This is a genomic window from Streptomyces sp. NBC_01298, from assembly GCF_035978755.1.
Taxonomy (GTDB): Bacteria; Actinomycetota; Actinomycetes; order Streptomycetales; family Streptomycetaceae; genus Streptomyces.
Genome location: NZ_CP108414.1, coordinates 8023002 through 8079766 on the forward strand (window position 1 = coordinate 8023002; position 56765 = coordinate 8079766).

The following is a 56765-nucleotide window of genomic DNA, read 5'->3' on the forward strand; positions in this document are numbered from 1 at the left end:
AGCAGGAGACCGGGCACGCCCTGCTGACCCGCAGCGGCCGGGGCGTCCGGCTCACCGCGGCCGGGCAGATCCTGCTCGGGCACACCCACGAGGTGCTCGCACAACTGGAGCGGGCGGAAGCGGAACTCGCCGCCTACGCGGGCGGCTCGGCGGGCGAGGTCACCGTGGCCGCCTTCGCCACCGGAATCGCCGAAGTACTGGCCCCGGCCATCACCCGGCTCGCCGCGGACCACCCCGGGATCCGGCTGCGCGTGCGCGACGCGGAGGGCGACCAGAGCCTGCTGCTCCTGCTCGACGGGGAGGCGGACCTGGCGCTGGCCGTGGAGTACCGGGGAGCCCCGGGCGCCGACGACGGCCGGCTGTCCGTGCTCCCGCTCTACGCCGAGCCCTTCGACGCGGTCCTCCCGGCCGGGCATGCGCTCGGGGACCTGCCCGAGGTGTCCCTGGCCGACCTCTCCGATGCGGACTGGGTGGGACAGTACCCCGGCAACCCCTGCCACGACGTGATGCTCCTCGCCTGCGAACTGGCGGGGTTCCAGCCCCGGTTGGTGCACTCCTCCGACGACTTCCGGGCCGTGGTGGCCCTGGTCGGCGCCGCCGCCGGAGTGGCCCTCGTGCCGCGCTCGGCCCTGCGCGGCATGGACCTCAAGGAGGTGCAGGTCCGCCCGGTGTCCGGGCCCGCGCCCACCCGCCGCGTCTTCGCGGCCACCCGGCGCGGCGCCGAGGCGCACCCGCTGATCGCCCCGGTTCTGGCGGCCCTGACCCGTGAGGCGGACCGTCTCCCGGAACACTGACCGAGGGGGGTCCCGGGCCTACCGGACGGCCTGCCCGGAGCCCTGCGCGCAGTCCTGGCCGACCGTGAAGACGGCGCCGGGCGCGGCGTGGTCCACGGGCCCGGAGTAGCGGGCGCCGGCGCGGGCGACCGCCTCGGCCGGATCCATCTCGCGGCCGACGTGCGTGACGACCAGCCGCCCGGCGCGGGCCGCGCGCGCGGTGTCGCCGGCCTCCTCGGGGGTGTGGTGCACCGGTTCGCCGTCGGCCGGGTGCGCCGAGCTGTCGGCCTCGCAGAGCAGGAGCGCGCAATCCTCCGCGAACCGGGTCAGGGCCGCGCAGGGCGCCGTATCCCCGGAGTACACGAGGGACCGGCCTTCCGACTCGGCGCGCAGCGCGAAGGCGGGCATGCCGTGGGACACCGCCCGGCTGGTGAGGCCGAGCGCTCCGACCCGCGCGCGGTGGCCGTCGTACAGCTCGTGGACCTCGAAGGCGGCCTCGACCGGGCTGCGGTCCGGGCCGTTGGTGAGGAACCCCGCCAGCCGGTCGGCGATCCCGGGCGGCCCGTAGAGGGGGAGCGGCACGGGCCGCCGTACGTCGGCGTACAGCAGGCCGTAGTACGCGGTCAGCAGGTCGGCCGTGTGGTCGGCGTGCAGGTGCGAGATCCATATCGCGTCCAACTCGCCCAGCCCGAGGTGCCGTTGCAGCGGCCCGAGCGTCCCGCTGCCCGCGTCGACCCAGACCCGGGCGCCGCCGCCTTCGAGGAGGTAGCCGGAGCAGGGGTTGTCGGCGGCGGGGTAGGGCGTCGCGCTGCCCAGAACGGTGAGCCGGAGAAGATCGTCTGCCATCCGGGGAGTCTATGGATCAGGCGTACTCCACGGCGGCCCGGAACCGCTCAGGCGCGGATGACCTCCACGCCCGCCGCCTCGAAGGCCTCGGCCACCGACGGGGAGAGGCCGGTGTCCGTGACCAGGACGTCCACCGCGTCGGTCGAGACGATCCGGGCGAAGGCGCGGACGCCCAGCTTGCTGGAGTCGGCCGCGATCACCACGCGGCGGGCGCGCTCGCAGAGCAGCCGGTTCATGGCCGCCTCGTCCTCGTGGCGGGTGGCGGCCCCGTCGGCCGGATCGAAGGCGTCCACGCCGACGACGGCGGTGTCCACGGAGAGCTGCCCGAGCACTTCCATGGCCAGGGGGCCGGTGAGTTCGTAGGACTGGGGCCGGGCCACGCCCCCGGTGAGCACGATCTTGAACTGCGGTCTGATGACCAGCTCGCCCGCGATGTTCAGCGCGTTGGTGACCACGGTGAGGGCGGGTGAGCCGGTCGAGCCGGCGGCGAGGTCGGGGCGGGCGGCCAGCGCGCGCGCCACCTCGGTGGTCGTGGTGCCGCCGGTCAGGCCGATCACCTCGCCCGGGACGATCAGCGCCGCGACGGTCTCGCTGATGCGGCGCTTCTCGGCGGCCCGGCGCGAGGTGCGGTAGCGCAGGGGGAGTTCGTACGAGACCCCGTGCAGGACCGCTCCGCCGCGCGTGCGGACCAGCAGCTGCTGCTCGGCGAGCTGGTCGAGGTCGCGCCGGATGGTGGCGGCGGACACGCCGAGGGCCTCGGCGGCGGGTTCCACTTCCAGCTCGCCCCGCTCCACCAGCAGGTCCAGCAGTGTCTGCCAGCGTTCCTTGCGGGTCATCGGCCGCCCTTCCGGTCGTGTCTTCGAATCTCGCCTCGCCGTTCGCTTCGGCGCTCCCTCTTGGCCTACACGTCGAGATTAACGCAGGAGATCATCCCTGAGATGCTTGAAGTTGCGCGAAAGGGCCCAGTATCTTGCAGGAACACGCACTCAGAGGTGCACGCACTGCGCTAGGGAGCCGCCATGAGCCATGTCGCGTACGAGTTGGGCACGCAGCCCGCATGCTGGGAGCGGGCCGCCGAACTGGCCCCGGAACACCGGGCGGTGCTGCCGCGGCCGGGGGAGCGTACCGCGATCGTCGGATGCGGGACCTCGTACTACATGGCCCAGGCCGCCGCCGTGTTGCGCGAGGAGGCCGGGCAGGGCGAGACCGACGCCTTCCCCGCCTCGGAGTTCCCCCGCCACCGGCGCTACGACCGGGTCGTCGCGCTGACCCGGTCCGGGACCACCACCGAGGTCCTCGACCTGCTCGCCGGGCTGCGGGACGCGGGCGTGCCCACCACCGCCGTCATCGGGGACCCCGCCACCCCCGTCATCACCCTCGCCGACGCCCTCGTCGTCCTCGACTTCGCCGACGAGCGGTCCGTCGTGCAGACCCGCTTCGCCACCACCGCCCTCACCCTGCTGCGCGCCCACGTCGGCCTGCACAGCCCCTCCGTCGTCGCCGACGGGCGCGCCGCACTCGCCGACCCGCTCCCCGCCGAGCTGGAGACCCGGGGGCAGTTCACCTTCCTCGGACGGGGCTGGAGCGTGGGACTCGCCAACGAGGCGGCGCTGAAGATGCGCGAGGCCGCCCTGGCCTGGGCCGAGTCCTACCCGGCCATGGAGTACCGGCACGGTCCCATCAGCGTCTCGGCGCCCGGCACCGCCACCTGGTCGCTCGGCGAAGCGCCCGACGGGCTCGCCGAACAGGTCCGGGGGACCGGAGCCCAGTGGGTGGCCGGGCACCTCGACCCGCTGGCCGAGCTGGTCCGCGTACACCGCCTGGCCGTCGCCGTCGCCGCCCACCAGGGGCTGGACCCGGACGCGCCGCGCAATCTGACCCGGTCCGTCATCCTCACCACGGGCGAGGAGGCCGTCCGATGAGCCTCGTCCCCGCCGGCCGGCTCGTCCTGGAGGCCGCCGCCCAGGGCCGCGCCGTCGCCGCCTTCAACATCATCACGCTGGAGCACGCCGAAGCCGTCGTCGCGGGCGCCGAGGCCGCCGGACTGCCGGTGGTCCTCCAGCTCAGCGAGAACGCCGTCAAGTTCCGGGGCGGGGCGCTGCTGCCGATCAGCCGCGCGGCCGTCGCCGTGGCCGAGGCCGCGGGGGTCCCGGTCGGGCTGCACCTGGACCACGTCAAGAGCTCCGAACTGCTCCGGCAGGCCGTGGACGCCGGATTCAGCTCGGTCATGTACGACGCCGCGCACCTCTCCTACGCCGAGAACCTGGAGGCGACCCGCTCCGCCGCCGACTGGGCGCACGTCAACGGGCTCTGGATCGAGGCCGAGCTGGGCGAGGTCGGCGGCAAGAACGGGGCCGCGCCGCTGGACCCGCACGCACCCGGGGCCCGTACCGACCCGGACGAGGCGCGGCGGTTCGTCGCCGACTCCGGAGTGGACGCGCTGGCCGTCGCCATCGGCAGCAGCCATGCCATGACCAGCCGGACCGCCGCCCTGGACCACGTGCTGCTCGGCCGCCTGGCCAAGACGGTCGAGGTACCGCTGGTGCTGCACGGTTCCTCCGGTCTGCCGGACGCGGAGCTCGCCGCGGCCGTCGCCGGCGGCATCCGCAAGGTCAACATCGGCACCGCGCTCAACGTGGCGATGACCGAGGCCATCCGCACCCACCTGACCCCGGCCGATCCCCGTCCGTATTTGACCGCCGCAAGGGAGGCGATGACGGCGACGGCCGCCGCTATGATCAGCGCCCTGAACTGACCGGAACGGGTACTGGGGGGACTGGATGGACACACAGCGGGGTCTCGGCAGACGGCGGCTTCTTCTGGGACTGGGGGCCCCGCTGCTGCTCGGCGCGGCGGGGCTCGGCTACACGTTGTGGCCCGAAGAAGAAGCGAGCGAGAAGGTCCGCACCGATGTGGCACCGCTCAACCGGCGGTTCTGGACCGCGCTCGGTGACGTGTCCGAAGCGCACTGGCTGGGCTACGGCATCGACGAATCCGGGGGCGGCCGCTCGGTACCGCGCCCGGATTCCCGGATGCGGCTGGTCGGGGTCGCCCGTCTCAAGCAGGGGACGGCGAGCCGCATCATGCGCGACCCCGCCCACCACTTCGAGGAAGGGCCCCTGGAGGGTCTGCCCGCCCCGCTGAAGCCGTACGCGCCCTCCAGCGCGGCCTGGAAGCAGAGCCTGACCTACGACAAGGTCGCGCTGGAGGAAGGGCTGGGCGTGGTCCCGTCGGGCACCTTCCGCTTCGACGGGATCCGCGACCTCGTGTACTTCGACTACGTCTTCCTCTACACCTGAGCGGTGGCCCGCAGGTTTCCTCCCGCTCAGTGGGCGGACGGTTGCGGCGGCATTGAAGCCGCGGCCCGGGCGGTGTTTCGTCGGATGCCGGAGCAGAGCGGGCGCCGCCGGGGGAAGGCCACCGCACATGCCGGAGCGCCAGCCGTCGCACCCCATGTCACCCCACCTGCCACAGCCTTACCCGCCACAGCCTTACCCGCCACAGCCGTATCTGCCGCACCGCTTCGGGGTGTTCCTCGCCCCCTATCACCGGCCCGACGGGGACCCCGCGCTCCAGCTGCGCCGGGACCTCGACCTCGCCGCCGACCTCGACCGGCTCGGCTACGAGGAGCTGTGGGCCGGTGAACACCACTCCGCCGGCTACGAGGTCATCGCCTCGCCCGAGGTGTTCCTCGCCGCGGCGGCCGAGCGCACCGGCCGCATCATGCTCGGAACCGGCGTCAACTCCCTGCCCTACCACCAGCCGTTGATCCTCGCCGACCGGATCTGCCAGCTCGACCAGCAGTCCCGCGGCCGCGCCATGCTCGGAGTCGGCCCGGGGCAACTGCCCTCCGATGCCTTCATGATGGGAGTCGACCCATCCCCCAGACTTCGTCCGGGGGGACCCCCAGACTCCCGCGCGATGATGGCCGACTCGCTCGACGCGATCGTGCGGCTGCTGCGCGGGGAGACGGTCACGGCCGCCACCGACTGGTTCGCCCTGGAGGAGGCCCGGCTCCAGCTCGGGCCCTACCGGGGCCGGGAACTGGAGGTCGCGGTCGCCTCCGCCGTATCGCCCACCGGGGCGGTGCTCGCCGGACGCCACGGGGTCGGCATGCTCTCGCTCGCCGCCGCGGACCCCGCCGGGTACGCGGCGCTCGACGCCAACTGGGCCGCCCACGAACGCGCCTGCGGCGAGGCCGGCCGCCGTCGAACGCTGGACCACCGAAGGGCTGCCCACCTTCGGCCGGGCCGTCATCGGTACCCCGGAGGACGCCGTGGCGCGGATCGGGCAACTCGCCCAGAAGACGGGCGGGTTCGGGACCTCCCTCATCCTGCGGCTGGACCTCGCCGAGCCCGCGGCCGCCCTGCGCAGCCTGGAGCTCTTCGCCGAGCGGGTCGTCCCCCGGCTGACCGGCCACACCGAGGCCCGGCGGGCCAGCCTGGAGTGGGCCGGACTGGGCAGCGAGCGCTTCACCGGGGCCCTGCGCCGCTCCACGATGGAGGCCATCGCCCGCAAGGGGGAGGTCCGTTGAGGGCCGCGGTGCTCGAAGCCGGCCGGTTCCGCGTACGGGAGCACCCGGATCCGGTGCCCGGCCCCGGGCAGGCGCTCGTGGCGACCGAAGCCTGCGGGATCTGCGGCTCCGACCTGAGCGCGGTCGCCCACACCGAGGAGTTCCTCCGGGCCTCCCGGGACAGCGCAGCCACAAGCTTCCTCTTCGACCCGGACCGGCCGCTGGTGATGGGCCACGAGTTCTCCGGCCGGGTCCTCGCCCACGGGCCCGGCGCGACCGGTCCCGAACCGGGCACCGGGGTCGTCGGCCTGCCCTGGGCGGTCGACCCGGGCGGAGTCGTGCGGACCGTGGGCTACAGCAATGCCTTCCCCGGCGGATTCGGCGAACGGATCGTCGTACAGGCGCAGGCGCTGCTGCCCGTACCGCCGTCCCTGGACCTGGCACTCGCCGCCCTGACCGAGCCGCTGGCCGTGGGTTTCGGGAACATCGCCCGCAGCGCGGCGGGAAAGGACACCCCGGCCGTGGTCGTCAACTGCGTGGGCGTGCCCGGCCTGCTGAACCAGCTCCTGCACACCGTCCCGCGCGGCACCGAGATCCTGCAGATCGGCGGGGTGATGACCGAGGACGTGATCCGCCCGGTGGCCGGCATCTACAAGGACGTCACGATCCGCATGTGCCTGACCTACCCGCCCGAGGAGTTCGGTGCCACCCTCGCCCGCCTCGCCGACGGCCGCGTCGACCCCGGGTCCCTGGTCACGGGAGAGGCGGGCTCCGGCGGGCTGGACGCGGCCTTCGCCTCCCTGCGGCGGCCGGAGGAGCACATCAAGGTCCTGATCCGGCCGGGGCGGGAGGGAACCGGAGTGGTGGCCCGCTGACTGGCCCCTTTCCGGCCGGCCGCCGAGTTCCCGCTGACCCTTCCGGATTCTTGGAACAGGTTCTAGTCTGCCCCCGCGGCGGCGGCGGCCGTCCGCGCGACCTTGAACCACGAGAGACCCGGAGGGGCCGTGCACCTCGAATACACGCCTGAGCAGCAGCGGTTGCGCACCGAGCTGCGCGCCTACTTCGCCGAGCTGATCCCGGACGACGTCCACGCGCGCTACGAGGACCCGGCCGAGCAGAAGCGCTTCTACCGGGAGACCATCCGCCGGCTCGGCGCCGACGGCTGGCTCGGGGTCGGCTGGCCCAAGGAGTACGGCGGGCGCGGGATGTCGCCCATGGACCAGTTCATCTTCTTCGACGAGGCCGCGCAGGCCGTCGTACCGCTGCCGCTGATGGCGCTCAACACCGTCGGGCCGACCATCATGCAGTTCGGCACCGACGAGCAGAAGGCGTACTTCCTGCCCAAGATCCTCGCCGGGGAGATCGACTTCGCCATCGGCTACAGCGAGCCCGACGCCGGCACGGACCTCGCCGCGCTCAAGTGCAAGGCCGTCCGTGAGGGCGACGAGGAGACCGGCACCTACGTCGTCGACGGGCAGAAGATCTGGACCACCAACGGCGACACCGCCGACTGGGTCTGGCTCGCCGTCCGCACCGACCCGGACGCCCCCGCCCACAAGGGCATCACCATGCTCCTGGTGCCGACCTCCGACCCCGGGTACTCCTGCACCCTGATCAACACCCTGGCCTCGCACGACACCACCGCCAGCTACTACGAGAACATCCGGGTCCCCGCGAGCCGCCGGGTCGGCCAGGAGAACAAGGGCTGGCGCCTGATCACCAACCAGCTCAACCACGAGCGCGTCACCCTCGCCGCGCACGGCACCATGGCCATCCGGGCCCTGCACGACGTCCAGCGCTGGGCCGCCGAGACCAAGCTCGCCGACGGCCGCCGGGTCATCGACCTCTCCTGGGTCCGCGGCCGCCTGGCCCGCACCCACGCCCGCCTCGACGCCATGAAGCTGCTGAACTGGCAGATGGTCAACGCCGTCCAGGACGGCGTCCTCACCCCGCAGGACGCCTCCGCCGTCAAGGTCTACGGCTCCGAGGCGCGCCGGGACGCGTACGCCTGGCTGATGGAGGTGGTCGGCGCGGCGGGTTCCCTCAAGGACGGCTCCGCGGGCGCGGTCCTGCACGGCGAACTGGAGCGCGGCTACCGCAGCGCGGTCATCTTCACCTTCGGCGGCGGCAACAACGAGATCCAGCGCGAGATCATCTCGTGGATCGGCCTCGGCATGCCGAGGGTGCGCCGCTGACCGTCTTCGCGGCGAGGCCGGGCAGGTGGGACCTACCGGAGGCGTGTCGCGGTCCGGACGAGGTCGGCGACCGCTCGCGACCGGCTGTGCGGGGGCCAGGCGATGACGGTGGTGACCGCCGGCGCGTCCAGCACGGGCACGGCGGCGAGGTCGTCGTGCAGCCGGTCCCGGCACGACTCCGGTGCGACCGCGCACGCGCGGCCGAGGGCGACGAGCTGCAGCAGCTGCGCTTGGTCGCGGACTTGCGGTCCGGGGCCGGGCGGGTAGGTGCCGTCGGGGTCGGGCCAGCGCGGCAGGGGCAGACCGGGCAGGGCGGTGATGTCGCCCATGTGGACATGGGCGCGGACGGTGAGCGGGTGCCCGGCCGGCAGGACCACGACCTGGCCCTCGGTGCGGAGTTCCTCGGTGTGGAACCCGGCCGTCGAGTCGAACGGCCGGTGCAGCAGCGCCACGTCGGCCCGGCCCTCGCGCAGGAGCCGCTGCTGCTCGGCAGGGCCGCACAGGATGACGTCGACGGGGACCGCGCCGGGTTCGGCGGCGTACGCGTCGAGCAGTGCGGCCAGCAGTTCTCTGGACGCGCTGGCCTTCGTGACCAGGGCCAGGCCGGGACGGCCGGTCGCGGACAGGGCCGCGCGGCGGGTCCGGCGCTCGGCGGCGTCGACCGCGTCGAGGGCCGCCCGGCCCTCGGCCAACAGCACCGAGCCGGCCTCGGTCAGCGTCACGGCGCGACTGGTCCGATCCAGCAGCGCCGCCCCGAGCCGGCGTTCGAGCTGCTGGATCGCCCGTGACAGCGGCGGCTGCGCGATCCCGAGCCGCTGCGCGGCCCGCCCGAAGTGCAGCTCCTCGGCGACGGCGACGAAATAGCGCAGTTCCCGGGTCTCCATGCCGCCACGGTACTCCGGATCGATACCCTGACGGTATCGCTGCCCACCCGATCGGTCTTGGACCCCCGCCGGGGTCCGGGCGCAGCATGGTGCCCATGAGCGAAGAGACGATCGCGCTGGTCACCGGCGCGAACAAGGGAATCGGCTACGAGATCGCCGTGGGCCTGGGCGCCCTCGGCTGGAGCGTCGGCGTCGGCGCCCGAGACGGCCGGCGCCGTGAGGCGGCGGTGGAGCGACTGCGCGCGGCCGGCGTCGACGCGTTCGCCGTACCACTGGACGTGACCGACGACGCGAGCGCGACCGCCGCCGCACGGCTGATCGAGGAACGGGCGGGTCGCCTCGACGTGCTCGTCAACAACGCCGCCATCACCGGCGGCATGCCACAGGAGCCGACCGGGGTCGATCCGGCCACCATCCGGACGGTCGTGGAGACCAACGTGATCGGCGTCATCCGCGTCACCAACGCGATGCTGCCGCTGCTGCGCCGCTCCGCCTCGCCGCGGATCGTGAACATGTCCAGCAGCGTCGGCTCCCTGGCCCGCCAGTCGGGCCCCGCCGCAGAGCGGTCGGCAGGTCCGGTGGCCGTGGCGTACGCGCCGTCGAAGACGTTCCTGAACGCCGTCACCCTCCAGTACGCCCGGGAGCTGAGCGGCACGAACATCCTGATCAACGCAGGCTGCCCCGGCTATGTCGCGACCGACCTCAACGGCTTCCGCGGCGTGCGCACCCCCGAACAGGGCGCGGCCATCGCCATCGAACTCGCGACCCTGCCGGACGGCGGCCCGACCGGACAGTTCTTCGACGACGCGGGCGTAGTGCCCTGGTGATGCGCACGGCGGTCGGGCCGCGTGAACCGTGGCGGTCGCTCAGCCCTGCGGGCGGTGGTCCGGGTGGATCCAGCTGGGTTTGCGGAACTTCAGGAAGCAGACGGGCGCCACGATGCCCAGGAGCAGCAGGCCGCCGCCGACGATCAGCAGGTAGCGCCACAGGGGCTGGCCGCCGAACTGGTCCGGCGGTACGAAGCCGATGAGCAGCGCGGCGACCGAGGCCACGGCCCCGGTGCCCGCCACCCAGGTCACGGCGGGCACCCGGAAGCCGCGTTCCACCTCGGGCCGGGTCCTGCGGAGCCGGACCACCGCCGCGAACATCAGCAGGTAGGCGATCAGATAGATCTGCACCGTGATCACCGAGAACATCCAGTACGCGCTGGAGACGTCGCCGCTGAAGGCGTACAGCACACCGATCAGGGTGGTGATCACGCCCTGCGCGACCATGATGTTCTGCGGGGTGCCGTACTTGTTGAACCGCTGGAAGACCGGGGGCAGGTACCCCTCCTGACGGGAGAGCAGGACCAGGCCCTTGGCGGGGCCGGACAGCCAGGTGAGCATGCCGCCGAGAGCGGCCGCCACCAGCATGACCCCGACGACCCTCGTCATCCATCCGATGTGGAAGTGGTCGAAGAAGGCCTGGAAGGCCTGCATCAGCCCGGCGGTGAGGCTCAGCTCCTTGGACGGCATCACCCAGGAGATCGCCAGGGCCGGAAGGATGAAGATCAGCAGGACCAGGCCCGTCGCCAGGAACATCGACCTCGGGTACTCGCGCTTCGGGTGCCGCAGCGAGGAGACGTGTACGCCGTTCATCTCCATGCCCGCGTAGGACAGGAAGTTGTTGACGATCAGGACCAGGCTGGCGAGCCCCGTCCACGGCGGCAGCCAGTGGGAGGCGCCCATGGGCTGGGCCGAGGGGTTGCCCTGGCCGAGGAAGACGATGCCGAGGACCACCAGGAGCACGCCGGGGACCAGGGTGCCGATGACGAGCCCGGCGGAGGAGAGGCCCGCGACCGTCTTCGTGCCGCGGGAGGAGATCCAGACCCCGGTCCAGTAGACGACGACGATGACGATCGCGACGTAGAGCCCGTTCTCGGCGAGCCGGGGGTTGACGACGTAGGCGAAGGTGCTCGCCACGTACGCCAGCAGGCTCGGGTAGTACGCGATGGTCATGGCGAACTGGCACCACACCGCGACGAACCCGAGCGGTTTGCCGAGCGCCTCGCTGACCCACCGGTAGATGCCGCCGGACCAGCCCGAGGCCAGCTCGGCGCCGACCAGGGCGGTCGGCAGGAGGAAGACGACGGCGGGCAGGAGGTAGAGGAAGACCGCGGCGAGACCGTAGATCGCCATGGAGGGCGAGGGACGGAGGCTGGCGACGGAGGCGGTCGTCATCAGGGCGAGCGTCACCCAGGAGATGAACTGCCTCTTCGTCCCGCGGCCGGCCCCGGCCCCCGCTTCGGCTTCGACCTCGTCGGGTGTGTCTTCCGTGGTGGCCATGGACCCATGCTCGGTGCCCGCCCCGGCTCCCGCACATCGAAAGCGGAGCCCTCCTGTGCCGGGCCCCACCCTCCCTCCGAACGGCCTAATCTGCGGCGGCGGTCTCGGCGTGCCGGGCCTCCGTCGCCGCGATCACCCGCTGCCGGGCCAGCCGCCGGGCCTGCTTCAGCTTCGTGTCGGCCACGAGGACGGGGACGTACCAGAGCCAGCCCCACACGCTGTAGGACAGCGTCCCGCTCAGCACCAGCGCTTTGTTGGTGGCCAGGACCAGCACGAAGGTGGCGACGTACGCGGCCACCCGGTGACGGACCATGAGGCGCAGCGGTGCCCGCCAGGGGCCGGCCAGCAGTTCCAGCGCGGCGGTCACCTCGGCGGCCCGCAGGTCCTCGGGATGGGCGGGCGCGGTGCCGCCCTGCTCCAGCGCGACGGCGACATCGGCGCTGTGGGACGTCTGAGCCGCCTGGTCGGCCCGTACGGTGTCCGCCTTCGCCCGTACGTCCTGCCAGTAACCCCGCCCCGCCCAGCCGAGGGCGTCCTCCACCCTGGCCGCCTCGGGCGACCCCGGCGGCGCCAGCTCGGCGATCCGCTCCTTGAGCGGATCAGCCTTGGCGCCACGCCGCGGATGCGTCCAGTTGTCGGCCCGCAGACAGAGCTCCAGGTAGGAGACGAGCAGACCGAGGTCGTCCGGCCACCGTGCGAGCCCCGCGGTGTAGGCGGCCTCCGCCTCCGCGTCGTGGTCGTCCTCGTCCTCCGCGGCGTGCGCGAGTCCGAGCCACCGGTAGAGCACCGGATCGGGTCCGAGCTCGGACAGGCCGGATTCGGCCAGGCTTCGGACCTTGGAGAAAGCACGCAGGGCGAAGAGCTCCTCGCAGCGTACGGCGTAGTCGTCGTGTGTCATGGTTCCCGCCCCAGTCGATCAGTACGGTCACTTTCAGCCATACGAATCCGCTGGTCAAGGCCTAGACCTGGCCCGCTCCGCCGTCCACGAAGAGTTCGATCCCGGTGATGAAGCTGCTCTCCCGGGAGGCGAGGAACAGGGCCGCCGCCGCCACCTCCTCGGGGCGTCCGGCCCGGCCGAGCGGGACTCCGGCGGTCGCCCGCTCGCGTACGTGCGCCGGGGCGCCGGCCAGCGCCGGGGTGTCGATCGGGCCCGGGCTGAGGGTGTTGACCCGGATGGCGCGCCCCGCGAGCTCCAGCGCCAGGCTGCGCGCGAGGGACCGTACGGCCGCCTTCGTGGCGGCGTAGACCCCGTAGCGCGTGGACGCCGAGGAGCCGGCGGCCGAGCCCAGCAGGATCACCGAGGCGCCGTCGCGCAGCAGTGGCAGGGCCCGTTGGACGGTGAAGAAGGCGCCCCGGAAGTTGAGGTCGGAGGTGGCGTCGAACTGCTCCTCGGTGAACTCGGCGAAGCCGCCGGGCGGGCCGCCGCCCGCGTTCACGACCAGCACGTCGACGGGCCCGAAGCCCGCGGCGGCGACCGCCGCGTAGAGCCGGTCCAGATCGGCGACGCGGGAGGCGTCACCCGGGACGGCCACGGCGCCGGGGCCCAGCTCGCGGACCGCCGCGGCGAGTTCCTCCGGCCGCCGTCCGGTGACGAAGACCCGGGCGCCCTCCGCCACGAAGCGGCGGGCCGTCGCCAGGCCGATGCCGGACGAACCGCCCGTGACGACCGCGACCTGACCTTCGAGCTGTCCCGTATGCCCCGCACGTGCCGCATGTCCCGTACCCATGACCGTGCCTCCGCGTCCCGAGGGGAGGCGGGTGCGGTCCGCCGGCGGGAAAGCCTAGTGGCGCGCACGGGCGTGCGTGCGGCCGTTCGGTGGAATGCTGGAAGGGCGCACAGCACGTGGCCATGCAGCACGTGCCCACAGCGAGGCCTCACAGCCACGGGGGAGGAGCAGGACATGGGCGACGAGAGCGCGGGCCCCGATCCGGGGCTCTACGGCCCCGGATCCGTGACCTGGCAGTGCCACGGGGACCCGGTCATGTGGATCGCCGGGGTCCGCGCGCTGTACCTCCAGGCCCTGCACCCGCGCGCGCTCCGCGGAGTCATGGAGAACAGCTCCGCCTTCAGCGGGGAGAACGGCGGGGGCGACGCCTGGGGACGCCTGCTGCGCACCGCCGACTTCGTCGGCACCGTCACCTACGGCACCACCGAGGCCGCCGAGCGGGCCGGTGCCCGCGTCCGCAAGATCCACACCCTGCTGTCGGCGACCGATCCGGCCACCGGGACACGGTTCCGGGTGGACGAGCCGGAGCTGCTGCTCTGGATCCACTGCGCGCAGATCGACAGCTTCCTGCACGTCCTGCGCCGCTCCGGGGTCCCGCTCACCCCCGCGCAGGCGGACCGCTACGTGGCCGAGAACCGCGTCAACGCACGGCTCGTCGGCCTCGACCCGTCCGGGGTGCCCGGGGACACCGCGTCCCTCGCCGCCTACTTCGAGCGGATCCGCCCCGAACTCGCCGCCGGACCCGACGCGCACGCCGTCGACGCCTTCCTGTGCGCCCCTCCCATCCACCCCCTCCTCGTCCCTGGCCGAAACCTTGTGTGGCGCCCGCTCGCCGCCCTCGCGTACGGGTCCCTCCCCGGCTGGGCGCACCAGCTGTACGGCCGCCCCGCACCGGCCCCGCGCAGTGTTACCCGCCGCCTGCGCCTCACCGGTACCCTGCTGCGCAGCATTCCCGCAGGTCTGCGCTGGCAGCTACCTCCAGGTCACATCTTGAAAGCGATGCGCCGCATGGGCCCCGGGAGCCGCCCCGCGCCGTACACACTGCGTACATCAGCGGCCATACTGGACCGGCCGGGGAGGGCGTAGCACGACACACGGGGGCGACTTCAAGACATGGCGGAGTCCAGACTGATCCACGGCCGGTACCGGTCGCTCGATCTGATCGGCCGCGGCGGCATGGGCGAGGTGTGGCGGGCCCGCGACGAGTCGCTGGGCCGGCAGGTCGCCGTCAAATGCCTGAAGCCCCTCGGGCCCGAGCAGGACACCCACTTCACCCAGGTGCTGCGCGAGCGCTTCCGCCGCGAGGCCCGCGTCGCCGCCTCCCTCCAGCACCGCGGCGTCACCGTCGTCCACGACTTCGGCGACGACAGTGCGGCCGGCGGTCCCCTCTACCTCGTCATGGAGCTCCTCGAAGGCCGCAACCTCAGCCAGCTCCTGGAGGACAACGACGCGCGCCCGCTCCCCGTGGACGTCGTCGTCGACATCGCCGAGCAGATGGCGGCCGCCCTCGGCTACACCCATGACCAGGGAGTCGTCCACCGCGATCTGAAGCCCGCGAACATCATGCGGCTCACCGACGGCACGGTGAAGATCTGCGACTTCGGCATCGCCCGGCTGGCCGCCGACATCGGCTTCACCGCGAAGCTCACCGGCGGCGGCATGGCCATGGGCACCCCGCACTACATGTCGCCCGAGCAGATCGCCGGCGGCGAGGTGGACCACCGCAGCGACCTCTACTCCCTCGGCTGCGTCCTGTACGAGATCGCCACCGGAGCCCCGCCCTTCGACCTCGGCGACTCCTGGTCCGTGCTGGTGGGCCACCGCGACACCGCGCCCGTGCCGCCGCGCGAGCACCGGCCCGAGCTGCCGGCCTCCTTCGAGCGGCTGGTGCTCGACCTGCTCGCCAAATGCCCCGAGGACCGGCCGGGCGACGCCCGCCACCTGCACCGCCGGCTCGTCGAGGCCCGGCTCGGCCCCGGCCCGGCGGCCGGAGCGGTGACCGGCGCGCACCCGCCGCTGCCCGAGTGGGCCGACGGGATGACCGCCGGACGCAGGGCCGGTATCGAGGCCCGCCCCGCGAGCGGGGAGTGGGCCGTCCTCACCGGCTCCTGGACCGCCGCGCGATCGAGCGGGGAGCAGCGGACGGCGACCGGGGCGGCCACCGGCGCCGCCACCGTCCCCCCGGGCGTGCGGGCCGCCGCCACCGGGCCCGGGCCCGCGCCGACCGTCGTGCGCCCGCGCCCGGCCGAGGACCCCCGGCTCACCGCCGCCTACGGATCCCCGCACGGCCCCGGCCCGGCCCTCACGGGCCCGGCCGCGCTCGACGCCGGCCACACGCGGGCCTTCGCCCTCAGCCGGGCCGGCCGCACCGAGGAGGCCCTCGCCGGGTACGCGGCCGTCGCCGAAGGCCGCGCCCGGGTGCTCGGAGCCGACCATCCGGACACCCTCGCCGCACGGCAGGAGGCGGCGTACGAGACGGGGCTGCTCGGCCGCCACCGGGAGGCGTACGAGGGCTACCGCGCGGTGCTCGCCGCCCGGGAGCGGACCGTGGGCCGGATCCACCCCGACACCCTGCGCTGCCGGCACAACCTGGCCTGCGCGCTGGGCGCGCTCGGCCGTTTCTCCGAGGCCCACAACGCCGCCGCCGAGGTGGCCGCCGACCGGGCGGCCGTCCTGGGGGCGGAGCACGCGGACACGCTGCTGACCCGGTACGAGGTGGCGTACGCCCTGGGCCGCCTGGACCGCTGGGAGGAGGCCCTGGAGGGCTTCCGGCACATCGCGGCCGTACGGGAGCGGGTGCTCGGCCGGGACCACCCCGACACGCTGGCCGCGCGCTACGAGGCCGGGATCGCGCTGGGCCGGACCGGGCGCTCGGCCGAGGCCCTGGACCTGTTCCGGGACCTGGTCCGCGACCGCACCCGCGCCTACGGGGCCGCCGACCCGGAGACGCTGCGCGCCCGGCACGTCCTCGGGGTGAACCTCGGACGCATGGAGCGCTGGGAGGAAGCGGTGGCAGAAGCCCGCGAGGTGGGCGAGGCACGCGCCCGCACGCTCGGCGCCGAACACCCCGACACCCTGGTCAGCCGCCGCGAACTGGCCGTGGGGCTCGGCCGGCTGGGCCGCTGGGACCAGGCGCTGCCCGTCTACCGGGAACTCTCCGGCATCCGTGAACGCTCGCTCGGCGACGGCCACCCGGACACGGTCGCCGCCCACGCCGACGAGGCACACTGTCTGGAGCGGCTCGGTCAGGTGTGTTACCAAGAGCCATGACGACCTCGCGGGGCTTCGGGCACGACGTGTACGACACGGTGATCGTGGGCGGGGGCCACAACGGCCTCGTCGCCGCCGCCTACCTGGCCCGGGCCGGCCGCTCGGTCCTGGTCCTGGAGCGGCTCGGCCGCACCGGCGGGGCCGCCGTGTCCACCCGGCCGTTCCCGGGCGTCGACGCCCGCCTGTCCCGCTACTCCTACCTCGTCTCGCTGCTCCCGGCGAAGATCGTGCGCGAGCTGGGGCTGGACTTCGAAGTGCGCAGGCGCACCGTTTCCTCGTACACTCCGGTCGAGCGCGCCGGACGCCCCGGCGGACTGCTCGTCGGCGGCGGCGAGACACGCACCCGGGAGTCCTTCGCGCGGCTGACCGGCTCGGAGCGGGAGTACGAGAACTGGCGCGCCTTCTACGGGACCACCGGGCGGGCCGCCGAACGGCTCTTCCCGACCCTGACCGAGCCGCTCCCCACGCGTACGGAGCTGCGGGCGCGGCTCGACGACGAGGCGGCCTGGCGGATGCTGTTCGAGGAGCCGATCGGCCGGGCCGTCGAGCGGGAGTTCGCCGACGACCTGGTGCGCGGGGTGGTCCTCACCGACGCGCTGATCGGCACCTTCGCCGGCGCCCACGACCCCGGCCTGGCCCAGAACCGCTGCTTCCTCTACCACGTCATCGGCGGCGGCACCGGCGACTGGGACGTCCCGGTCGGCGGCATGGGCGCGCTCACGGACGCGCTGGCCGCGTCCGCGCTGGCGGCCGGGGCGGAGATCGCCACCGGGCACGAGGTGCTGCGCATCGACACGGACGGCACGACCGCCCCGGCCGAGGTGACCTTCCGTACGGCGACGGGCGAGGGACGGGTCGCCGGCCGGGTGGTGCTCGTCAACGCCTCGCCGCGGGCGCTCGCCGAACTCCTGGGCGAGGAACCGGCGCAGCCGGCCCCCGAGGGGGCCCAGCTCAAGGTCAACATGCTGCTGCGCCGCCTGCCCCGGCTGCGGGACACCTCCGTGGACCCGCGCGAGGCCTTCGGGGGCACCTTCCACATCGCGGAGGGGTACGAGCAGCTCGCCCGGGCCCACGCGGAGGCCGCCGCCGGCGAACTGCCCTCCGTACCGCCCTCGGAGATCTACTGCCACTCGCTGACGGATCCGACGATCCTGGGGCCCGAGCTGGCGGAGCAGGGCTACCAGACCCTGACCCTCTTCGGACTGCACACCCCGGCGCGGCTGTTCGAAAAGGACAACCAGGGGGCGCGCGAGGTGCTCCTCGCCGCCACCCTCGCCCAGCTCGACGCCCACCTGGCCGAACCGCTCACCGACTGCCTGGCCTTCGACGCCGACGGCCGCCCGTGCATCGAGGCCAAGACCCCGCTCGACCTGGAGCGCGAACTGCGGCTGCCCGGCGGGCACATCTTCCACCGGGACCTGTCCTGGCCGTACTCCGACCCCGACTCCGTTGAGGGCGGCGGCCGTTGGGGCGTGGAGACCGCCCACCGCAACGTGCTGCTGTGCGGGGCGGGGGCGGTCCGCGGCGGCGGCGTCAGCGGGGTCCCCGGCCACAACGCGGCGATGGCGGTCCTAGGTCACTGACGCACCCCGGACGCCTTGTCAGCCGACGGGGTCGATCACGACGATCGGGATCTCCCGGCTGGTCTTGGTCTGGTACTCGTCGTACGAGGGCCAGTGCTTCACCATCAGCGGCCAGAACGCGGCACGCTCCTCGGAGGTCGCGGTCCGCGCGATGCCCTGCGTCACCTTGGGGCCGACCTGCACCCGGACCTCGGGGTGCTCGGAGAGGTTCCGGTACCAGAGCGGGTCCGCCGGGTCGCCGCCCTTGGAGGCGACGATGAGGTAGCGCCCGTCGTCCTCGCCGTAGATGAGCGGGGTCCGCACCGGCTTCCCGGACTTGCGGCCGATCGTGGTGAGCAGCAGGGTCTGCGTGTTGTTCCAGTACTGCCCCTCGGTCCCGCCCGAACCGACGTACAGCTTGACGTGATCAAGGGTCCAGCCCGGCTTGGGGTCGATCGGGTCATCCCAGTCGATGTCGGTCATATGGACTCGCCTGCCTTCGTGTTGAACGGTCAACGAACCACAACAACGAGCGTGGGTGCTCCGGGGCACGGCCCCTTCCGCCCTAGGTCGTCTGCCCGAATCCGTCGAAGGCGAACAGGTCGTCCAGGGCGCGCCGCGCGGCGCGGGCCGGGGTGGCGCGGACGGCGAGGTCGCGGGCGGCCGCCGCGAGGGGGTGCCGGAGGCCGGCCACCCGGCCCGCGCGGCGGGAGCGGATGCGCAGCGCGTCGGTGCGGGCGCAGCGGGCCGCGCTGTAGGCGGCCAGGGCGGCCCGTACGTCGGCCCCCTCCAGCAGGTGCGCGAGGGTGGCGGCGTCTTCGACGGCCTGGCACCCGCCCTGGCCGAGGTTGGGGGTCATGGCGTGCGCCGCGTCGCCGAGCCATGCGAGGCGCCCCTGATGGAACCGGGGGAGCGGGGCGGCGAGGTCGTACAGGTCGTGCTGGAGGACGGCCGCCGGGTCGATCCGTGCCAGCAGGGCGGGGAGCGGGTCGTGCCAGCCGCCGTAGCGGCGCAGGAGTTCGGCGCGCACGTCGGCGGGCCGGTACCCCTCGGGGACGACGGCGGTGGCGTAGAGGTACACGCGGCCGTCGGCGAGCGGGGCGACGCCGAAGCGCTCCCCGCGGCCCCAGGTCTCCGTGGCGGCGCGCACGGGCGGGCCGCCGGCCGCGAGGACGGTCCGCCAGGCGGTCTCCCCGCTGTAGTGCAGGCCGGGATGGGCCGGGAAGTACTGGCGGCGGATCGGGCTGTGGATGCCGTCGGCGGCGATGACGAGGTCGGCGGCGAGGGGGCCGGCCGGGGTGTGGACCACCGGGTCGCCGTCCGCGTGGTCGACGGAGGTCACCGCCGTGCCGTACCGGACGGCTCCCTCGGGGAGCTCGGCGGTCAGGGCGGCGGCGAGGGCCGGGCGGTACACGGCGAGCGGGGGCCGGCCGTACCGGGCGGTCAGCGCGGCGGTGTCGGCGCGGCTCAGCAGGCGGCCGCCGGGGCGGCGCAGGTCCATCGCGGCCGGGGCGGCGTCCCCCGTCGCGCGGGCGGCGTCGAAGCCGATCGAGGCGTAGGCGCGCAGGGCGTTGGGGGCGAGGACGATCCCCGCGCCGACGGCGGACGGCTCCGCCGCGCGTTCGCAGACGGTGACCTCCCAACCGCGGCGGTGCAGGGCCACCGCCGCCGAGAGTCCGCCGATCCCCGCACCCGCGACCACCACATGACGTCGGGTCATGACAGGTCCTCCCTTGCTCCGCACGGCCTCTACGGGTGTAGAGGATTCTTGATCGCACTCTACACTTGTAGAGTGGCGGCATGAGTTCCCCCGAGCGCGGAAGCGACCGCAGAACCCTGATCGCGGACAGCGCGATCGACCTCGTGGCCTCCGCCGGGCTGAGGGGCCTGACCCACCGGGCGGTCGACGGTGCGGCCGGGCTTCCGGCGGGCAGCACCTCGTACTACTTCCGTACGAGGACGGCCCTGATCGGCGCCTGTTACGCGCGGCTGGCCGAGCTGGACCTCGGAGACTTCGACGGGGGCGCCGCGGCTCCACCGCCACCCGCGCCCCCCTCGACGGCTCGGCCGGCGCCGGCGGACCGGGACGCCGTCGCCGCGGCGCTCGCCGCGCTGCTGTACCAATGGCTGACCACGGGGCGCTCACGCCAACTGGCGCGCTTCGAGCTGAGCCTGGAGGCCGCACGGAACCCGGAGCTGGCCACGGAACTCCACCGGGCCGGCCAGGGCTCGCGGGCCCGGGCGGCCGGGATCCTCGCGGCACTCGGCGCCGCCCGACCGACCGAATCCGCCGAACTCCTGGTCGCCTGGGCCGACGGACTCCTCTACGACCGCCTCGCGGGCGCGCTCGCCCGCTCCCGACCGGCCCCCGACCCGGCCGAACTCGCCTCCGTGGCGCGCAGGATGCTCGACGCGGCCCTCGACTAGGACCGGTCCGGCCCTCGATCGGGACCTGTCCGGCCGGCGCCGGCCGACCGGACGTCAGGCGCGGGCTCGGGCCGGTACCTCGCGGACGAGGAGGAGCGCCACGGCGCCCAGGAGGGTGCCGGTGACGCGGCGTTGCACGGTGGCCCAGCTCGGGCGCTGCCCCAGGAAGGCGGCGATGGCGCCGGCGGCCATGACGATGAGGGCGTTGACGGTCAGGCTCACCACGATCTGGACCGAACCGAGGGTCAGGCCCTGCGCGGTCGGATGCCCGCGATGGGGGTCGATGAACTGCGGGATCAAGGTCAGGTACATGATCGCGGCCTTGGGGTTGAGCAGGTTCGTCACCAGCCCCATGCGGAAGAGCCGGGCCGGACTGTCACGGGAAACGTCACGGACCTCGAACACGCCTCGCCCTCCGGGGCGCAGGGCCTGCCAGGCGAGGTGGGCGAGGTAGAGGACGCCGGCGGCCTTGAAGCCGATGAACAACCAGGGCACCGCGACGAACACGACCGCGAGCCCGAGGTTGCCCATCAGCATGTAGACGACGAAGCCGACGCCGGTGCCGGCCAGGGAGACGAGCCCCGCGGCACGTCCCTGGCTGATGCTGCGCGAAACGAGGTAGATCATGTTGGGCCCGGGGGTCAGCACCATGACCAGCGCGGTGAGGGTCATCCCGAGGACGGACGCACCGGATACGGGTGCGGAAAGCGAGGTGAGGGGCATGCCTCCACCCTGATGTAATGTCCTTGTGCATCTCAACCCTTACGGCGAGTACGCCGTGCTCCTCGCCCGTTCCCTGGCCGACGACTGGCCCGACACCCGCGCCGGGATCGTCGAGCGGACCCGCGAGTTCGGCATGACGATGTCCTTCCCCGAGCGGCCCGACGACCACGCCCGCTGCCGGGCGGTGCTCGATGACTGGATCCGGGTCGTCGACGCCCGCGACCCGAACGAGCGGGCGGAGATCCTCAACGGGCAGATGGCCTCCGCGACCGCCTATCCACGCCTGACCGACCACAACGGCGAGGGCTGGCACCTGCACTACCGGGATGTCGACGACGACCTGGCACGCGTCCTGCACGCCGTGTTCAGCGTCGGCACCGCACTGCACCTGACGACTCGCGGCATGGGCCGTCTCGGCCGGTGCGCGGCCCGGCCCTGCGCGAACGTCGTCGTCGACACCTCGCGGAACGGCACCCAGCGGTACTGCTCACCACGCTGCGGCAGCCGGGACGCCGTCCGCCGGCACCGCGCCCGTCAACGCGAGCGGTGACGGCCCGCGCCGCGACCGGTCGCGGCGCGGCCTTCAGTCCGCCGAGCGGGACCACCCCGTGGCCTCGATGCGGGAGGCGTCCGCGGGGCGGTCCTCGGCGAAGAGCAGGTGGGAGGGTTCCGAGACGCGCAGGACGTCCACGTAGGAGCCGCGGCCCACGTAGCGCCCCTGGGCCGCGTGGCGGAAGCGCAGGTGGACCTCGCGGCCGGCCCATGCGGTGAGCGGGGCTTCGAGGCGGTGCCAGATGCGGCCCGACCAGCCGGAGACGGAGCCCCGGGGCCACTGTTCGGCGGCCCCGCCGGTGGTGCGGACGGTGGTGAAGGGGAGCGGCTCCCAGGTCTGCCCGTCGGCGGAGGCCTCCAGGTGCAGCGCTCCCTCACCGGGGACGGTGTCCCACCACAACGCGCAGCGCAGCCGGGCCCGGTCGGTGGTGGGGGTGAGGGGCGGGAGGGTCAGGGTGCCCGAGCCGCCGGTCTCCATGCCGGAGTACCAGGCCGGGCCGCCGTGCTTCGTACGCACGGGGACGGCGCGCGCGAAGCGGTTGCCGGCGGCGACGCGGGGGGCGCTGCCGGCGCGCCAGGTGCGCACGGGGTGGACGGAGTTGCCCAGGAGGATCAGGAAGGAGTCCGTGGAGGGGTCCAGGACCAGGGAGGTGCCGGTGAAACCGGTGTGGCCGGCGGAGTGCGGGGTGGCCATGGCTCCCATGTACCAGTGCTGGTAGAGCTCGAAGCCCAGGCCGTGGTCGTCGCCGGGGAAGGCGGTGTTGTAGTCGGTGAAGAGGAGCTCGACGGAGGCGGGGCGCAGGATGCGCTTGCCGGCGTAGACCCCGCCGTCGAGGAGGGTGCGGGCGAGGATCGCCAGGTCCCAGGCGGTGCCGAAGACCCCGGCGTGACCGGCGACGCCGCCCAGCGCGTACGCGTTCTCGTCGTGGACCTCGCCCCAGACGAGCCCGCGGTCCAGCCCGGACCAGGGCGGGCGCTGCACCTCGGTGGCGGCCGTGACCCGGCGCCAGGAGAGCGGTGGGTTGTACCGAGTGCGGTGCATCCCGAGCGGAGCGGTGATCTCGTCCTGGAGCAGGAGATCCAGTGTGTGACCGGTGATCCGTTCCAGGAGCAACTGGAGGGCGATGAGGTTGAGGTCGGAGTAGCGGTAGACCGTACCCGGGGTCTCCTGGGGCCGCACCGACCACAGCAGCCTCAACTGCGCCGCCTTGGTGGGCTGCTGGTAGAAGGGGGCCCAGGAGCGGAGCCCGGAGGTGTGCGTGAGGAGCTGGCGCACGGTGACCGACTCCTTGCCCCCGCCCGTGAACTCGGGCAGGTACCGGCTCACCGGCGCCTCCAGCTCCAAGTGCCCGCGCTCCATCTGCTGCACGGCCAGCAGGGAGGTGAACAGCTTGGAGAGGGAGGCCAGGTCGAAGACCGTGTCCTCGGCCATCGCGATCCGCTGGGCGGCCGGGAACTCCCGGACCCGGTCGGTGCGGCCGTCGTAGTCGGCGTACCGTACGGCGTCGCCCATCGCCCGGTGCAGCGCCACGGTGCGGCCCCGGCCGGCGAGGACCACGGCCCCGGCGTAGTAAGGGTGTTCGGGGGAGGGGCCGAGGAACCGCCGCGCCTCGTCCGCCAACCCTTCGAGGTGCTTCTCCAGCAACCCGGCCTGGCGGGCGGACCCGTACCGCAGCCGCAGTCCCTGGAGCGCGCGCCGCTCGGCCGGCCCCCCGGAGGCCCCCGCGGACCCGGGCAGCGCGGCCTGGAGCACGAGCACACCGCCCAGCGCGAGCAGCCGCGCCCCGAGCCGCCGCCGGGACAGGCCGCGCCCGGGGCCGTGGCCGGATCTGGTGCCGTTGCTGATGCCGTTGCTGTTGCCGGAGGGTTCCGAACCGGTCGTGCCGGAGTGTTGCGCGCCGGTCGTGCCGGGGTCCTTCGTGTCACCGTCCGCGCCACCGTCGTTCCCGGCTGCCCGTCGTGTCTTCATGACCGGTCCTCCCGTCCACCGTCGTGCCCTCCCGAGTATCTGCCCGCTCAGGACGCGGGCCCCGCGGCGACCGGCCGCCAAAGAATCTGACGCTGCATCAGAAAACCTCTTCCCTCGGCGGCCGGGCTGCGGCATCCTGCCGCCCATGGAGACGGAGCTGAGCAGAAAACTGGGAATCGAGCACGCCATCTTCGGCTTCACGCCCTTCCCGGCCGTGGCCGCTGCCATCACCCGCGCGGGCGGGTTCGGGGTGCTCGGGGCGGTCCGCTACACCGCCCCCGACGACCTCAAGCGCGACCTCGACTGGATGCAGGAGCACACCGACGGCAAGCCCTACGGGCTCGACGTGGTCATGCCCGCGAAGAAGGCCGTCGACGGCGTGAGCGAGGCCGACATCGAGGCGATGATCCCGGCCGCGCACCGGGAGTACGTCCGCGACACCCTCGCCAAACACCACGTACCCGAACTCCCGGAGGGCGAGGCCTCCGGCTGGCGCATCACCGGCTGGATGGAGCAGGTCGCCCGCAACCAGCTGGACGTCGCCTTCGACTACCCCATCAAACTCCTGGCGAACGCGCTGGGTTCCCCGCCCGCCGACGTCATCGCGCGCGCCCACGACCACGGCGTCCTCGTCGCCGCCCTCGCCGGCAGCGCCAAGCACGCCCGCCGGCACGCCGAGGCCGGCATCGACATCGTCGTCGCCCAGGGCTACGAGGCCGGCGGACACACCGGCGACATCGCCACCATGGTCCTGGTACCCGAAGTGGTGGAGGCCGTCGCCCCGATCCCGGTGCTCGCCGCCGGCGGCATCGGCAGCGGCGAGCAGATCGCCGCCGGACTGGCCCTCGGCGCCCAGGGCGCCTGGCTCGGCTCCCTCTGGCTGACCACCACCGAAGCGGACATGCACTCCCGCGCCCTCACCGAGAAGCTGCTCGCGGCCGGCTCCGGCGACACCGTCCGCTCCCGCGCGCTGACCGGCAAGCCCGCCCGGCAGCTGCGCACCGAGTGGACCGACGCGTGGGACGACCCGGAGGGTCCCGGCGCCCTGCCGATGCCCCTGCAGGGACTCCTCGTCGCGGAGGCGGTGTCCCGCATCCAGAAGTACGAGATCCAGCCGCTGCTCGGCACGCCCGTCGGGCAGATCGTCGGCCGGATGAACAGCGAGCGCAGCGTCCAGGCCGTCTTCGACGACCTCACCAGCGGCTTCGAGCGCGCCATCGACCGCATCACCCGCATCGCCGGCCGGGCCTGAGGCTCCGAGGAGTGGACACGATGACCGACACACCCCCCAACGGCTTCTGGGCCCAGGCGACCGCCGACCCCGAGCGCACCGTCCTGGTCACCCCCGAGGGCGAGGACTGGTCCGCCGCCCGGCTGCACGCCGACGTCAACCGCCTCGTGCACGGCCTGCGCGCCGCCGGTCTGGAGCGGGGGGACGTCTTCGCCGTCGTCCTCCCCAACGGCGTCGAGTTCCTCACGGCCTACCTGGCCGCCTCCCAGGCCGGGTTCTACCTCGTCCCGGTCAACCACCACCTCGTCGGCCCCGAGATCGCCTGGATCGTCTCCGACTCCGGGGCCAAGGTCCTGATCGCCCACGAACGCTTCGCCGACGCCGCCACCGCCGCGGCCGACGAGGCGGGCCTGCCCGCGAGCCACCGCTACGCGGTCGGAGCGGTCGCGGGCTTCCGCTCGTACGGCGAACTGCTCGACGGGCAGCCGGACACCGCCCCCGTCGACCGCACGCTCGGCTGGGTCATGAACTACACCTCCGGCACCACCGGCCGGCCGCGCGGCATCCGCCGTCCGCTGCCCGGCAAGCTCCCGGAGGAGACGTACCTCGGCGGATTCCTCGGCATCTTCGGCATCCGCGCCTTCGACGACAACGTCCACCTCGTCTGCTCGCCGCTCTACCACACGGCCGTCCTGCAATTCGCGGCCGCGGCCCTGCACATCGGGCACCCGCTCGTCCTGATGGACAAGTGGACCCCCGAGGAGATGCTCCGCCTGATCGACGGCCACGCCTGCACGCACACCCACATGGTCCCGACGCAGTTCCACCGGCTCCTCGCGCTCCCGCAGGAGACGAAGGACGCGTACGACGTCTCCTCCATGCGGCACGCCATCCACGGTGCCGCGCCCTGCCCCGACCACGTCAAGCGGGCGATGATCGACTGGTGGGGCGGGTGCGTGGAGGAGTACTACGCGGCGAGCGAGGGCGGCGGCGCCTTCGCGACGGCCGAGGACTGGCTGAAGAAGCCGGGAACCGTCGGCAAGGCCTGGCCGATCAGCGAACTCGCCATCTTCGACGACGACGGCGAGCGGCTGCCCGCCGGCGAACTCGGCACCGTCTACATCAAGATGAACACCGGCGGCTTCAGCTACCACAAGGACGAGGGCAAGACGAGGAAGAACCGCATCGGCGACTTCTTCACCGTCGGGGACCTCGGCCTGATGGACGAGGAGGGCTACCTCTTCCTCCGCGACCGGAAGATCGACATGATCATCTCGGGCGGTGTGAACATCTACCCGGCCGAGATCGAATCGGCGCTGCTCACCCATCCGGCGGTCGCGGACGCCGCCGCCTTCGGCATCCCGCACCCCTCCTGGGGCGAGGAGGTCAAGGCGGTCATCGAACCGGCCGAGGGCTTCGAGGCGGGCGACGCGCTGGCCGCGGAGATCCTGAACCACTGCGAGCGCCAACTGGCCGGTTACAAGCGGCCCAAGACCGTGGACTTCATCGAGACGATGCCGCGCGACCCCAACGGCAAGCTGTACAAGCGCCGGCTGCGCGAGCCGTACTGGGAGGGCCACGAGCGCGCGATGTGACCTGACGTACGGAGGCCTCCCATGCCATGGCCGGGGAGGCCCCGGAGTTTCAGCTGCCCGGCCTTGCGCGCCGTGCGATGTCCGGCGTGATGCGGGGACATGGGACAGCGGGCGCCGGACGGTGCGGGCGGATCGGGCAGGACGGGCGGGGGCCGCGCGGCCCGGCACGGGACCGTGCGGGGCCGCTGCCCGGCGCACTGGCCCGGGCGGCCACCCGCCGGCTGACGGGCTTCGGGCCGCTGGACGAGCTGACGGCGGAGTTCTTCCGCCACCGGCCGCGTCCCGGGGCGGCCTGGCTCGTGCTCGTCGACGGTCTCGACGAGATTCCCGACGCGGACGCGCGCGGCGCCGCCCCGCGGATGGTGGCCGGTGCCGCGGCGGATGAGCCGAAGCTGTACCGGTCCCTGCCCGCCGGCCGGACCGGCGTCTACCGGGCTTTCGCCGAACTGCTCTACGAGCAGAACGCCCACCAGCACGTCGCGGACACCCACGCCGCCGCGATCCACCGTCTGAAGGACCGCCACCAGGTCCCGAAGGACCGCGGAACCACCGAGGCGGCCGCGCGGCGCGTGGCCGACCACCTGCCACAGTTGATCGACCAGCCGGCCCACGAAAGGATCAACGGGAACACCGCGCCCGCCGTGGTGGTGCCGGCCTCACGCCCGTGGGCGGGGTGCCCCCCCCGAAAGTGGCGGCGGAACGGCCGGCTGGCCGGGGTGGAGGGGGGCCGGGCCACCGCGCTCGGTCTGCTCACGCGTTTCGCCGAGGAGTTCCAGGGCATCGCCCAGTGGGACGCGGTCGACGCCCTGGACGAGATCCGCGGCGACACCCCGGGAGCGGGGGACGGATACGGCACCTGAGGGATCCTCGGGGAGTCCGCCACGCCCGGGGGGCGTGAGGAGCGCCACGCCAGGGCCCCGGAAGCGCACCTTCCGCCGCATCCAGGGATCACTTCTGGCAAGTTGGCTGATATGAGTACGGCAACGCACAGATCCCCCCTGACCGACTGGACCGTCGTGGTCCCCGTGGTGGCGCTCGTCGCGCTCGTCTTCAGCTGGGGGCGCGACCTGCCCTCGCTCGCCGTGGCCCTGGTGGCCCTCTGCCTGGCCGGCGCCGTGCTGGCGGCGGTCCACCACGCCGAGGTCGTCGCGCACCGGGTGGGCGAACCCTTCGGCTCGCTGGTCCTCGCCGTCGCGGTCACCGTCATCGAAGTGGCCCTCATCGTCACCCTGCTGGCCGACGGCGGCAGCAAGACCTCCTCCCTCGCCCGTGACACCGTCTTCGCCGCCGTCATGATCACGTGCAACGGCATCGTCGGCCTGTCCCTGCTCGTCGGGGCCCTGCGCAACCGCGTCGCCGTCTTCAACGCCGAGGGCTCGGGTGCGGCCCTGGCCACCGTCGCCACGCTCGCCGTACTCAGCCTCGTCCTGCCGACGTTCACCACCACCAAGCCCGGCCCCGAGTTCTCCACGGCCCAGCTCGCCTTCGCCGCGACCGCCTCGCTCGCCCTCTACGGGCTGTTCGTCGCCGTCCAGACGGTCCGCCACCGTGACTACTTCCTGCCCGTCGACACCAAGCGGATCCGCAAGGAGGCCGCGCGGGCGGCCGCCGCCGCGGCCGCGGGCGAGGACGACGAGCACGCCGAACCGCCCACCGCCCGCGCCGCCCTGATCAGCCTCGGGCTGCTGCTCGTCGCGCTCGTCGCGGTCGTCGGAAACGCCAAGGCGGTCTCCCCGACCATCGAACGCGGCGTCGCGGACCTCGGCCTGCCCTACGCCGTGGTCGGTGTGATCATCGCCCTGCTCGTCCTGGCGCCCGAGACCCTGGCCGCCGTCCGCGCGGCCCGCCGCGACCGGGTGCAGACCAGCCTCAACCTCGCCTACGGCTCCGCCATCGCGAGCATCGGGCTGACCATCCCGGCCATCGCCCTCGCCACCATCTGGCTCTCCGGGCCGCTGGTGCTCGGGCTCGAACCCGTCCACATGGTGCTGCTCGCGCTGACCGTCGTCGTCAGCGCCCTCACCATCGTCCCGGGCCGCGCCACGCTGCTCCAGGGCGGCGTGCACCTCGTACTGCTGGCCGCCTATCTCTTCCTCGCCGTCAGCCCCTGAGCACACCGCGACCCCGTACGTCGGGCCCCGGAGGCTCGTCGTGCGGGGTCGCGCGTCGTTCGGGTCAGTGCCGCTCGCGCGGCCAGACCACCTTCAGCCGTGGCGAGGTGAGGATGTCCCGCTCGCAGAACCGTGCCTTCACCCAGCGTTCCTGGGAGAAGAGCCGGGTCTGGTCGGCCGCGTACGGGGAATCCGGGTTCGAGGACTGGCTGTACGTCAGCAGCGTGCGCGCCACCGGACAGCGGCCGCCGTCCCAGCCGACCGCCTGGATGTGGCTGGAGCCGTGCAGGACCTCCGGGTAGCCCCCGGCCGCCGCGTTCCACGGAGCCTCGATCTTGTTCCAGACGCCCAGGGCCTCCGTACCGCCGCCCACCGGCAGCTTCTGCCCGCCGCGCACCACGAACTGGTGCTCCCCGAGCGGGGCGTCCGCGGCGATGCCCGCCGCCCTCAGCTCCGTCACCGTGTCTGCCAGGGCCCTCCCGATGCCGGGCGCCGCCCGGTTGAGCGTACGGGGCGTCCGTACCGGATCGGCCGCGTCGAAGGGCACCAGCCACAGGTCCCTGGCCGCCGTGTTCGCGGTCAGCTTCCGCCAGAACCGGTCGAAGAGCAGGGCTCCGCGGCTCGACGCGTCGGCCGTGCGGTCCCAGGCCGCCAGCACCCCGCAGGCCGCCGACACGTCCACGGCGGCGCCGTCGGAGCCCGTGGCGGTCCCGCCCGGCAGGGCCGCGCAGGCCTTCGCCGCGTCGGCCGCCGCCAGATCACCGGCCGGCACCCGGTTCGCGAACTGCTGCTCCTGCAGGTCCGCCACCGTCAGCCCGCCCCGGCCCGCCATCGCGGAGACGTCCTCCAGGGCGCCCCGCGTACGCAGCGAACGCGGGGTCCCGGCATTGCCCCAGATCCGCTCGTAGCCGGTGAGCGGCTGCTCCGCGTTGGCCAGCCAGGCGCTGTCGTTGGAGTTCTCGGCGTACGCGGCGTCCCGCAGCGTCGGCGCCCGGCCCGGCCCGAAGATCCCGGGCTGCACCGCGTCCGGATCCGAGCCGGGAGCACAGTCACCGCGCGAACCGTCCAGCACCGCCAGCCCCGAGGCCGGGTACGTGGCCCTGCCCAGCGGGGTCGAGCAGCGCGCCGCGAGCTCGTCCGTGATGCGGGGGAGCACCTGGGACTGGGTGAAGAGGGTGCCGCCCGCCGCATCGGCGGCCACCGTGTTGACCCAGGGCAGGCCCTGGGTGCGCCGCAGGGCGTCCTGGACGCCGGAGACCGAACGGGCCCGGCCCATGGCCAGTGCCGTGTCGGAGCCGCGCAGGTTCACGGCGTTGGGGTCGGCCAGCGCGTAGGCGGTCGTCGCGGTCCACGGCAGCGGGAGACCGGCGCCGAGCCCGGACAGGACCGGGCCGTACCGGGTCCACCACTGGGTCCGGGTGACCGGGGCGCCGCCCGCGACCTGGACGCTGACGGTGCGCCGGGTCATCTTCTCCGGCGTGCCGTCCACCAGATAGGCGGTGGGGTCGGATGGGTCCAGGACCAGCTGGTGCAGGTTGACGGGGGTGCCGGTGGCCACGGTGTGGCTCCAGGCGACCTTCTCGTTGAAGCCGATGTTCACCACCGCGGTGCCCAGCAGCGAGCCGCCCGAGACGTTGAGCTCGCCGGGGATGGTCTGCTGCGACTGCCAGAACCGGCGGCCGCCCTGCCACGGATAGTGCGGGTTGCCGAGGAGCAGGCCGGAGCCGTTGGCGGTGGTGGAGCCGGCGAAGGCCACCGCGTTGGAGCCCCGGTCGTAGCGGGTGGTGTCGAAGAACTCCCGGGCCGCCTCCGCGGCGGCCGCCGGATCGGGGCCGGCCGCCTCCGGCCCGGCCGGGGCCGCCGGGGCCGCCGTCGCGCCCGGGGGCCGCGCCGAGGTGATCCCGTCGACGGCGCGGCCCTGGCCGCCGAGCACCGAGACGGCGAAGCCGCGGGCCGCGACATCGGTGACGGTGACCGGGCGCACCCACCCGGCGCCCTTGCAGGCCGGGTCGGTGATCCGGTTCTGGGCCAGCCAGGCGTTGTAGCCGGCGGCCCAGCCCCGCATCAGGTCCTTGACCTCCTTGCCCGGCCCGGCCGGCGCGGGCGCGGCCAGCAGCTTCTCCACGGTGCCGGAGTCGCGCACGCCCTTGAAGAAGAGGTCGCTGGAGAGGTTTCCGGCGGCGGAGGAGAGCGAACCGTCGGGCACGGCGTCCGGGCCGAACCACCGCGACCGCTCCCCGGAAACGGTCAGGAACCCGTCGGCGAGCACGCACACCTGGTCGGCGGCCTGCGCCCAGCCGGTGCCGAACCCGAGGTGGGCGTAGTCCCGGGCCAGGATGTGCGGGATCCCGTTCTCGGTGTACCGGATGACGGCGGACAGGCCGCCGCCGGACGGGCCGGAGCCCTGGTCCAGGGCGGCGGCCTCGGGCACCGCCGAGGCGGCGGCCAGTAGTGCGGCGGCGGTGAGCGCGACGCGACGGAGGAGCGGGCGGGCGCGACGGCGTCCGTGGAGAAGGCGCAACGTACCTCCCAAGTAGCCTGCGGACGGGCGGAAATGCCCGTGCGGATGGGTGGTGCTGGTGTGCCCCCACACTCATGCAGGCCACCTGACGTCATGTCAACATGCCGTTTGGTATCCCCGGTCGTTCCGGCCGGGCATCCGCCCGGCCCGGGTCATTGACCCCGGCCGTCCGCGCAGACGAAGATCCCGCCATGACCCCGGTGCGGAAGAACACGGTCGACGGACTGCTCCACGACAGCGCGCGGCGCGTCCCGGGCCGGATCGCGGTCCGCTACCGCGAGCGGACCTGGACCTACGCGGAACTGGACGCGGCCGTCTCCACGGGCGCGGCCGTGCTGCGCGGGCGCTACGGGCTGGCCGAGGGGGAGCGGGTCGCGACCTTCGGGCACAACTCCGACGCCTACCTCCTGGCCTTCCTCGCCTGCGCCCGGGCCGGGCTCACGCACGTACCCGTCAACCAGAACCTCACCGGCGAGGACCTCGCGTACATCCTGGAGAACTCCGGGAGCGCGCTCGTCCTCGCGGACCCGGACCTTGCCGGACGGGTCCCCGGGGGCTTCGCGGTGCGCCCGCTGCGCGACGCGCCCGGCTCCTTCCTGACCGAACTGGCCGAACTGGCCGAGCCGGCGGAAGGGCCCGGCCCGGCGGAGCTCGCCGGGCCCGCGACCCCCGCCCGCTCCGGGGACCCGTCCCGGCTGGCGCAGCTCCTCTACACCTCCGGGACCACCGCCCTCCCCAAGGGGGCGATGATGACGCACGAGGCGCTCTGCCACGCGTACGAGAGCGCGATCGCCGCCCTGGACCTGGCGGAGGACGATCTGCCGGTGCACTCCCTGCCGCTGTACCACTCGGCGCAGATGCACGTGTTCCTGCTGCCGTACCTGGCGGTGGGCGCGCGGAACACGATCGTGGACGCGCCGGTGGCGGAGGAGATCTTCGACCTGGTGGAGGCGGGGGAGGCCGACAGCCTCTTCGCACCACCGACGGTGTGGATCGGGCTGGCCAACCACCCGGACTTCGCGGACTTCGCCGTCCGTGATCTGTCCGCCCTCCGCAAGGCGTACTACGGGGCCTCGATCATGCCGGTGCCGGTCCTGGAACGGCTGCGGGCGCGGCTGCCCGGACTCGGCTTCTACAACTGCTTCGGCCAGAGCGAGATCGGCCCGCTCGCCACGGTGCTGCGGCCGGAGGAGCACGAGGGGCGGATGGACTCGTGCGGGCGGCCCGTCCACCACGTGGAGGCGAGGGTCGTCGACGAGGACGGCTCCGCCGTGCCGGACGGCACGGCGGGCGAGGTGGTCTACCGCTCCCCGCAGCTCTGCCTGGGCTACTGGAACGACGCGGAGGCCACGAAGAAGGCCTTCAGGGACGGCTGGTTCCGCTCCGGCGACCTGGCGGTCCGGGACCCGGAGGGGTACTTCACGGTCGTGGACCGGGTGAAGGACGTCATCAACTCGGGCGGGGTCCTGGTCGCCTCGCGGCAGGTCGAGGACGTGCTGTACACCCACCCGGGCGTGGCCGAGGCGGCCGTGGTCGGCCTGCCGGACGAACGGTGGATCGAGGCCGTCACGGCGGTGGTGGTCCCACGCGACGGGGTGACGGAGGCCGAACTCCTGGCCTACGCCCGCGAGAAGCTGGCCCACTTCAAGGCCCCGAAGCGGATCCTCTTCGTGGACGCCCTCCCGCGCAACGCGAGCGGCAAGATCCTCAAGCGCACCCTCCGCGACCGCTTCTCGCCCCCGGCCTGACGGGCTCCACGCGCGGGTCTGGGAAGATCGTTACGCTGAACGAGTTTTCTCATAGGACGAGTTGACTCCCCCGGAGCGGGTGCTGTGGGACGCGTTTCCCGAGGGCCGCCCCGTGGACCTGCGCACAGGCGCGCCCGAGGACGACCGTGTGGCCGGGGGAGGGCGGTGGGGGCGCGGCCGGACGGTCCGGGCCGCGGTGATCGCGGTGCTGCTCTCGGGCGCGAACGCCGCTCAGCCGGGCGCCACTCCGGGTCTGAAGCTGGCCGGCGCCCGCATAAGCGGCTTCCTGGACCTCTCGGACCTGGAACTCGGTCAGGCCCTGCGGATCGAGGCGTGCTGGTTCGAGGAAGCGCCGAAGCTCGACGGGGCGTCGACCCGGACCATCCGCGTCACGGACAGCCGGCTGCCGGGCCTCCACGCCGCTCTGGTGCGTGTGGAGGGGCACCTCGATCTGTCGCGGTCGCGTGTGGAGGGCTGCCTGAATCTGCTCAGCGCCTCGGTGGCGGGAGGGCTGGTGCTGAACGGTACGCGGGTGTGCGTCTCCGAGGGCTGGGCGGTGATCGCGGACGGCCTGGTCACGGGAGGCGGCGTCTTCTGCATGCACGGGTTCACCGTCCGTGGCGGGATCCGCTTGCTGGGAGCCCAGCTGCCGGGGGGCTCACCCCCTCCGAGGGCTTCACCGCGGACGGGACGGTGCGGCTGCGCGGAGCCCGGGTCTCGGGCAGCCTGACGTTCGCGGGAGCCGTCCTGAACGCGGCGCCCGGCGGTGACGGCGCGGCCCTGGCCGGCCCCCGGATGCAGGTGGCCGACTTCGACCTCGCCTGCGCCCGACCGCCGTCCGGCACGGTGGATCTGCGGGGCGCGCAGGTGTCCCGGCTCCGCGACAACGAGCACAGCTGGCCGCGGGTGGTGGAACTGGACGGATTCGTATACGGCTCCATCGAAGCGGTCGAACGACGGGAAACGAGTGCCCGTCGCCAGTCCGCGGGATACCGCGTGGGCTGGATACGCCGCAGCACCGGATACAGCCCACAGCCGTACGAGCAATTGGCGCGGTGGTACCGCACGGCCGGCCGCGACGACGATGCCCGCCGCGTGCTCCTGGCCCAACAGCGGCACCGTCGTCGCACCCCGCATCCGGCCGCGCGGATGTGGGGGCGGCTGCTCGACCTGACCGTCGGCTACGGCTACCGCCCCTGGCAGGCCGGCATCTGGCTCCTCGCGCTGACCCTGCTGGGCAGCCTGGCCTTCCGTACCCGGCCGCCCACCCCGGTCAAGGCAGGCGAAGGAGCCCCGTTCCACCCCCTCGTCTACACGCTCGACCTCCTGATCCCCATCGGTGGTCTGGGGCAGCGCACGGCCTGGTACTGGTCGGACGGCACCCTCCAGGTGCTCGCCTACCTGCTGATCGCCTTCGGCTGGGTGCTGACGACCGCCGTCATCGCGGGTGTCACCCGCGCCCTGCAGAAGAACTAGCCGCTACGGTTCCCGGTCCTCGGGGTGGCCGTCGTCCTGGAGGCGGCGCAGGACGAGGTGTTCGTGGAAGAGCCGGCCGACGAGGGCGCCGCCGTAGACCACGAAGCCGACGCCGACCAGCCAGGACTGGACGACCAGGAGGGTGCCGAAGGGGCCGTAGGTCACGGCGTTGGAGGCGATCAGCGGGGAGAACACCAGCTGCGAGAAGATCCGCAGGCCGAGGAGGCCCAGGCTGGTGCACGCGGCCCCCGGGAGCAGGGCGCGCCAGCGGACCCGCCCGCCGAGGAGGATCCGCTGGGAGGTCCAGAAGAACAGGCAGGTGCCGATGAGGTCGCCCGAGGTGCCGAGGATCGTGCCGAGGGCGTCGTTGGAGGGGGCCGGAATGGCGACCAGCAGGGCGAGGTAGCAGACCAGCAGCGCGAGCCAGACGACGTGCCGCCACATGGTGTGCCAGCGGGCCGTCGGCAGGTCCCACACCTTCTCGTACCCCGTCTGCACGGCGGAGCCGAAGGTCAGGCCGAAGACCGCGAGGGCCGCGAGACCGAAGGCGGTGGTCCGCTCCAGCGCCAGGTCCGCGGCGCCGAACAGCATCTCCACCCGCTCCCGGGAGAACTCCGCCACCCCGAGGGCCTGACCGAGCCAGCGGCCGAAGCCCGAGCCGCTGCCCGGCGCGGCGGCCGCGACGACGACGAGCAGCGGCACCAGGGTGAGGAAGCCGAGCGCGGCGAAGCCCATGGCCCGGTGCATCAGCTCCATCTCCCGGCCACGGCTCCATGCCAGCCCGGCCGGTGAGGCCTGGAGCCGGTCGTGGATCCGCCGGTAGGTCGAGGTCACGCCTCTGTCCCTACCCGGACAGCCCCGCCCTGTCCCGGCCCGCCCCCGGAATTGGGCCCGAAGGGGTGGCCACTCGCGCTCGGCCCCGCCGACTGCTCGGCTTGCGCGTCCGGGAACCCGGCGCGACGCGTGGATGGTATGGGCCTTTCATCCTGGATTCCAGTGGTATGGCCATCGCATGATGGGCCGGTCCGGGCTCCTCCGGATCCACCCTTCACCGGAAGGCACCGTCTTGAGACGTACGCATCGTCGCGCCGGGGTCCTGCTCGCCGCGTTGCCGCTGTGCACCCTTCTGCTGGTCCATGCCGCCCCGCGTGCCGAGGCCGCGCGGCCTCCGCACTGTGCTGCCGGCGCCCTGCCCGTCCACCCCGCCCGGCCGGGTCAGGACGAGGCCGGCGTGCTCGTCGCGATCCAGCCGGACGCCGCACCCAGGAGCGGTGGCACCCAAGTGGTTCTGAACGGCAGCGGGCTGACCCCCTACACCCGGGTGCTCTTCGGCTCCCTGGCACCCGACGGCTGCTTCACAGGGCTGGAGGCCGAAGGTGTGACGGTCATCAGCGACAGCGCCCTGATCGCCACCGTCCCCCAGTGGCCCGTGGCGGGGACCGTCTCCGTAGTGGCGGCGACACCCTGCGGCCGGCTCACGAACCAGCTCCCCTTCACCTACGTGGACTAGGGCCTGTCGTCAAACTCCCGCCTGCCGCGCGACGCCCGGCACGCGCTCTCGCCGTACCGGGCGGAAGGCCGGGTACGTCCAGTACGCGGCTTTCCGCCCGGCACGCCGAGAGCACGCACCGGACGCCGCGCGGCCGCCCTTCGGGCGACGACGGGAGTTTGACGACAGGCCCTAGGCCGGCCCAGGCCCGGGACGTCAGGATTCTCGGAGGTCCACCATGCGCTTGATCTTGCCCACCGAGCGTTCGAGGGTCTCCGGGTCCACCACCTCCACCGCGACCGAGACTCCGACGCCCTCCTTCACGGCCCGTACCACCGAGGCGGCCGCGGCCTCCCGCTGACCGGCGTCGCTGCCGCGCCGGGCCTCGACCCGTACCGTCAGGGCGTCCAGCCGGCCCTGCCGGGTCAGCCGGAGCTGGAAGTGCGGAGCCAGGGCCGGGGTCCGCAGGAGCACCTCCTCGATCTGGGTCGGATAGACGTTCACCCCGCGCAGGATGATCATGTCGTCGCTGCGGCCGGTGATCTTCTCCATCCGGCGGAAGGCCGGCCGGACGGTGCCGGGCAGCAGCCGGGTCAGGTCCCGGGTGCGATAGCGGATGACGGGCATCGCCTCCTTGGTGAGCGAGGTGAAGACCAGCTCCCCGGGCTCGCCCTCGGGCAGTACGGCGCCCGTCAGCGGGTCGACCACCTCCGGGTAGAAGTGGTCCTCCCAGATATGGAGACCGTCCTTGGTCTCGGCGAACTCCTGTGCGACGCCCGGGCCCATGACCTCCGAGAGCCCGTATATGTCGACCGCGTCGATGTTCAGGCGTTCCTCGATCTCCCTGCGCATCTCCTCCGTCCACGGCTCGGCGCCGAAGATCCCCGTGCGGAGGGAAGTGGCGCGAGGGTCGATGCCCTGGCGCTCCATCTCGTCGAGCAGGGTCAGCATGTAGGAAGGGGTCACCATGATGACCTCCGGCTTGAAGTCCTGGATCAGCCGGACCTGGCGGTCCGTCATCCCGCCCGAGGCGGGGACGACCGTACAGCCCAGGCGCTCCGCGCCGTAGTGGGCGCCCAGGCCGCCGGTGAACAGGCCGTATCCGTAGGCGATGTGGACGATCTGGCCGGGCCTGCCGCCCGCCGCGCGGATCGAGCGGGCGACGACATCCGCCCAGGTGGACAGATCCGCGTCCGTGTACCCGACGACCGTCGGTCGGCCCGTGGTGCCGCTGGAGGCATGGATGCGGCGGACCTCGGAGCGTGGTACCGCGAACATCCCGAAGGGGTACTGGTCGCGTAGGTCGGACTTGGTGGTGAAGGGGAACAGGGCGAGATCGGAGAGGGTGCGGCAGTCGTCGGGATGCAGACCGGCCTTGTCGAACGCCTGCCGGTAGAAGGGCACCCGCTCGTACGCCCGCCGCAAGGTCTCCCGCAGCCGGGTCAACTGGAGCGCCGCCAGCTCGTCCCGGCCCATCCGCTCGCTCGCGTCCGCACCGTCGTCGTGGCCCTGTGTGTACGTACCCATGTCGCCCACCCCTTGTCCGGGTCAACCTGCCCGCGTCAACCGACCGATCATTCGGTAGATTGCCGGACGGCGGCGGCCAAATCAATTACTCGAACGGGTGATCGTCTGTTGAGATGGCGCCCATGGCGACCTCCGCACCCTCCACCTGCACCTTTACCTTCACCACTTACGACGGAACCGAACTCGCGTACCAGGTCCAAGGCGAAGGCGAGCCGCTCGTCTGCCTCCCCGGCGGCGCCATGCGGGCCTCCGCCTACCTGGGCGACCTCGGCGGACTGTCCGCCGGGCGCCGGCTGATCCTGCTCGACCTGCGCGGCACCGGGGACTCGGCGATCCCGGCCGACACCTCGACGTACCGGGTCGACCACCAGGTGGCCGACGTCGAGGCGCTGCGCCGCCACCTCGGCCTGGAGAGCGTCGACCTGCTCGCGCACTCGGCCTCCGGCAACCTGGCCCTGCTCTACACGGCGGCGCACCCGGGGCGGGTGCGCCGACTGGCCCTGATCACACCGACCTGCTGGGCCGTGGACCTCACGGAGTCCCCGGAAACCTGCCTCGCGGACGTCCGCCGGAGGGGCGGCGGCGAGCCCTACGACACGGCCATCGCGGCCTACGAGAGGGCGCTCGGGGTCTTCGCCGCCGGCGGGGTCCCCGACGAGGCCGACTGGGTGGCTTCGACGCCCCTCGCCTATGGGCGCTGGGACGAGGCGGCGCGCGCCCATGCGGCACTGAGCCCCGTCCAGAAGAACGCCGCGGCCTCCGCCGCCTTCGCCGGGGCGGGAGCCTTCGACCCGCCCGCCACCCGGGCCGCGCTGGGCCGGTTCGCCGGAGAGGCGCTGGTCCTGGCCGGGGAACTGGACCCCAACCCCTCCGCGGCCCTCGCCGCCCGGCTCGCGGAGCTCTTCGCGCACGGCGTCGTCGACGTACAGGGCGGCGGCGGACACTTCCCCTGGCTGGACGAGGCGCGGTGGTTCGCGGCCCGCGTAGAGCGGTTCCTGGCCACCGGAGCCTGAGCAGCGCCGCCGGAGCTTGAGCGGCGACCGCCGGAGCTTGAGCGGCGACCGCCGGAGCCTGAGCGGCGACGGCAGTCGTGCGGGAGCACGGGAACGCCCGCGGGCCGGGACCCAGATGGGTCCCGGCCCGCGGGCGTGCGCAGGGCGGGGTCAGCCCGCGGCGCCCGCGTCCGCCTCCGTGGCCACCGACTTCGCCCACCGGTAGTCCGCCTTGCCGCTCGGGGAGCGCTGGATGGCGGGGGTGATGACGAGCTGGCGCGGGATCTTGTAGCCCGCCAGCTTGGTGCGGCAGTGGGCCTGTATGTCGTCGAGCGTCGGGTCGGCGGCGCCCTCCTTGATCTGGACCACCGCCGCCACGTGGCTGCCCCACTTCGGGTCCGCGACCCCGGCGACCAGGGCGTCGTAGACGTCCGGGTGGGACTTCAGCGCCTGCTCGACCTCCTCCGGGTACACCTTCTCGCCGCCCGTGTTGATGCACTGCGAGCCGCGGCCGAGGACGGTGACGATGCCCTGCTCGTCCACGGTCGCCATGTCACCGAGCAGCACCCACCGCTCGGATCCCTTCTGGAAGAAGGTCTCGGCGGTCTTGACGGGGTCGTTGTAGTAGCCCAGCGGGACGTACCCGCGCTGCGCGAGCCGTCCCGGTTCGCCGACCGGCACCGGCTCGTGGGTGACCGGGTCGACCACCTGCGTCCGCTCGTTGACCTCCAGCCGGAAGCCCTTCTCCGGACTGGAGTCGTTCGTCGCGCGGCCGTTCGAACCGGACTCGGACGAGCCGAAGTTGTTCAGCAGCATGACGTTCGGCACGAGCGCCTGGAACTCGGCGCGCACCGTCTCCGACATGATCGCGCCGGAGGAGGAGACGCTGAAGAGGGAGGACAGGTCGGTGCCCTTCAGCGGCCCGTTGAGGGCGTCGATGAGCGGCCGCAGCATGGCGTCACCCACCAGTGAGACGCTGGAGACCTTCTCCTTCTCGATCGTGCGCAGCACCTCCTCGGGCGCGTACTTGCGGTGGATGACCACCCGCTGCCCGTAGTTGAAGGCGATGAAGGACGTCAGGGTGGACGTGCCGTGCATCAGCGGCGGCGCGGGGAAGAAGGTCAGTCCGGCGCCCTTCGAGGCGACGCGCTCGGCCAGTTCCTCGGGCCGCTTCACCGGTTCGCCGGTCGGCTCGCCGCCGAAGAGGCCCGCGAAGAAGAGGTCCTCGGCGCGCCACATGACGCCCTTGGGCATACCGGTCGTGCCGCCGGTGTAGATGATGAAGAGGTCGTCGGGGGAGCGGGGCGGGAATCCGCGGTCCGGCGAGCCGGCCGCCTCCGCGTCGGCGTACGCGACCGGCGCGATCGAGGGCTCCGGCGCGCCCTCGGGGGTCGGGCCGACGCGGATCAGGTGGCGGAGCTTCGTCGTCTGCGGGAGCGCCGCCGCGACCCGTTCGGTGAACTCGCCCTCGAAGACGAGCGCGGCGAGGTCGGCGTCGTTGTAGAGGTAGACGAGCTCTTCCTCCACGTAGCGGTAGTTCACGTTCACCGGCACCAGGCGGGCCTTGAGGCAGGCGAGGACGGTCTGGAGGTACTCGATGCCGTTGTAGAGGTGCAGGCCCAGGTGCTCACCGGCCTTCAGGCCGCTGTCCAGCAGATGGTGCGCGATGCGGTTCGCCGCCGCGTCCAGCTCCGCGTACGTGAGGCGGCGCTCGGCGCCGGTCCCGGGGTGGTCCACGTACACGAGGGCCTCGCGGTCCGGGACCACGTCCACGACCGACTCGAACAGGTCGGCAATGTTGTACTCCACCGGTCCTCCTGACCCAGAAAATCCCATGGCTGGTCTGCTCGGCGGTCATTAGAGCGTCGCCAACCCCAACAGGGAAGGGGACCGTCCAAGAAATCTGACTGGGTGTCAGAAAACTATTGAACTGCACCCGCCCCTACTGCAACCTGTTCTAGGTCTTGAGACGGGAGGACGGCAATGGGTGGGACAGAACACCTGACCGTGGAACGCCACGGAGCCACGCTGGTGCTCACCATGAACAGGCCCGAGGCGAAGAACGCGCTCTCGCTGCCGCTGCTGGTGGGGCTGTACGACGGCTGGCTGGAGGCCGACGCGGACGACACGATCCGCTCGGTGGTGCTGACGGGAGCCGGCGGGGACTTCTGTGCCGGCATGGACCTGAAGGCGCTGGCAGGCAAGGGCATGGCGGGCGACCAGTACCGGGACCGGCTCAAAGCCGACCCCGACCTGCACTGGAAGGCGATGCTGCGCCACCACCGGCCGCGCAAACCCGTCATCGCGGCGGTGGAGGGCTACTGCGTGGCCGGCGGGACGGAGATCCTCCAGGGGACCGACATCCGGGTCGCGGGCGAGGGGGCCACCTTCGGGCTGTTCGAGGTCAAGCGGGGGCTCTTCCCGATCGGCGGCTCGACGGTCCGGCTGCCGCGGCAGATCCCGCGGACGCACGCGCTGGAGATGCTGCTGACGGGGCGGCCCTACACGGCCGAGGAAGCGGCGCGGATCGGGCTCGTCGGGCGGGTGGTACCGGCCGGAACGGCGCTGGACGCCGCGCTGGAGATCGCGGAGCGGATCAACGCGTGCGGGCCGCTGGCGGTGGAGGCGGTGAAGGCCTCCGTCTACGAGACGGCCGAGATGACCGAGTCGGAGGGTCTCGCCTCCGAACTCCTGCGGGGATGGCCGGTCTTCGATACGGCCGACGCGAAGGAGGGGGCGCGGGCCTTCGCGGAGAAGCGGCCCGCGGTGTATCGGCGGGAGTAGTTTCCGCGTGACCGCGCCGGGCCCACCCGCCCGGTGAAGCCGGGCCGCGAGCCGTGATCCGCGATCCGCGAGCCGCGATCCGCGGTTCGGGTCCGGCGCCGTTGCCGGGTCGGCCCCCCCCGGGGCTCCCGCGCCTCGAGTCGACGGGGCCGAATCGCCCCCGGCGGTGCCCGGTTCGCGGTGCGGGGACGGGTGCCCGGGTGCGGCGCCGTTGCCGGGGACCAGTCCCCGGACCCCTGCTCCTCAAACGCCGGAGGAGCCGAGTTCTCGTCCGGCGGGGCCGTATGCAAGCCCCGGTGGCACTCGCCTCGGGCCGCGGTGGACCCGTCGCCCGGCCTGCGGCGTCGGGAGGTACGTCCGGTGCCGGCACACATGTCCGGCGTCGGCCCCAACCGTCCTTGAACCCCCACACATCGGAGACCCACCCATGACAGCCGCCTCGCCACCCGAGATCCTCCGCGCACCCCTTGTCGTCGAGTTCCCCTTCACCCGCTCCCTCGGCCCCGTGCAGAGCGCCTTCCTCACCGGGCTGCGCGAAGGGGTCGTCCTCGGGGTCACGACCGCCGACGGCAAGGTGATGGTGCCGCCCGTCGAGTACGACCCCGTCACCGCCGAGGAGATCCGCGACCTGGTCGAGGTGGGCACCACGGGGACCGTCACCACCTGGGCCTGGAACGGTTCGCCGCGCCCCAACCAGCCCCTCGCCACCCCCTTCGCATGGGTGCTCGTCCGCCTCGACGGCGCCGACACCGCCCTCCTGCACGCCCTCGACGCCCCCGGGCCCGAGGCCGTCGCCACCGGCATGCGCGTCCGCGTGCGGTGGGCCGCGGAGCGGAAGGGCGCGATCACCGACATCGCCTGCTTCGAGCCCGCCGGCGACGGGGAGCCGCGGGACGCGCAAGCGACGCCGCACAGCGGGGAGTTCGCCGACGCCGTCACCGGGATCGTCGCCGAGGCCCGCCTGGACTACTCGTACAGCCCCGGCCGCGCGCAGACCGCGTACATCGCCGGGCTCTCCGAGCAGAAGACCATCGGCGAGCGCTGCCCCTCCTGCCACAAGGTGTACGTGCCCCCGCGCGGCGCCTGCCCCACCTGCGGGGTGGCGACGACCGACCGGGTCGAGGTCGGTCCGGCGGGCACCGTCACCACCTACTGCATCGTCAACATCAAGGCCAAGAACCTCGACATCGAAGTGCCGTACGTCTACGCCCACATCGCCCTCGACGGCGCCGGCCTCGCCCTCCACGGCCGGATCGGCGGCATCCCGTACGACCAGGTGCGGATGGGGCTGAGGGTCGAACCGGTCTGGACCGAGGGCGGGCGCTACCCCGACCACTACCGCCCCACCGGAGAGCCGGACGCGGACTACGACGTGTACAAGGAGCTCATCTGATGGCCCGATACGCCCGCGAGGTCGCGGTGGTCGCCTTCGCGCAGAGCGACCACCTGCGCCGCACCGACGAGCTCAGCGAAGTCGAGATGGTCATGCCGGTCCTGCACAAGGTGCTGGCCGCCACCGGACTGAAGGCGGGTGAGATCGGCTTCACCTGCTCGGGTTCCAGTGACTACCTCGCCGGCCGGGCCTTCTCCTTCACCATGACCCTCGACGGGGTCGGGGCCTGGCCGCCCATCTCCGAATCGCACGTGGAGATGGACGGCGCCTGGGCCCTCTACGAGGCCTGGGTCAAGATCCAGACCGGCGAGGCCGACACCGCCCTCGTCTACTCCTACGGGAAGTCCTCGCCGGGGTCGGTGCGCGACGTGCTGACCCGCCAGCTCGACCCGTACTACGTCGCTCCGCTCTGGCCCGACTCGGTGGCCCTGGCCGCCCTCCAGGCCCAGGCGCTCATCGACGCGGGGGAGACCGACGAAGCCGGGCTCGCCGAGATCGGCGCCCGCAGCCGGGCCTCCGCGGGAGCCAACCCGCACGCCCAGCTCAGCGGCGCCGTCGCACAGGGCGACTACCAGGTCGCCCCGCTGCGCACCGGTGACTGCCCGCCCATCGGCGACGGGGCGGCCGCCGTCATCCTGGCCGCCGGGGACGTGGCCCGCCGGCTGTGCGAGCGGCCCGCCTGGATCACCGGCATCGACCACCGCATCGAGGCCCACAGCCTCGGGCTGCGCGACCTCACCGACTCCCCGTCGACGCGGATCGCCGCCGAGCACGCGGGCGTCTTCGAGTCCCCGGTGGACACCGCGGAACTGCACGCGCCCTTCTCCTCCCAGGAGGTCGTGCTGCGCAAGGCCCTCGGGCTCGGCGGGGACGTCGCCGTCAACCCCTCCGGCGGCGCGCTCGCCGCCAACCCGATGATGGCCGCCGGCCTGATCCGGATCGGCGAGGCGGCCGCCCGCATCCACCGCGGCGAATCCGACCGGGCCGTCGCGCACGCCACCTCCGGCCCCTGCCTCCAGCAGAACCTGGTCGCCGTCCTGGAAGGGGACCGAGCATGAGCACCACGGGCAAGGAGCCGGTGGCCGTCGTCGGCATCGGCCAGACCAAGCACGTGGCCGCCCGCCACGACGTCTCCATCGCCGGACTGGTGCGCGAAGCCGCCGCGCGCGCGCTCGCCGACGCCGAGCTGACCTGGGCGGACATCGACGCCGTCGTCATCGGCAAGGCCCCCGACTTCTTCGAGGGCGTGATGATGCCGGAGCTGTACCTCGCCGACGCACTCGGCGCCGTCGGCAAGCCCATGCTCCGCGTGCACACGGCCGGTTCGGTGGGCGGCTCCACGGCGCTGGTCGCCTCCAACCTGGTCGCCGCCCGGGTCCACCGCACGGTGCTGACCCTCGCCTTCGAGAAGCAGTCCGAGTCCAACGCCATGTGGGGGCTCTCGCTCCCCGTCCCCTTCCAGCAGCCGCTGCTGGCGGGGGCCGGCGGGTTCTTCGCCCCGCACGTGCGCGCGTACATGCGGCGCACCGGAGCCCCCGACACCGTGGGCTCGCTCGTCGCGTACAAGGACCGCCGCAACGCGCTGAAGAACCCGTACGCGCACCTGCACGAGCACGACATCACCCTGGAGAAGGTCCAGGCGTCCCCGATGCTGTGGGACCCGATCCGGTACTCCGAGACCTGCCCGTCCTCCGACGGGGCCTGCGCGATGATCCTCACCGACCGGGCGGGCGCGGCCCGTTCGCCGAAGCCGCCGGCCTGGGTGCACGGCGGGGCGATGCGCAGCGAGCCGACCCTCTTCGCGGGGAAGGACTTCGTGTCCCCGCAGGCGGGCAAGGACTGCGCGGCCGACGTCTACCGGCAGGCCGGGATCACCGATCCGCGGCGGGAGATCGACGCCGTGGAGATGTACGTGCCGTTCTCCTGGTACGAGCCGATGTGGCTGGAGAACCTCGGCTTCGCCGACGAGGGCGAGGGATGGAAGCTCACCGAGGCCGGAGTCACGGAACTCGACGGGGACCTGCCCGTCAACCCGTCGGGCGGAGTCCTGTCCACCAACCCCATCGGAGCCTCCGGCATGATCCGCTTCGCGGAAGCGGCCCTCCAGGTGCGCGGTCAGGCGGGGGAGCACCAAGTCCCGGACGCCCGGCTGGCGATGGGACACGCCTACGGCGGCGGGGCGCAGTTCTTCGCGATGTGGCTGGTCGGAGCGGAGCAGCCCGGCACCTGAGCGGAAACCGCGTTCCGGGCGGGGTGCCGTACAGGCCACGAGTGACGTGCGGTGGCCTGTGCGGCACGGCGTGCGATGGCTAACCTGGCCGCGGGACGACGAACCGGGAGTACCGGGAGGAGCACGCACGTGGCAGAGAGCATGACTTCGAAGGCGCCCGCCGGCTGGGGCAAGCCGGACCTCGACCTGACCGAGGCGGACTGGCAGTCGAGCAGCCGGGGGTCGGGTGACGTCCAGATCGCCTTCGTGGAGGGGTTCATCGCGATGCGCAACGGCGACCGCCCCGAAAGCCCCTCGCTGATCTTCGCGCCGGACGAGTGGCGCAAGTTCGTCCTGAACGCGCGGGGCGGGGAGTTCGACCTGACCTAGCGACGCGCGCCCTACGGGATCTCTCCGCGGGCCGGGCATGGCGGGGCAGTACAGGGCAAGGCCAGGCCGATGTGACGCGGCCCGGCCGTGCCCTGCCCTGCCCGCGGAGCGTCTTCGCGGTGGCGGTGCAGCAGCCGGCCGCGAAGGGGTTGGTGACCTTGTCGGGCAGCTCCAGGTGGACACCCGAACTGTGCCCGTGGCCAAGGTCGTTGACCGTGGTCACCTTGACCGTAACCTGAACGCGGAGGGGCCGGCCGCGCGGAGCCGCCATCCGGCGTGGGAGCGAAGAGGGCCCCTTCCAGGGGCTCTGACCTCACTCTTTCCGGCCACGCGAGTACCTATCGGCCGACCTTCCCTCCGATCGGCCCCGGTCGGCCCGAGCGGCCTACGATCAAGAAACCCGCCCGGAGCGGCTCCCCGGAACCAGAGGACCTCGCATGCCCTTCTCGATCGCAGCGGCCCCGGACACGGAGAGGTTCCGGGCCTACGGCGTGCGCCACGTCGACGAGTTGACCCGCCGGTTCGCGATACCGGAGCACATCGCCCGGTCCGTGAAGGCCCTCGCCGCCGTACTGCCGTTCCGCGTGAACGAGTACGTCCTGTCCCACCTGATCGACTGGGACGACGTTCCGGGCGACCCCGTCTTCCAGATGGTCTTCCCGCAGAGCGGGATGCTCCCGGCCGGGGACGAGCGCCGACTTTCGGCCCTCATCGACGATCCCGCCGCCAGGAAGGAACTGCGGCTCGCGGTCCAGCAGATCCGTGACGGCCTCAACCCCCATCCCTCGGGGCAGAAGGAGCTCAACGTCCCCACCCTGGACGGGGATGCGGTGCCCGGCCTCCAGCACAAGTACCGCGAGACCGTCCTGTACTTCCCGGGCCAGGGACAAACCTGCCACGCGTACTGCACCTACTGCTTCCGATGGGCGCAGTTCGTGGGGGATGCCGATCTGCGCTTCGCCGCTCCGTCCCCCGACGGCCTCGTCGACTACCTCGGCCGTCATCCCGAGGTCGACGACGTCCTGGTCACCGGCGGTGACCCGATGATCATGTCCACCGAGCGGCTGCGCGGCCACCTCGGCCCCATCCTCGGCGTGCCCGGCGTCCGCACCATCCGCATCGGCACCAAATCGGTCGGCTACTGGCCCCAGCGGTTCGTCACCGACACGGACGCGGACGACGTGCTCCGGCTCTTCGAGGACGTGGTGGCCTCGGGGAGGAACCTCGCGGTGATGGCGCACTTCACCCACCCGCGGGAGCTGGAATCCGACCTCGCCCGCCGGGCCGTCGCCCGGATCCGCGCCACCGGTGCGACGGTCTACTGCCAGGCACCCCTGGTCGCACACGTCAACGACGACCCGCGGACCTGGAGCGCCCTGTGGCGTGCGGAACTGGCCGCGGGCGCCATCCCCTACTACATGTTCGTCGAGCGGGACACCGGCCCGTACGAGTACTTCAAGGTGCCGCTCGCCCGCGCCCACGACATCTTCCGGTCCGCCTACCTGACCCTGCCCGGACTCGCCCGCACGGTGCGCGGGCCGGTCATGTCGGCGGCGCCCGGAAAGGTGGTCGTCGACGGCGTGACGGAGACCGACCAGGGCCGTGTCTTCCAGTTGCGCATGCTCCAGGCCCGCGATCCGCAACTGGTCGGCCGCCCGTTCCAGGCCCATTACAGCGAGAGCGCGGCCTGGCTGGACGAGCTCCGACTCGTTTCCACCACTCCCCCCGACATCGCCGCCGCACTGCGCGGCGCGGGGCAGCCGGCCTGAGGGGGCGTCGCTCCGGCCGAGGAGGCGGCGTAGTGCCGACCAGCCGCCCCCGCTCCCGCGCCCGTCCTCGTCGCCGTCCCTCCCCAGCGCGCTCAATCCCCTTGCCGGGCCCGGGCGAGCACCGGCACCATGGGCGTCATGACGATCACCCGCCGAAAGGGCGATGCCGCGTAGACGGCCCGGCGCCCTGCGCGCCGAACGAGGAACGCACGAAGACCGGCGGCCGCCCGCCTGGGCTCGGGAACTCCCGCCCGTGGACCGGCTGTCGCCCGGCGCGGCCGCTGCCGCGCACTGGGTCCGGCCCGGACGGGGCCACGAGATCGTGGATCTGCTCACCCGGTACCGGACCTTCCTGAGCCGCCCCGGCGGCTCCCTGCTCCTGGTCCCCTCCGAGTGTCCGGCCTGCCCCGGCTGCGCCCGCGACGACGTCGCCGTCGTCCGGGACGAGCTGGGCGAGCTGTACCGGGAGCTCCCGCCGGCCGCCCGCACCGAGCTGGGCCGCGTGCTGCGCGGCCTGGACGCGCGGTTCCGCCGTCGCACGCTCCCGCACCCGGACCCGCCCGCCGGAGGCTGGGCGGACTGGAGCGGCCGCCCGCGTGCCTGGTGGCACCGGCGGCTCTACGAGGACGACTGACAGTGAGGATGTACGGGAGCGTTCCCCGGCGGGGTCTGACCCAACGACTGACTGACTCAGGGTCCTCAACTGGATCTGTCGGCTCCGGCCGGGGGACGCTCACGTGCATCCGCCGGACCGGGGGACGTGACTTCATAAGAGCCTGGCCAGAGGCCCCATCACTGTCTTGTCCGCCCTCCCGGCCGGCGGGTGCCATCCTGCCCGGTCGAATGGAGAGGACGGCACGATCCACGATGGCACAGCATGAGGTCGAGGTCACCGGCGGCGTCGACACCCACAAGGACACCCACACCGCGGCCGCGATCGACTCGGCAGGGCGGGTGCTGGGGTCGGCCCAGTTCCCAGCCTCCACAGTCGGCTACCGCACACTGCTGACCTGGCTCCGCTCCTTCGGTGCCCTGCTCCTGGTCGGGGTGGAGGGCACCGGTGCCTACGGCGCCGGCCTGTCCCGCTACCTGCGCGAGAACGACGTCACAGTGGTCGAGATCGACCGGCCAGACCGCAAGACCCGTCGCTGGCAGGGCAAGTCCGATCCGGTCGATGCCGAGGCAGCAGCCCGGGCCGCGCTCGCAGAACGCCGCACTGGGACCCCGAAGTCCCGTGATGGCCGTGTCGAGGCCCTGCGGGCCCTGCGGGTCGCCCGTCGCAGCGCGGTCCAGCAGCGGGCCGACGCCACCCGGCAGATCAAGACCTTGATCATCACCGCGCCAGAGGGAGTCCGCACCATGCTGCGGCACCTGAACGACAAGGACCTGCTGACCATCTGCGCGGGTTTCCGCCCCAGCCTCGACCAGGCCGGCGACCCGGTCACCGCGACGAAGATCGCCCTGCGCTCCCTCGCCCGCCGCCACCGCGACCTGGGCCAGGAGATCGACGAACTGAACGAGCTGATAGCCCCGCTCACCCAGGAGATCAACCCGGCCCTGACCGAGCTCAACGGCGTCGGCCCGGACGTCGCCGGCCAGCTGCTGGTCACCGCGGGCGACAACCCCGACCGGCTCCGCTCCGAGGCGGCCTTCGCGATGCTCTGCGGCGTCGCCCCACTGCCGGCCTCATCCGGTCGCACCCATCGACACCGCCTCAACCGTGGCGGCGACAGGGCCGCGAACGCGGCCCTCTACCGGATCGTTCTCTGCCGCCTGCGCTGGGACCAGCGCACCAAGGACTACATGGAACGACGCACCAAAGAAGGCCTCTCCAAGAAGGAGACCATCCGCTGTCTCAAGCGGTTCGTCGCCCGCGAGATCTTCCGCGTCCTGACCGCTACCCATGCCGCAACAGCAACCTCAAGTCACCTCACAACCCCTGCTTGACATCCATAAGAGCATCCAGGGGTGTCGTGCCGGCCAAAACGGGATGGCCGGTACGGTGGGGTGCATGAGCGGAGAAAACGACCTGCGGAAGCTGCTGAGCGGAATGCGGCCCGAACTGAACGACGGGCTGTACGTGTTCTGCACGATCCCCGGCGACACCGACCCGGAGGCCCTGGCCGGGCTCACCCCCGTAGCCTCCGTCCTGGAACCCGAGGGGCTCACCCTCGTGCTGAGCCAGGAGGACGCGGACGGGGCCGGACTCCCGTACACCTACACCGCGGGCTGGATCACCCTGCGCGTGCACTCCTCCCTCGACGCCGTCGGCCTCACCGCCGCCTTCGCCACCGAACTCGGAGCCCACGGCCTGAGCTGCAACGTCATCGCCGGCTACCACCACGACCACCTCTTCGTGGACGCCGACCGGGCCGACGAGGCCGTGGCCGTCCTGGAAGCGCTCGCGGAACGCTCCGCACAGGACTCCGCACAGGACTCCGCTTAGGTCTGAGCCGACGGGGAAGCACAGTCCGGCGCTTCCCGAAAGAAGATCAGCTTTATTTGTCCCACGAGCCTTCCCGGGCGCGTGCGCGGGCGTACGCTGAACCCCCGAACAGGCCTGGGGGGTACCAGCCATGACGGAACGCCGGACCCGCAAACGGCGCACGATGTTCGAACGCGACACGGAGCTCGGCGCCGTCGACGAAGCCCTGGACCAGCTCACGGACCCGGGCCCCGACGCCGGTGGAGCCCTGCTGGCCTTCTCCGGACCCGCCGGCCTCGGCAAGACCACGCTCCTGTCCGAAGTCCGCCGCCGCGCCCATGCCAAGGCCTGCACCGTCCTCGCCGCACGCGGCGGCGAACAGGAGCAGAGCCAGCCCTTCCACGTCGCCCGCCAGCTCATCCAGCCCCAACTGGCCGGCACCTCCGACGCCGAACTGCGCGAGGCCCTCGGCAGCTGGTACTCCATCGTCGGCCCCGCCCTCGGCCTCTGCGCGGCCGAACAGGGCGCCCCGCCCGACCCGCAGGGCCTGCGCGACGGACTCGACTGGGTCCTCACCCACCTCGTCGTACAGCGCGCCCCCGTCGCCCTCGTCCTGGACGACGCCCACTGGGCCGACCCCGAATCCCTCTCCTGGCTCGCCGCCTTCGCCCCGCGCGCCGAACACCTTCCGCTCCTCCTCGTCATCGCCTACCGCCCCGACGAACTGCCCGCGCACGCCGAGGCCTTCCGTACGCTGCCAGGCCGCGCGGGACACCGACCGCTGGACCTCGCACCGCTCACCGCCGAAGCCGTCTCCGGCCTGATCCGCGAAGCCGTCGGGGACCACGCCGACGAGGTGTTCTGCCGCGAGGCCTGGGCCGTCACCACCGGCAACCCCTTCGAAGCCGTCGAGCTCACCGCCAAGGTCCGGGACAAGGGCCTCGCCCCCGTCGAAGCCAGCGCCCCGCTGCTGCGCGACCTCGCCGCCGCCCAGCGCGGCAGCGGCCTCGTCGCCCGCCTGCACAGCCTCGGCCCCTCCACCGTCCGCTTCGCCTGGGCCTGCGCCGTCCTCGGCACCGACATCCCCCGGGAACTCGCCGCCCGCGTCGCCGGACTCGGCACCGAGGAGGCCGTCGACGCCACCGGCCGGCTGCGCGACGCGCGCATCCTGTCGGGCGCCGCCGAGGAAGCGGACGAAGCCGGGCTGGAGTTCGTCCACCCGCTCATCGCCACCGCCATATACCGCGCGATCCCCGACGCCCTGCGCGTCGCCCTGCACGGCAAGGCCGCCGCGGCCGTCGTCGACGCGGGACTCGGGCCCTCCGCCGCGGCCCGGCACCTGCTGGAGACCCATCCCGAGAGCGACCCCTGGGTCGTACGGACCCTGCGCGAGGCCGCCGGCGAGAACCTTCGGGCCGGCGCCCCCGAAGCCGCCCGCCGCCAGCTCGCACGGGCCCTGCGCGAACCCCCGGACTTCGACGAGCGCGCGCACGTCCTGTACGAACTGGGCTGCGCCTCCCTGCTCACCGAGCCCGCCAACACCGTCAACCACCTGCGCGCCGCCCTCGCGGAGCCCTTCGAGGACCCGGCACTGCGCCAGGGCATCGTCATCCGGCTGGCCCAGGTGCTCTCGCACAGCGACCGGCTCGCCGAGGCCTCGGAATGCCTCGCGCGCGAGATCCCGTACACCCAGGACCTACGCGGCCGGCTGCGCCTGCAGTCCGAGCAGTTCATGTGGGACGCCTTCAACGCCGCCGAGCCGGACTCCCCGGCGCGCTCCCGGCGGCTCGCGAAGCTCGCGGACCGCCTCGGCGGGCGGGACCTCACCGAGCGGTACGTCATCGGCCTGCGCGCCTGGGACGCCTGCCTGCGCGGGGAGCCGGTCGACGTGGTGCTCCACCACGCCGGGCGGGTCCTGGAGACCGAGTTCAGCTGGGCGTACGCGGACCGGGGCTTCGAGGTCCCGGTGCTCGTCGCGATGGTGCACATGTACGCCGACCGGCCGGAGCGGGCCGAGGAGCTCTTCGAGGCCGGCACCGCCGAGTTCGAACGGCAGGGCTGGCGCGGCGCCCACCTGTCCTTCGCCTACAGCCTGCGCGCCTACATCCGCTACCGCCGGGGACGGCTGGCCGAGGCGGAGGAGCTGGCGCGGGCCGGACTGCGCCTCGCCGAGCGCGTCGGGCGGCGCACGCCCGTGCACTGGTACGCCATCGCGATCCTCGTCACCACGCTGCTGGCGCGGGGCCGGGCGGACGAGGCCTGGGAGCTGGTGCGCGAGCACGAGTACGGGGAGCCCTTCCCCGCGGCGGTCGTCTTCCCCGACTCCCAGACCGTCTACGCGGAACTGCTGCTGGCCCGCGGCCAGGCGAAGGCCGCCGCGGCGGAGCTGGAGGCCGTGGACCGGCGGCTGACCCCCCGGGGCATCCAGAACCCGTCCTGGTGCCCGTGGCGGCTCCACCTGGCCCGGGCGGTGGCCGCGCAGGACCCGGCGCGGGCGCGGGAGCTGGCCGGGGAGGCGGTACGCCGGGCCCGCGCCTTCGGAGCCGCGTCCGGCATCGGCCAGGCCCTGCGCGTGGCCGCGGAGGTGGCTGCGCCGGGGGACCGGGCGGTCCTCCTGGAGGAGGGGGTGGAGGTCCTGTCGGCTTCGCCGGCGGCGTACGAGCTGGCGCTCGCGCTGGCCGCGCTGGGGGAGGAGCGGGGGGACGCCGACACCCTGCGGCGGGCGGTTGTGGCGGCCCGCGCCTGCGGTGCGGACGGCCTGGTGGCCACCGCCACGGACGCGCTGCTCGCCCTGGGCGGCGCCCTGCCCTGCCTCCCCGTGCCCGACCCTGGCCCGGCGCCTGTCCACTGACCGGCCCGCCGGGGCCGGGCGGGCCTGCGGGGCTGTCCCCCACCCACCCTTCGCCCGTTCCCCGAAGCTGCGCCCCGGACCCCCGCCGGGTGCGGCGCCGTTCCCGGGGGCCAGCCCCCGGACCCCCCGCTCCTCAAACGCCGGAGGGGCTGAATTTTCGCTGACGTCGGCCAAATCCAGCCTCGCCGGCGTTTGAGGCGCGGGGTCCGGGGCGCAGCCCCGGGGAACGGGCCGCAGCCCCGGGGAACGGGCGAAGGGCGGGTCGGGGACTTCGCCCCGCGCGGCGGGACCGCCGTCGTGGGGGGTCGGGGGTCGGAGGGCCCGGGTCAGGGGGTGCGGGGCCGGGAAAGGCGGCGGGGCACGTACCATTGCGGCATGTCCTTCCTCCGCCGCCACCGCGCCGCCACACCCGCCGGCCCGGACTTCGACGTCCTGGCCATGGACCCGGGGGACTGGCCGGGCAATCTCGGGGCCGGGCTGCTGCCCGCGCCCGACGGCAGCTGCCAGGGTGTGTTCCTCCGCTACGACCTGTTCGGCGGACGCGGCCCCGCGATGATCATCGGAAACCTCCCCGAGGGTTCCCCCGCGCGCGACCTCTCCGAGGGCCAGGTCCCCTTCGAGGTGGCCCAGCTCCTCGACGCCCTCGAGAACGACGAGGACGTCGAGGTCACCGGTGCCGAGGACTGCCCCGTCATGCAGGGCGACAACCTCCTCATCGTCCGGAAGATCAAGCTCTCCGAGAGCCGGATCAGCTGCGTGCAGTTCGACCGCAGTGACAACGTGCTGGTCACCATCGCGAGCTGGGACCGTCCGATCACGGACGACCTCTACGCGCTGCTGAAGCCGCTCCCGGCCGAGCTCTTCCAGCAGGGCTAGCGGGCAGGGCCGGTCCGACAGGGCCGGCCGGTCACGCGTCCGCGATGTCGTTGGCGGCCACGTAGCCGAACGTCATCGCGGGACCGATCGTCGAGCCGGCTCCCGCGTAGCTGTGCCCCATCACGGCCGCACTCGCGTTGCCCGCCGCCCACAGGCCCCGGATCACGGACCCGTCCGCGCGCAGCGCTCGCGCCCGTGCGTCCGTGACGATGCCGCCCTTCGTGCCCAGGTCACCCGGCACGATCTTGAAGGCGTAGAACGGCGGCGCCCAGACCGGGGCGAGACAGGAGTTCGGCGTCACGCCCGGGTCCGTGTAGTAGTGGTCGTACGCGGTGTCGCCCCGGTGGAAATCGGGGTCGGTACCGTTCCACGCCTGCGCGTTGAACCGGTTGAGGGTGGAGCGCAGCGCGGCCGCGGGCACCCCGATCTGGTTGGCGAGCGCGTCCCAGGTCCACGCCTTCTTCGCCGCCCCGGCCTGGTACCAGGAATCGGGGAAGACGATCGTCGGCAGGATGTCCTTGAACAGGTACTTGTTGCGGTAGTTCTGATCCACGATCAGCCACGCCGGAATGTGCGAGCCGACCGCACCCCGGTCCTTCTCGTACATCACGTGCACCACATCGCTGTACGGGGCCGCCTCGTTGACGAAGCGGGCGCCCTTCGCGTTGACCATCAGGCCCCCGGGCAGGGTCCGTTCCGCCAGGCAGAAGTAGGGTTCGGCGGGGAGCGGGATCGACGGGCCCCACCATGCGTCTTCCATCAACGCCAGCTCCGCACCGGCCCGTTGGCCCGCCCGGATCCCGTCGCCCGTGTTCTCCTTCGCGCCGACCGACCACTGGGTGCCGATCGGCTGCTGCTGGTACTGGGCCCGCATCTCGGCGTTGTGTTCGAAGCCGCCCGAACCGATGACCACACCCTTGCGGGCCCGCACCACGCCCCGTACGCCCGCCTTCTCCACCACGACGCCGGTGACCGCGCCGGCCTCCTGGACCAGGTCCACGAGCGGGCTGTTCAGCCACACCGGAACCCCGGCCTGGATCAGGCCCGCCCGCAGGCCGGTCGCCAGGGCCTGGCCCATCGTCAGCGGCTTCTGCCCGCACAGCGCGGCAGCCGTGCCGCGCGCCAGGCATTCCGTGGACACCGCGAGCCCCTTGGCGCTGACGGCGGCGAGGTTGAGCCACTTGTAGTCCTGGCTGAACACCACCATGCCGGCCGGCACGGGCATGTACGCCGGGTTCAGGTGGGCCAGTTCGGCGCCGAGGATGTTCCCGTCGATCTGGTCCGGCTCGATGGAGCGGCCGTTCGGGAGCCCGCCGGGGAGGTTCGGGTAGTAGTCGCTGTAGCCGTCCATGAAGCGGAAGCGCAGCGGACTGTTGGCCATCACGAAGTCCAGCATCCGGGGGCCGTTGGCGAGGAAGGCCGCCTGCCGGTCCGGGGAGGAGCCGTTGCCGACCACGGCGGACAAGTACTGCGCCGCCTTCGCCGGGGTGTCCGGGACGCCCGCGCCCAGGATCACCGAGTTGTTGGGGAGCCATATCCCGGCGCCGGACCGGGCGGCCGAGCCGCCGAAGGTCGGGGCCTTCTCGATCACGAGCACGCTCAGGCCCCGCTTGGCCGCGGTGAGCGCGGCGGTCATCCCGGAGGCCCCGGAGCCGACCACGACGACGTCGTACTCGCCGAGCGAGGGCTCACCGGCCGCGCGGGCGGCGACGGCCGGCAGCAGGGCGGCGGCCAGTACGCCGGCCCCCGCCCCGGCCATGACCGTCCGGCGGGAAGGGAGGGGCGAACTCGGATCGGTACTCGGATCGGGACTCGCATCGGAACTCGGTACGGAACTCGCTGCGGAGGCGGTTCTCGCGGTCATGGGCAGGCTCCAGCGGAGAGGGGGTGAGGGGGACGGATCCAGCATTCTGATGCTGAGTCAGAAAAGGTGTTCGGGGGATCATGTGAAGTCAAGGCATACGCGCCGGTCGCACTCGGGGCCCGGACGCGCGAAAGCCCGTGCCGCACACACCGGGTGTGTGCGGCACGGGCTTCAGTGGGCGACCGCGCGGTGCGCGGCCGGGGTCAGCGCGTGCCCACCGCCGCACGGACCGCCCTGCGGGCCATGCCCGCGTCGTCGTGCAGGCGGCGCAGCAGCAGGCGCTGCTCCTCGCCCGAGGACGGGGAGCCGGCCTGCGGCGCCTGGGTCGGCGTGGCCGCCAGCATCGAGCGCTGCACGGCCGTCTCCGACATCCGGATCTCCCGGGTGAGCACCAGCATCAGGTTGACCAGGAACGCGTCCCGCGCGGCCGGTCCGGCCGCCTGCGCCAGGCGGCTGATCTGGGCCCGAGCGGCCGGGGCGTCGCCCAGTACCGTCCACAGGGTGGCCAGGTCGTAGCCCGGCCGGTACCAGCCCGCGTGCTCCCAGTCGAGGAGCACCGGACCCGTCGGGGACAGCAGCAGGTTCGACAGCAGCGCGTCGCCGTGGTTGAACTGCCAGGGGTTGCCCGACATCTTCACGCCGTGCAGCAGCTTCTGCAGATCGCCGAAGTCACGGTCGGTCAGCAGGCCCAGCTGGTAGTCCCGGGCGATCCGCCGGTCGTAGTCCAGCGGCCGCCCGAACAGCTCGTCGGCGGGCCGCCAGCCGTTCACCTGGCGCACCGCTCCGAGCGCGGCCCGCAGGTCGGCCCGCGGCGGGGCCTCCACCGGATGCCGCTGGAGCGCGGCGACCCGGCCGGCCATCCGCTCGATGATCAGTACGCAGTTCTCCGGATCGGCGGCGATCAGCCGCGGCACCCGGACCTGCGGGCGGTGCCGGACGAACGTCCGGTACGTCGCTATTTCGTGCCGGTACCGCTCGCGCCACTCGGGCGAGTGATCCAGTAAAACCTTCGCTACGGCCGTCATCCGTCCGGTGGTTCCCACCAGCAGGACCGAACGGCCGCTGCGGCGCAGTACCTGGACGGGCGCGAACTCCGGACAGATGCGCTGGACGGAGGCGAGTGCGGTGCGCAACTGCGCGCCCTGCGGGCCCGACAGGTCGATTCTTCCGCTGAGCGGCTGCGATCCCATACCCGGCATGCGCCGTGCCCGTACGGCGCCCTGCGGCGGGGCGGCGGGGCGGCCGGGTTCGAGGTAGGGGCCGCCGCCCGCGGGGAGCGTGCGGTGCGGCCGGACCGGGGCGGACACGGAGGACGTGGCTGCGTACATGGCGTTACGGATCCCTTCGTGCGCCGACGAGTTGCATACGCCGCCCCGCCGGATCCCGTGCATCACCCTGGGGAGTTCCGCCGGTGACCGGGTCGGGGAGGCGCATTCCTACCTGACACCCCGGCGTGGGTGGCGGACCACATTGCGTGCCCTGGCGAACCCTGGCGAATAGTCGCTCGGCATCTGACGGGGGGCTACTGTCAACTCAGCCGAGAACCTGGGGGCTTGACGTGAGCAAAGGTCCAAACACCCGTCTGAACGACCTGTTCGGCCTGGCCGGCTGGTCCAAGGGCGAACTGGCGAGGATGGTCAACCGGCAGGCGGCCTCGATGGGCCACCACCAGCTGGCCACCGACACCTCGCGGGTGCGGCGCTGGATCGACATGGGGGAGACCCCGCGCGAACCGGTGCCCACGGT

Annotated in this window: 50 protein-coding genes and 1 pseudogene (2 of these 51 cut by a window edge); 35 read left to right on the top strand and 16 right to left on the bottom strand. The window is 73.1% G+C overall.

Annotated features, from left to right (window positions below; all coding sequences use genetic code 11):
* Positions 1 to 794, top strand: the 3' portion of a protein-coding gene (locus tag OG730_RS36675) for a LysR family transcriptional regulator (RefSeq protein WP_327308297.1). The gene continues 121 nt to the left of window position 1, outside the view; only the last 794 of its 915 coding nucleotides appear in the window; its start codon lies off the left edge, out of view; the stop codon is at positions 792 to 794.
* 18 nt (positions 795 to 812) lie between these two features.
* Here OG730_RS36675 and OG730_RS36680 read toward each other — a convergent pair whose 3' ends face one another.
* Entirely contained in the window at positions 813 to 1619 is an 807-nt protein-coding gene (locus tag OG730_RS36680; protein WP_327308298.1) for an MBL fold metallo-hydrolase, read from the bottom strand.
* Positions 1620 to 1666: 47 nt separating this feature from the next.
* Positions 1667 to 2455, bottom strand: coding sequence for a DeoR/GlpR family DNA-binding transcription regulator (locus tag OG730_RS36685; protein ID WP_327308299.1), 789 nt, complete (start codon positions 2453 to 2455; stop codon positions 1667 to 1669).
* 183 nt (positions 2456 to 2638) lie between these two features.
* Here OG730_RS36685 and OG730_RS36690 point away from each other — a divergent pair, with 183 nt between their 5' ends.
* From OG730_RS36690 to OG730_RS36720, 7 genes and pseudogenes are all read left to right on the top strand, one after another.
* Positions 2639 to 3541, top strand: coding sequence for an SIS domain-containing protein (locus tag OG730_RS36690; protein ID WP_327308300.1), 903 nt, complete (start codon positions 2639 to 2641; stop codon positions 3539 to 3541).
* Entirely contained in the window at positions 3538 to 4374 is an 837-nt protein-coding gene (locus OG730_RS36695; RefSeq protein WP_327308301.1) for a class II fructose-bisphosphate aldolase, read from the top strand. The genes OG730_RS36690 and OG730_RS36695 overlap by 4 nt, the downstream gene beginning before the upstream one ends.
* 25 nt (positions 4375 to 4399) lie before the next feature.
* Positions 4400 to 4918 (top strand): hypothetical protein, encoded by a 519-nt coding sequence (locus OG730_RS36700; protein WP_327308302.1) that lies wholly within the window; start codon positions 4400 to 4402, stop codon positions 4916 to 4918.
* A 154-nt stretch (positions 4919 to 5072) separates the two neighbouring features.
* A pseudogene (locus OG730_RS44385) lies at positions 5073 to 5756 on the top strand (LLM class flavin-dependent oxidoreductase); the annotation flags it as partial.
* Between the two features lie 139 nt (positions 5757 to 5895).
* Entirely contained in the window at positions 5896 to 6153 is a 258-nt protein-coding gene (locus OG730_RS36710; RefSeq protein ID WP_327308304.1) for a hypothetical protein, read from the top strand.
* A complete protein-coding gene (locus OG730_RS36715) occupies positions 6150 to 7007 on the top strand; it encodes an alcohol dehydrogenase catalytic domain-containing protein (protein WP_327308305.1) in 858 nt (285 codons plus the stop codon). The genes OG730_RS36710 and OG730_RS36715 overlap by 4 nt, the downstream gene beginning before the upstream one ends.
* A 129-nt stretch (positions 7008 to 7136) precedes the next feature.
* On the top strand, positions 7137 to 8327 hold the full coding sequence (locus tag OG730_RS36720; RefSeq protein WP_327308306.1) for an acyl-CoA dehydrogenase family protein: 1191 nt from the start codon (positions 7137 to 7139) through the stop codon (positions 8325 to 8327).
* A 32-nt stretch (positions 8328 to 8359) separates the two neighbouring features.
* On the opposite strand, the gene OG730_RS36725 is transcribed toward OG730_RS36720, so the two are convergent.
* On the bottom strand, positions 8360 to 9211 hold the full coding sequence (locus tag OG730_RS36725; protein ID WP_327308307.1) for a LysR family transcriptional regulator: 852 nt from the start codon (positions 9209 to 9211) through the stop codon (positions 8360 to 8362).
* A 95-nt stretch (positions 9212 to 9306) separates the two neighbouring features.
* Here OG730_RS36725 and OG730_RS36730 point away from each other — a divergent pair, with 95 nt between their 5' ends.
* Positions 9307 to 10038 carry an SDR family NAD(P)-dependent oxidoreductase gene (locus OG730_RS36730; protein ID WP_327308308.1) on the top strand — a complete coding sequence of 244 codons (732 nt, stop codon included), beginning with the start codon at positions 9307 to 9309 and terminating at the stop codon, positions 10036 to 10038.
* A 39-nt stretch (positions 10039 to 10077) separates the two neighbouring features.
* On the opposite strand, the gene OG730_RS36735 is transcribed toward OG730_RS36730, so the two are convergent.
* From OG730_RS36735 to OG730_RS36745, 3 genes are all read right to left on the bottom strand, one after another.
* Positions 10078 to 11538: a glutamate/gamma-aminobutyrate antiporter GadC gene (locus OG730_RS36735; RefSeq protein ID WP_327308309.1), complete on the bottom strand. Its 1461-nt coding sequence runs from the start codon at positions 11536 to 11538 to the stop codon at positions 10078 to 10080.
* An 85-nt stretch (positions 11539 to 11623) separates the two neighbouring features.
* Complete coding sequence (locus OG730_RS36740) at positions 11624 to 12436, bottom strand: hypothetical protein (RefSeq protein ID WP_327308310.1); 813 nt, start codon at positions 12434 to 12436, stop codon at positions 11624 to 11626.
* Positions 12437 to 12497: 61 nt separating this feature from the next.
* On the bottom strand, positions 12498 to 13265 hold the full coding sequence (locus OG730_RS36745; protein WP_327308311.1) for an SDR family NAD(P)-dependent oxidoreductase: 768 nt from the start codon (positions 13263 to 13265) through the stop codon (positions 12498 to 12500).
* A gap of 174 nt (positions 13266 to 13439) precedes the next feature.
* On the opposite strand from OG730_RS36745, the gene OG730_RS36750 reads away from it, so the two are divergent.
* From OG730_RS36750 to OG730_RS36760, 3 genes are read left to right on the top strand one after another with little or no spacing between them, the layout of a single operon-like run.
* A complete protein-coding gene (locus tag OG730_RS36750) occupies positions 13440 to 14351 on the top strand; it encodes an oxygenase MpaB family protein (RefSeq protein ID WP_327308312.1) in 912 nt (303 codons plus the stop codon).
* A 27-nt stretch (positions 14352 to 14378) separates the two neighbouring features.
* Entirely contained in the window at positions 14379 to 16535 is a 2157-nt protein-coding gene (locus tag OG730_RS36755; RefSeq protein ID WP_327308313.1) for a serine/threonine-protein kinase, read from the top strand.
* The gene (locus tag OG730_RS36760) at positions 16532 to 18118 is read left to right on the top strand and encodes a phytoene desaturase family protein (RefSeq protein WP_327308314.1); all 1587 of its coding nucleotides are present in this window, start codon (positions 16532 to 16534) and stop codon (positions 18116 to 18118) included. Before OG730_RS36755 ends, OG730_RS36760 begins: the two co-directional genes overlap by 4 nt.
* Before the next feature lie 18 nt (positions 18119 to 18136).
* On the opposite strand, the gene OG730_RS36765 is transcribed toward OG730_RS36760, so the two are convergent.
* Both OG730_RS36765 and OG730_RS36770 read right to left on the bottom strand, forming a co-directional pair.
* Entirely contained in the window at positions 18137 to 18580 is a 444-nt protein-coding gene (locus OG730_RS36765) for a nitroreductase family deazaflavin-dependent oxidoreductase (protein ID WP_327308315.1), read from the bottom strand.
* 82 nt (positions 18581 to 18662) lie between these two features.
* Entirely contained in the window at positions 18663 to 19817 is a 1155-nt protein-coding gene (locus tag OG730_RS36770; RefSeq protein WP_327308316.1) for an FAD-dependent monooxygenase, read from the bottom strand.
* 80 nt (positions 19818 to 19897) lie between these two features.
* On the opposite strand from OG730_RS36770, the gene OG730_RS36775 reads away from it, so the two are divergent.
* Positions 19898 to 20524: a TetR/AcrR family transcriptional regulator gene (locus tag OG730_RS36775; RefSeq protein WP_327308317.1), complete on the top strand. Its 627-nt coding sequence runs from the start codon at positions 19898 to 19900 to the stop codon at positions 20522 to 20524.
* Between the two features lie 54 nt (positions 20525 to 20578).
* Here the strand turns inward: OG730_RS36775 and OG730_RS36780 are convergent, their stop codons facing one another.
* Positions 20579 to 21247, bottom strand: a complete 669-nt coding sequence (locus OG730_RS36780; RefSeq protein WP_327308318.1) for a LysE family translocator — start codon at positions 21245 to 21247, stop codon at positions 20579 to 20581.
* A gap of 25 nt (positions 21248 to 21272) precedes the next feature.
* Between OG730_RS36780 and OG730_RS36785 the strand changes: the two genes are divergently transcribed.
* Positions 21273 to 21797, top strand: a complete 525-nt coding sequence (locus tag OG730_RS36785; protein ID WP_327308319.1) for a CGNR zinc finger domain-containing protein — start codon at positions 21273 to 21275, stop codon at positions 21795 to 21797.
* A 33-nt stretch (positions 21798 to 21830) separates the two neighbouring features.
* Here OG730_RS36785 and OG730_RS36790 read toward each other — a convergent pair whose 3' ends face one another.
* Positions 21831 to 23768: a serine hydrolase domain-containing protein gene (locus OG730_RS36790; protein ID WP_327308320.1), complete on the bottom strand. Its 1938-nt coding sequence runs from the start codon at positions 23766 to 23768 to the stop codon at positions 21831 to 21833.
* 145 nt (positions 23769 to 23913) lie between these two features.
* On the opposite strand from OG730_RS36790, the gene OG730_RS36795 reads away from it, so the two are divergent.
* The 4 genes from OG730_RS36795 to OG730_RS36810 all read left to right on the top strand — a co-directional run bounded on the left by OG730_RS36795 (position 23914) and on the right by OG730_RS36810 (position 28705).
* A complete protein-coding gene (locus OG730_RS36795; RefSeq protein ID WP_327308321.1) occupies positions 23914 to 25020 on the top strand; it encodes a nitronate monooxygenase in 1107 nt (368 codons plus the stop codon).
* A 20-nt stretch (positions 25021 to 25040) separates the two neighbouring features.
* A complete protein-coding gene (locus tag OG730_RS36800) occupies positions 25041 to 26594 on the top strand; it encodes an acyl-CoA synthetase (protein ID WP_327308322.1) in 1554 nt (517 codons plus the stop codon).
* Positions 26595 to 26680: 86 nt separating this feature from the next.
* Positions 26681 to 27454 carry a hypothetical protein gene (locus OG730_RS36805; protein WP_327308323.1) on the top strand — a complete coding sequence of 258 codons (774 nt, stop codon included), beginning with the start codon at positions 26681 to 26683 and terminating at the stop codon, positions 27452 to 27454.
* A gap of 111 nt (positions 27455 to 27565) precedes the next feature.
* Entirely contained in the window at positions 27566 to 28705 is a 1140-nt protein-coding gene (locus tag OG730_RS36810) for a calcium:cation antiporter (RefSeq protein WP_327308324.1), read from the top strand.
* A 64-nt stretch (positions 28706 to 28769) separates the two neighbouring features.
* Here the strand turns inward: OG730_RS36810 and OG730_RS36815 are convergent, their stop codons facing one another.
* Entirely contained in the window at positions 28770 to 31226 is a 2457-nt protein-coding gene (locus OG730_RS36815; protein ID WP_327308325.1) for a penicillin acylase family protein, read from the bottom strand.
* A gap of 191 nt (positions 31227 to 31417) precedes the next feature.
* Here OG730_RS36815 and OG730_RS36820 point away from each other — a divergent pair, with 191 nt between their 5' ends.
* The 3 genes from OG730_RS36820 to OG730_RS36830 all read left to right on the top strand — a co-directional run bounded on the left by OG730_RS36820 (position 31418) and on the right by OG730_RS36830 (position 34450).
* Positions 31418 to 32974: a fatty acyl-CoA synthetase gene (locus OG730_RS36820; RefSeq protein ID WP_327308326.1), complete on the top strand. Its 1557-nt coding sequence runs from the start codon at positions 31418 to 31420 to the stop codon at positions 32972 to 32974.
* A 112-nt stretch (positions 32975 to 33086) separates the two neighbouring features.
* The gene (locus OG730_RS36825) at positions 33087 to 33704 is read left to right on the top strand and encodes a hypothetical protein (protein WP_327308327.1); all 618 of its coding nucleotides are present in this window, start codon (positions 33087 to 33089) and stop codon (positions 33702 to 33704) included.
* Positions 33668 to 34450, top strand: a complete 783-nt coding sequence (locus OG730_RS36830; RefSeq protein ID WP_327308328.1) for a hypothetical protein — start codon at positions 33668 to 33670, stop codon at positions 34448 to 34450. The genes OG730_RS36825 and OG730_RS36830 overlap by 37 nt, the downstream gene beginning before the upstream one ends.
* A 3-nt stretch (positions 34451 to 34453) precedes the next feature.
* On the opposite strand, the gene OG730_RS36835 is transcribed toward OG730_RS36830, so the two are convergent.
* On the bottom strand, positions 34454 to 35284 hold the full coding sequence (locus OG730_RS36835; RefSeq protein ID WP_327308330.1) for a YhjD/YihY/BrkB family envelope integrity protein: 831 nt from the start codon (positions 35282 to 35284) through the stop codon (positions 34454 to 34456).
* Between the two features lie 232 nt (positions 35285 to 35516).
* On the opposite strand from OG730_RS36835, the gene OG730_RS36840 reads away from it, so the two are divergent.
* Positions 35517 to 35960 carry an IPT/TIG domain-containing protein gene (locus OG730_RS36840; RefSeq protein ID WP_327308331.1) on the top strand — a complete coding sequence of 148 codons (444 nt, stop codon included), beginning with the start codon at positions 35517 to 35519 and terminating at the stop codon, positions 35958 to 35960.
* Between the two features lie 195 nt (positions 35961 to 36155).
* On the opposite strand, the gene paaK is transcribed toward OG730_RS36840, so the two are convergent.
* Positions 36156 to 37466 (bottom strand): phenylacetate--CoA ligase PaaK, encoded by a 1311-nt coding sequence (gene paaK / locus OG730_RS36845; protein ID WP_327308332.1) that lies wholly within the window; start codon positions 37464 to 37466, stop codon positions 36156 to 36158.
* Between the two features lie 122 nt (positions 37467 to 37588).
* On the opposite strand from paaK, the gene OG730_RS36850 reads away from it, so the two are divergent.
* A complete protein-coding gene (locus tag OG730_RS36850) occupies positions 37589 to 38479 on the top strand; it encodes an alpha/beta fold hydrolase (protein ID WP_327308333.1) in 891 nt (296 codons plus the stop codon).
* A 150-nt stretch (positions 38480 to 38629) separates the two neighbouring features.
* Here the strand turns inward: OG730_RS36850 and OG730_RS36855 are convergent, their stop codons facing one another.
* Positions 38630 to 40267 (bottom strand): acyl-CoA synthetase, encoded by a 1638-nt coding sequence (locus OG730_RS36855; protein ID WP_327308334.1) that lies wholly within the window; start codon positions 40265 to 40267, stop codon positions 38630 to 38632.
* Between the two features lie 174 nt (positions 40268 to 40441).
* On the opposite strand from OG730_RS36855, the gene OG730_RS36860 reads away from it, so the two are divergent.
* The 11 genes from OG730_RS36860 to OG730_RS36910 all read left to right on the top strand — a co-directional run bounded on the left by OG730_RS36860 (position 40442) and on the right by OG730_RS36910 (position 53155).
* Positions 40442 to 41242, top strand: a complete 801-nt coding sequence (locus tag OG730_RS36860; protein WP_327308335.1) for a crotonase/enoyl-CoA hydratase family protein — start codon at positions 40442 to 40444, stop codon at positions 41240 to 41242.
* Positions 41243 to 41669: 427 nt separating this feature from the next.
* Complete coding sequence (locus OG730_RS36865) at positions 41670 to 42635, top strand: OB-fold nucleic acid binding domain-containing protein (protein ID WP_327308336.1); 966 nt, start codon at positions 41670 to 41672, stop codon at positions 42633 to 42635.
* Positions 42635 to 43693 carry a thiolase family protein gene (locus tag OG730_RS36870; protein ID WP_327308337.1) on the top strand — a complete coding sequence of 353 codons (1059 nt, stop codon included), beginning with the start codon at positions 42635 to 42637 and terminating at the stop codon, positions 43691 to 43693. Before OG730_RS36865 ends, OG730_RS36870 begins: the two co-directional genes overlap by 1 nt.
* Complete coding sequence (locus OG730_RS36875) at positions 43690 to 44865, top strand: thiolase family protein (protein WP_327308338.1); 1176 nt, start codon at positions 43690 to 43692, stop codon at positions 44863 to 44865. The genes OG730_RS36870 and OG730_RS36875 overlap by 4 nt, the downstream gene beginning before the upstream one ends.
* A 141-nt stretch (positions 44866 to 45006) precedes the next feature.
* Positions 45007 to 45234 carry a DUF397 domain-containing protein gene (locus tag OG730_RS36880; RefSeq protein ID WP_388495840.1) on the top strand — a complete coding sequence of 76 codons (228 nt, stop codon included), beginning with the start codon at positions 45007 to 45009 and terminating at the stop codon, positions 45232 to 45234.
* Positions 45235 to 45671: 437 nt separating this feature from the next.
* Entirely contained in the window at positions 45672 to 47003 is a 1332-nt protein-coding gene (locus tag OG730_RS36885; protein ID WP_327308339.1) for a KamA family radical SAM protein, read from the top strand.
* 163 nt (positions 47004 to 47166) lie between these two features.
* The gene (locus tag OG730_RS36890) at positions 47167 to 47637 is read left to right on the top strand and encodes a hypothetical protein (RefSeq protein WP_327308340.1); all 471 of its coding nucleotides are present in this window, start codon (positions 47167 to 47169) and stop codon (positions 47635 to 47637) included.
* A gap of 209 nt (positions 47638 to 47846) precedes the next feature.
* Positions 47847 to 48950 carry an IS110 family RNA-guided transposase gene (locus OG730_RS36895; protein ID WP_442814818.1) on the top strand — a complete coding sequence of 368 codons (1104 nt, stop codon included), beginning with the start codon at positions 47847 to 47849 and terminating at the stop codon, positions 48948 to 48950.
* A 64-nt stretch (positions 48951 to 49014) separates the two neighbouring features.
* A complete protein-coding gene (locus tag OG730_RS36900; protein WP_327308341.1) occupies positions 49015 to 49449 on the top strand; it encodes an ACT domain-containing protein in 435 nt (144 codons plus the stop codon).
* A gap of 130 nt (positions 49450 to 49579) precedes the next feature.
* The gene (locus OG730_RS36905) at positions 49580 to 52279 is read left to right on the top strand and encodes an ATP-binding protein (RefSeq protein ID WP_327308342.1); all 2700 of its coding nucleotides are present in this window, start codon (positions 49580 to 49582) and stop codon (positions 52277 to 52279) included.
* 375 nt (positions 52280 to 52654) lie between these two features.
* Positions 52655 to 53155 carry a hypothetical protein gene (locus tag OG730_RS36910; RefSeq protein WP_150520950.1) on the top strand — a complete coding sequence of 167 codons (501 nt, stop codon included), beginning with the start codon at positions 52655 to 52657 and terminating at the stop codon, positions 53153 to 53155.
* A gap of 31 nt (positions 53156 to 53186) precedes the next feature.
* Here the strand turns inward: OG730_RS36910 and kstD are convergent, their stop codons facing one another.
* Positions 53187 to 54914 (bottom strand): 3-oxosteroid 1-dehydrogenase, encoded by a 1728-nt coding sequence (kstD, locus tag OG730_RS36915; RefSeq protein WP_327309570.1) that lies wholly within the window; start codon positions 54912 to 54914, stop codon positions 53187 to 53189.
* Positions 54915 to 55222: 308 nt separating this feature from the next.
* On the bottom strand, positions 55223 to 56347 hold the full coding sequence (locus OG730_RS36920) for an aminoglycoside phosphotransferase family protein (RefSeq protein ID WP_327308343.1): 1125 nt from the start codon (positions 56345 to 56347) through the stop codon (positions 55223 to 55225).
* Positions 56348 to 56577: 230 nt separating this feature from the next.
* Between OG730_RS36920 and OG730_RS36925 the strand changes: the two genes are divergently transcribed.
* On the top strand, positions 56578 to 56765 hold the start of the coding sequence (locus OG730_RS36925; protein ID WP_327308344.1) for a DNA-binding protein NsdB. 1294 nt of this gene lie beyond the right edge of the window; the window shows 188 of its 1482 coding nt (coding positions 1-188); its start codon is at positions 56578 to 56580; its stop codon lies off the right edge, out of view.

What these genes read in the sequence shown, in the direction of transcription:
- OG730_RS36680 (WP_327308298.1), bottom strand. Translation starts at nt 1,619, where the DNA reads ATGGCAGACGATCTTCTCCGGCTCACCGTTCTGGGCAGCGCGACGCCC.
- OG730_RS36685 (WP_327308299.1), bottom strand. Translation starts at nt 2,455, where the DNA reads ATGACCCGCAAGGAACGCTGGCAGACACTGCTGGACCTGCTGGTGGAG.
- OG730_RS36690 (WP_327308300.1), top strand. Translation starts at nt 2,639, where the DNA reads ATGAGCCATGTCGCGTACGAGTTGGGCACGCAGCCCGCATGCTGGGAG.
- OG730_RS36695 (WP_327308301.1), top strand. Translation starts at nt 3,538, where the DNA reads ATGAGCCTCGTCCCCGCCGGCCGGCTCGTCCTGGAGGCCGCCGCCCAG.
- OG730_RS36700 (WP_327308302.1), top strand. Translation starts at nt 4,400, where the DNA reads ATGGACACACAGCGGGGTCTCGGCAGACGGCGGCTTCTTCTGGGACTG.
- OG730_RS36725 (WP_327308307.1), bottom strand. Translation starts at nt 9,211, where the DNA reads ATGGAGACCCGGGAACTGCGCTATTTCGTCGCCGTCGCCGAGGAGCTG.
- OG730_RS36730 (WP_327308308.1), top strand. Translation starts at nt 9,307, where the DNA reads ATGAGCGAAGAGACGATCGCGCTGGTCACCGGCGCGAACAAGGGAATC.
- OG730_RS36735 (WP_327308309.1), bottom strand. Translation starts at nt 11,538, where the DNA reads ATGGCCACCACGGAAGACACACCCGACGAGGTCGAAGCCGAAGCGGGG.
- OG730_RS36740 (WP_327308310.1), bottom strand. Translation starts at nt 12,436, where the DNA reads ATGACACACGACGACTACGCCGTACGCTGCGAGGAGCTCTTCGCCCTG.
- OG730_RS36745 (WP_327308311.1), bottom strand. Translation starts at nt 13,265, where the DNA reads ATGGGTACGGGACATGCGGCACGTGCGGGGCATACGGGACAGCTCGAA.
- OG730_RS36750 (WP_327308312.1), top strand. Translation starts at nt 13,440, where the DNA reads ATGGGCGACGAGAGCGCGGGCCCCGATCCGGGGCTCTACGGCCCCGGA.
- OG730_RS36755 (WP_327308313.1), top strand. Translation starts at nt 14,379, where the DNA reads ATGGCGGAGTCCAGACTGATCCACGGCCGGTACCGGTCGCTCGATCTG.
- OG730_RS36760 (WP_327308314.1), top strand. Translation starts at nt 16,532, where the DNA reads ATGACGACCTCGCGGGGCTTCGGGCACGACGTGTACGACACGGTGATC.
- OG730_RS36765 (WP_327308315.1), bottom strand. Translation starts at nt 18,580, where the DNA reads ATGACCGACATCGACTGGGATGACCCGATCGACCCCAAGCCGGGCTGG.
- OG730_RS36770 (WP_327308316.1), bottom strand. Translation starts at nt 19,817, where the DNA reads ATGACCCGACGTCATGTGGTGGTCGCGGGTGCGGGGATCGGCGGACTC.
- OG730_RS36775 (WP_327308317.1), top strand. Translation starts at nt 19,898, where the DNA reads ATGAGTTCCCCCGAGCGCGGAAGCGACCGCAGAACCCTGATCGCGGAC.
- OG730_RS36780 (WP_327308318.1), bottom strand. Translation starts at nt 21,247, where the DNA reads ATGCCCCTCACCTCGCTTTCCGCACCCGTATCCGGTGCGTCCGTCCTC.
- OG730_RS36790 (WP_327308320.1), bottom strand. Translation starts at nt 23,768, where the DNA reads ATGAAGACACGACGGGCAGCCGGGAACGACGGTGGCGCGGACGGTGAC.
- OG730_RS36795 (WP_327308321.1), top strand. Translation starts at nt 23,914, where the DNA reads ATGGAGACGGAGCTGAGCAGAAAACTGGGAATCGAGCACGCCATCTTC.
- OG730_RS36800 (WP_327308322.1), top strand. Translation starts at nt 25,041, where the DNA reads ATGACCGACACACCCCCCAACGGCTTCTGGGCCCAGGCGACCGCCGAC.
- OG730_RS36810 (WP_327308324.1), top strand. Translation starts at nt 27,566, where the DNA reads ATGAGTACGGCAACGCACAGATCCCCCCTGACCGACTGGACCGTCGTG.
- OG730_RS36820 (WP_327308326.1), top strand. Translation starts at nt 31,418, where the DNA reads ATGACCCCGGTGCGGAAGAACACGGTCGACGGACTGCTCCACGACAGC.
- paaK (WP_327308332.1), bottom strand. Translation starts at nt 37,466, where the DNA reads ATGGGTACGTACACACAGGGCCACGACGACGGTGCGGACGCGAGCGAG.
- OG730_RS36850 (WP_327308333.1), top strand. Translation starts at nt 37,589, where the DNA reads ATGGCGACCTCCGCACCCTCCACCTGCACCTTTACCTTCACCACTTAC.
- OG730_RS36860 (WP_327308335.1), top strand. Translation starts at nt 40,442, where the DNA reads ATGGGTGGGACAGAACACCTGACCGTGGAACGCCACGGAGCCACGCTG.
- OG730_RS36865 (WP_327308336.1), top strand. Translation starts at nt 41,670, where the DNA reads ATGACAGCCGCCTCGCCACCCGAGATCCTCCGCGCACCCCTTGTCGTC.
- OG730_RS36870 (WP_327308337.1), top strand. Translation starts at nt 42,635, where the DNA reads ATGGCCCGATACGCCCGCGAGGTCGCGGTGGTCGCCTTCGCGCAGAGC.
- OG730_RS36875 (WP_327308338.1), top strand. Translation starts at nt 43,690, where the DNA reads ATGAGCACCACGGGCAAGGAGCCGGTGGCCGTCGTCGGCATCGGCCAG.
- OG730_RS36880 (WP_388495840.1), top strand. Translation starts at nt 45,007, where the DNA reads ATGACTTCGAAGGCGCCCGCCGGCTGGGGCAAGCCGGACCTCGACCTG.
- OG730_RS36885 (WP_327308339.1), top strand. Translation starts at nt 45,672, where the DNA reads ATGCCCTTCTCGATCGCAGCGGCCCCGGACACGGAGAGGTTCCGGGCC.
- OG730_RS36890 (WP_327308340.1), top strand. Translation starts at nt 47,167, where the DNA reads ATGCCGCGTAGACGGCCCGGCGCCCTGCGCGCCGAACGAGGAACGCAC.
- OG730_RS36895 (WP_442814818.1), top strand. Translation starts at nt 47,847, where the DNA reads ATGGAGAGGACGGCACGATCCACGATGGCACAGCATGAGGTCGAGGTC.
- OG730_RS36900 (WP_327308341.1), top strand. Translation starts at nt 49,015, where the DNA reads ATGAGCGGAGAAAACGACCTGCGGAAGCTGCTGAGCGGAATGCGGCCC.
- OG730_RS36905 (WP_327308342.1), top strand. Translation starts at nt 49,580, where the DNA reads ATGACGGAACGCCGGACCCGCAAACGGCGCACGATGTTCGAACGCGAC.
- OG730_RS36910 (WP_150520950.1), top strand. Translation starts at nt 52,655, where the DNA reads ATGTCCTTCCTCCGCCGCCACCGCGCCGCCACACCCGCCGGCCCGGAC.
- kstD (WP_327309570.1), bottom strand. Translation starts at nt 54,914, where the DNA reads ATGGCCGGGGCGGGGGCCGGCGTACTGGCCGCCGCCCTGCTGCCGGCC.
- OG730_RS36920 (WP_327308343.1), bottom strand. Translation starts at nt 56,347, where the DNA reads ATGTACGCAGCCACGTCCTCCGTGTCCGCCCCGGTCCGGCCGCACCGC.